57 protein-coding genes (1 of these 57 running past the window's edge) are annotated in these 57,671 nt (G+C 34.7%); 30 read left to right on the forward strand and 27 right to left on the reverse strand.

What is annotated here, in order from left to right:
- Positions 1-209, reverse strand: a 209-nt coding sequence (locus A9G31_RS10650; protein ID WP_141671360.1) for a transposase, incomplete at its 3' end; no start/stop codon positions are given.
- Positions 210-535: 326 nt separating this feature from the next.
- The gene (locus A9G31_RS10655) at positions 536-892 is read right to left on the reverse strand and encodes a Loki-CTERM sorting domain-containing protein (protein WP_141671453.1); all 357 of its coding nucleotides are present in this window, start codon (positions 890-892) and stop codon (positions 536-538) included.
- 306 nt (positions 893-1,198) lie between these two features.
- Between A9G31_RS10655 and asd the strand changes: the two genes are divergently transcribed.
- Entirely contained in the window at positions 1,199-2,302 is a 1,104-nt protein-coding gene (gene asd, locus A9G31_RS10660) for an aspartate-semialdehyde dehydrogenase (protein WP_065561626.1), read from the forward strand.
- 51 nt (positions 2,303-2,353) lie between these two features.
- Here asd and A9G31_RS10665 read toward each other — a convergent pair whose 3' ends face one another.
- The 3 genes from A9G31_RS10665 to nagB are packed head-to-tail and all read right to left on the reverse strand — an operon-like array spanning position 2,354 to position 5,580.
- Complete coding sequence (locus A9G31_RS10665; protein ID WP_065561627.1) at positions 2,354-3,583, reverse strand: ROK family protein; 1,230 nt, start codon at positions 3,581-3,583, stop codon at positions 2,354-2,356.
- Positions 3,584-3,619: 36 nt separating this feature from the next.
- On the reverse strand, positions 3,620-4,762 hold the full coding sequence (gene nagA / locus A9G31_RS10670) for an N-acetylglucosamine-6-phosphate deacetylase (RefSeq protein WP_065561628.1): 1,143 nt from the start codon (positions 4,760-4,762) through the stop codon (positions 3,620-3,622).
- 11 nt (positions 4,763-4,773) lie between these two features.
- Positions 4,774-5,580, reverse strand: a complete 807-nt coding sequence (gene nagB, locus A9G31_RS10675; RefSeq protein ID WP_065561629.1) for a glucosamine-6-phosphate deaminase — start codon at positions 5,578-5,580, stop codon at positions 4,774-4,776.
- Positions 5,581-5,829: 249 nt separating this feature from the next.
- Between nagB and nagE the strand changes: the two genes are divergently transcribed.
- Positions 5,830-7,359: an N-acetylglucosamine-specific PTS transporter subunit IIBC gene (gene nagE / locus A9G31_RS10680; protein ID WP_065561630.1), complete on the forward strand. Its 1,530-nt coding sequence runs from the start codon at positions 5,830-5,832 to the stop codon at positions 7,357-7,359.
- 250 nt (positions 7,360-7,609) lie between these two features.
- Here the strand turns inward: nagE and tusC are convergent, their stop codons facing one another.
- From tusC to fkpA, 3 genes are read right to left on the reverse strand one after another with little or no spacing between them, the layout of a single operon-like run.
- Entirely contained in the window at positions 7,610-7,963 is a 354-nt protein-coding gene (gene tusC / locus A9G31_RS10685; RefSeq protein WP_065561631.1) for a sulfurtransferase complex subunit TusC, read from the reverse strand.
- 15 nt (positions 7,964-7,978) lie between these two features.
- The gene (gene tusD, locus A9G31_RS10690; RefSeq protein WP_081298026.1) at positions 7,979-8,344 is read right to left on the reverse strand and encodes a sulfurtransferase complex subunit TusD; all 366 of its coding nucleotides are present in this window, start codon (positions 8,342-8,344) and stop codon (positions 7,979-7,981) included.
- A 4-nt stretch (positions 8,345-8,348) separates the two neighbouring features.
- Positions 8,349-9,149 (reverse strand): FKBP-type peptidyl-prolyl cis-trans isomerase, encoded by an 801-nt coding sequence (fkpA, locus tag A9G31_RS10695; protein WP_065561632.1) that lies wholly within the window; start codon positions 9,147-9,149, stop codon positions 8,349-8,351.
- 230 nt (positions 9,150-9,379) lie between these two features.
- Between fkpA and fabZ the strand changes: the two genes are divergently transcribed.
- Genes fabZ through rnhB form a run of 4 tightly spaced genes read left to right on the forward strand, consistent with a single transcriptional unit; the run spans position 9,380 to position 12,382 of the window.
- Positions 9,380-9,826: a 3-hydroxyacyl-ACP dehydratase FabZ gene (gene fabZ, locus A9G31_RS10700; RefSeq protein ID WP_034910827.1), complete on the forward strand. Its 447-nt coding sequence runs from the start codon at positions 9,380-9,382 to the stop codon at positions 9,824-9,826.
- 47 nt (positions 9,827-9,873) lie between these two features.
- A complete protein-coding gene (gene lpxA / locus A9G31_RS10705; protein ID WP_065561633.1) occupies positions 9,874-10,653 on the forward strand; it encodes an acyl-ACP--UDP-N-acetylglucosamine O-acyltransferase in 780 nt (259 codons plus the stop codon).
- On the forward strand, positions 10,653-11,804 hold the full coding sequence (gene lpxB, locus A9G31_RS10710; RefSeq protein WP_065561634.1) for a lipid-A-disaccharide synthase: 1,152 nt from the start codon (positions 10,653-10,655) through the stop codon (positions 11,802-11,804). The genes lpxA and lpxB overlap by 1 nt, the downstream gene beginning before the upstream one ends.
- Positions 11,798-12,382, forward strand: coding sequence for a ribonuclease HII (gene rnhB / locus A9G31_RS10715; RefSeq protein WP_065561635.1), 585 nt, complete (start codon positions 11,798-11,800; stop codon positions 12,380-12,382). Before lpxB ends, rnhB begins: the two co-directional genes overlap by 7 nt.
- A gap of 7 nt (positions 12,383-12,389) precedes the next feature.
- Here the strand turns inward: rnhB and A9G31_RS10720 are convergent, their stop codons facing one another.
- Both A9G31_RS10720 and A9G31_RS10725 read right to left on the reverse strand, forming a co-directional pair.
- Entirely contained in the window at positions 12,390-12,989 is a 600-nt protein-coding gene (locus tag A9G31_RS10720; RefSeq protein WP_065561636.1) for a YiiX family permuted papain-like enzyme, read from the reverse strand.
- An 84-nt stretch (positions 12,990-13,073) separates the two neighbouring features.
- A complete protein-coding gene (locus tag A9G31_RS10725) occupies positions 13,074-14,363 on the reverse strand; it encodes an NAD(P)/FAD-dependent oxidoreductase (protein ID WP_065561637.1) in 1,290 nt (429 codons plus the stop codon).
- A 347-nt stretch (positions 14,364-14,710) separates the two neighbouring features.
- On the opposite strand from A9G31_RS10725, the gene A9G31_RS10730 reads away from it, so the two are divergent.
- The 5 genes from A9G31_RS10730 (at position 14,711) to rraA (ending at position 19,606) form a co-directional block, all read left to right on the forward strand.
- A complete protein-coding gene (locus A9G31_RS10730; protein WP_065561638.1) occupies positions 14,711-15,682 on the forward strand; it encodes an HlyD family secretion protein in 972 nt (323 codons plus the stop codon).
- Positions 15,664-16,803, forward strand: a complete 1,140-nt coding sequence (locus A9G31_RS10735; RefSeq protein ID WP_218056457.1) for an ABC transporter permease — start codon at positions 15,664-15,666, stop codon at positions 16,801-16,803. Before A9G31_RS10730 ends, A9G31_RS10735 begins: the two co-directional genes overlap by 19 nt.
- A 17-nt stretch (positions 16,804-16,820) precedes the next feature.
- Complete coding sequence (locus tag A9G31_RS10740; RefSeq protein WP_065561699.1) at positions 16,821-17,981, forward strand: ABC transporter permease; 1,161 nt, start codon at positions 16,821-16,823, stop codon at positions 17,979-17,981.
- 141 nt (positions 17,982-18,122) lie between these two features.
- On the forward strand, positions 18,123-19,025 hold the full coding sequence (locus A9G31_RS10745) for a 1,4-dihydroxy-2-naphthoate polyprenyltransferase (RefSeq protein WP_065561639.1): 903 nt from the start codon (positions 18,123-18,125) through the stop codon (positions 19,023-19,025).
- Between the two features lie 89 nt (positions 19,026-19,114).
- Complete coding sequence (gene rraA, locus A9G31_RS10750; protein ID WP_034909391.1) at positions 19,115-19,606, forward strand: ribonuclease E activity regulator RraA; 492 nt, start codon at positions 19,115-19,117, stop codon at positions 19,604-19,606.
- 88 nt (positions 19,607-19,694) lie between these two features.
- On the opposite strand, the gene dprA is transcribed toward rraA, so the two are convergent.
- A complete protein-coding gene (gene dprA, locus A9G31_RS10755) occupies positions 19,695-20,801 on the reverse strand; it encodes a DNA-processing protein DprA (protein ID WP_075524292.1) in 1,107 nt (368 codons plus the stop codon).
- Positions 20,802-20,957: 156 nt separating this feature from the next.
- Between dprA and def the strand changes: the two genes are divergently transcribed.
- Positions 20,958-21,470, forward strand: a complete 513-nt coding sequence (gene def, locus A9G31_RS10760; RefSeq protein ID WP_034909396.1) for a peptide deformylase — start codon at positions 20,958-20,960, stop codon at positions 21,468-21,470.
- 44 nt (positions 21,471-21,514) lie between these two features.
- On the opposite strand, the gene grpE is transcribed toward def, so the two are convergent.
- Positions 21,515-22,099, reverse strand: coding sequence for a nucleotide exchange factor GrpE (gene grpE, locus A9G31_RS10765; RefSeq protein ID WP_065561641.1), 585 nt, complete (start codon positions 22,097-22,099; stop codon positions 21,515-21,517).
- Between the two features lie 158 nt (positions 22,100-22,257).
- On the opposite strand from grpE, the gene nadK reads away from it, so the two are divergent.
- A complete protein-coding gene (gene nadK / locus A9G31_RS10770; protein ID WP_034947324.1) occupies positions 22,258-23,136 on the forward strand; it encodes an NAD(+) kinase in 879 nt (292 codons plus the stop codon).
- A 55-nt stretch (positions 23,137-23,191) separates the two neighbouring features.
- Here the strand turns inward: nadK and A9G31_RS10775 are convergent, their stop codons facing one another.
- Both A9G31_RS10775 and argF read right to left on the reverse strand, forming a co-directional pair.
- Positions 23,192-23,689, reverse strand: a complete 498-nt coding sequence (locus tag A9G31_RS10775) for a phosphatidylglycerophosphatase A family protein (RefSeq protein WP_034947327.1) — start codon at positions 23,687-23,689, stop codon at positions 23,192-23,194.
- Positions 23,690-23,788: 99 nt separating this feature from the next.
- Complete coding sequence (argF, locus tag A9G31_RS10780; protein WP_065561642.1) at positions 23,789-24,799, reverse strand: ornithine carbamoyltransferase; 1,011 nt, start codon at positions 24,797-24,799, stop codon at positions 23,789-23,791.
- 270 nt (positions 24,800-25,069) lie between these two features.
- Here argF and carA point away from each other — a divergent pair, with 270 nt between their 5' ends.
- The 8 genes from carA (at position 25,070) to cas6f (ending at position 38,146) form a co-directional block, all read left to right on the forward strand.
- Positions 25,070-26,230 (forward strand): glutamine-hydrolyzing carbamoyl-phosphate synthase small subunit, encoded by a 1,161-nt coding sequence (gene carA, locus A9G31_RS10785; protein ID WP_065561643.1) that lies wholly within the window; start codon positions 25,070-25,072, stop codon positions 26,228-26,230.
- 2 nt (positions 26,231-26,232) lie between these two features.
- Positions 26,233-29,448, forward strand: a complete 3,216-nt coding sequence (carB, locus tag A9G31_RS10790; RefSeq protein ID WP_065561644.1) for a carbamoyl-phosphate synthase large subunit — start codon at positions 26,233-26,235, stop codon at positions 29,446-29,448.
- Between the two features lie 165 nt (positions 29,449-29,613).
- Positions 29,614-30,567 (forward strand): type I-F CRISPR-associated endonuclease Cas1f, encoded by a 954-nt coding sequence (cas1f, locus tag A9G31_RS10795; protein WP_065561645.1) that lies wholly within the window; start codon positions 29,614-29,616, stop codon positions 30,565-30,567.
- Positions 30,564-33,875: a type I-F CRISPR-associated helicase Cas3f gene (cas3f, locus tag A9G31_RS10800; RefSeq protein ID WP_065561646.1), complete on the forward strand. Its 3,312-nt coding sequence runs from the start codon at positions 30,564-30,566 to the stop codon at positions 33,873-33,875. Before cas1f ends, cas3f begins: the two co-directional genes overlap by 4 nt.
- Positions 33,876-34,216: 341 nt before the next feature.
- Complete coding sequence (gene csy1 / locus A9G31_RS10805; RefSeq protein WP_065561647.1) at positions 34,217-35,593, forward strand: type I-F CRISPR-associated protein Csy1; 1,377 nt, start codon at positions 34,217-34,219, stop codon at positions 35,591-35,593.
- A complete protein-coding gene (gene csy2 / locus A9G31_RS10810; protein ID WP_065561648.1) occupies positions 35,593-36,516 on the forward strand; it encodes a type I-F CRISPR-associated protein Csy2 in 924 nt (307 codons plus the stop codon). Before csy1 ends, csy2 begins: the two co-directional genes overlap by 1 nt.
- A gap of 35 nt (positions 36,517-36,551) precedes the next feature.
- Positions 36,552-37,571 carry a type I-F CRISPR-associated protein Csy3 gene (gene csy3 / locus A9G31_RS10815; RefSeq protein WP_065561649.1) on the forward strand — a complete coding sequence of 340 codons (1,020 nt, stop codon included), beginning with the start codon at positions 36,552-36,554 and terminating at the stop codon, positions 37,569-37,571.
- A 5-nt stretch (positions 37,572-37,576) separates the two neighbouring features.
- Positions 37,577-38,146, forward strand: a complete 570-nt coding sequence (gene cas6f, locus A9G31_RS10820; protein WP_065561650.1) for a type I-F CRISPR-associated endoribonuclease Cas6/Csy4 — start codon at positions 37,577-37,579, stop codon at positions 38,144-38,146.
- Between the two features lie 281 nt (positions 38,147-38,427).
- Here the strand turns inward: cas6f and flhA are convergent, their stop codons facing one another.
- From flhA to flgA, 5 genes are all read right to left on the reverse strand, one after another.
- Entirely contained in the window at positions 38,428-40,515 is a 2,088-nt protein-coding gene (gene flhA / locus A9G31_RS10825) for a flagellar biosynthesis protein FlhA (RefSeq protein ID WP_065561651.1), read from the reverse strand.
- Between the two features lie 17 nt (positions 40,516-40,532).
- The gene (gene flhB / locus A9G31_RS10830; RefSeq protein ID WP_065561652.1) at positions 40,533-41,663 is read right to left on the reverse strand and encodes a flagellar biosynthesis protein FlhB; all 1,131 of its coding nucleotides are present in this window, start codon (positions 41,661-41,663) and stop codon (positions 40,533-40,535) included.
- 141 nt (positions 41,664-41,804) lie between these two features.
- A complete protein-coding gene (locus tag A9G31_RS10835) occupies positions 41,805-42,239 on the reverse strand; it encodes a flagella synthesis protein FlgN (RefSeq protein WP_034909433.1) in 435 nt (144 codons plus the stop codon).
- A gap of 28 nt (positions 42,240-42,267) precedes the next feature.
- Positions 42,268-42,561 (reverse strand): flagellar biosynthesis anti-sigma factor FlgM, encoded by a 294-nt coding sequence (flgM, locus tag A9G31_RS10840; RefSeq protein ID WP_034909437.1) that lies wholly within the window; start codon positions 42,559-42,561, stop codon positions 42,268-42,270.
- 78 nt (positions 42,562-42,639) lie between these two features.
- Entirely contained in the window at positions 42,640-43,299 is a 660-nt protein-coding gene (gene flgA, locus A9G31_RS10845; RefSeq protein ID WP_034909440.1) for a flagellar basal body P-ring formation chaperone FlgA, read from the reverse strand.
- A gap of 152 nt (positions 43,300-43,451) precedes the next feature.
- On the opposite strand from flgA, the gene flgB reads away from it, so the two are divergent.
- Genes flgB through flgJ form a run of 9 tightly spaced genes read left to right on the forward strand, consistent with a single transcriptional unit; the run spans position 43,452 to position 50,676 of the window.
- Entirely contained in the window at positions 43,452-43,862 is a 411-nt protein-coding gene (gene flgB / locus A9G31_RS10850) for a flagellar basal body rod protein FlgB (RefSeq protein WP_065561653.1), read from the forward strand.
- Positions 43,863-43,864: 2 nt separating this feature from the next.
- Positions 43,865-44,272: a flagellar basal body rod protein FlgC gene (gene flgC / locus A9G31_RS10855; RefSeq protein ID WP_034909448.1), complete on the forward strand. Its 408-nt coding sequence runs from the start codon at positions 43,865-43,867 to the stop codon at positions 44,270-44,272.
- A 13-nt stretch (positions 44,273-44,285) separates the two neighbouring features.
- Positions 44,286-45,005, forward strand: coding sequence for a flagellar hook assembly protein FlgD (locus A9G31_RS10860; protein ID WP_034909450.1), 720 nt, complete (start codon positions 44,286-44,288; stop codon positions 45,003-45,005).
- A 16-nt stretch (positions 45,006-45,021) separates the two neighbouring features.
- Positions 45,022-46,233, forward strand: a complete 1,212-nt coding sequence (gene flgE / locus A9G31_RS10865) for a flagellar hook protein FlgE (RefSeq protein WP_034909453.1) — start codon at positions 45,022-45,024, stop codon at positions 46,231-46,233.
- Positions 46,234-46,247: 14 nt separating this feature from the next.
- Complete coding sequence (locus A9G31_RS10870; protein WP_034909457.1) at positions 46,248-47,003, forward strand: flagellar basal body rod protein FlgF; 756 nt, start codon at positions 46,248-46,250, stop codon at positions 47,001-47,003.
- 29 nt (positions 47,004-47,032) lie between these two features.
- Positions 47,033-47,815, forward strand: coding sequence for a flagellar basal-body rod protein FlgG (gene flgG, locus A9G31_RS10875; protein WP_034909461.1), 783 nt, complete (start codon positions 47,033-47,035; stop codon positions 47,813-47,815).
- Positions 47,816-47,837: 22 nt separating this feature from the next.
- A complete protein-coding gene (locus tag A9G31_RS10880; RefSeq protein WP_255307007.1) occupies positions 47,838-48,515 on the forward strand; it encodes a flagellar basal body L-ring protein FlgH in 678 nt (225 codons plus the stop codon).
- An 11-nt stretch (positions 48,516-48,526) separates the two neighbouring features.
- The gene (locus A9G31_RS10885; RefSeq protein ID WP_034909468.1) at positions 48,527-49,636 is read left to right on the forward strand and encodes a flagellar basal body P-ring protein FlgI; all 1,110 of its coding nucleotides are present in this window, start codon (positions 48,527-48,529) and stop codon (positions 49,634-49,636) included.
- An 11-nt stretch (positions 49,637-49,647) separates the two neighbouring features.
- On the forward strand, positions 49,648-50,676 hold the full coding sequence (gene flgJ / locus A9G31_RS10890; RefSeq protein WP_051634096.1) for a flagellar assembly peptidoglycan hydrolase FlgJ: 1,029 nt from the start codon (positions 49,648-49,650) through the stop codon (positions 50,674-50,676).
- 331 nt (positions 50,677-51,007) lie between these two features.
- Here the strand turns inward: flgJ and flgL are convergent, their stop codons facing one another.
- The 8 genes from flgL to A9G31_RS10930 all read right to left on the reverse strand — a co-directional run.
- Entirely contained in the window at positions 51,008-51,964 is a 957-nt protein-coding gene (gene flgL / locus A9G31_RS10895) for a flagellar hook-associated protein FlgL (RefSeq protein ID WP_034909471.1), read from the reverse strand.
- A gap of 14 nt (positions 51,965-51,978) precedes the next feature.
- A complete protein-coding gene (gene flgK / locus A9G31_RS10900; protein WP_034909473.1) occupies positions 51,979-53,622 on the reverse strand; it encodes a flagellar hook-associated protein FlgK in 1,644 nt (547 codons plus the stop codon).
- Between the two features lie 142 nt (positions 53,623-53,764).
- Positions 53,765-54,658 (reverse strand): flagellar motor protein MotB, encoded by an 894-nt coding sequence (gene motB / locus A9G31_RS10905; RefSeq protein ID WP_065561655.1) that lies wholly within the window; start codon positions 54,656-54,658, stop codon positions 53,765-53,767.
- A complete protein-coding gene (gene motA / locus A9G31_RS10910; RefSeq protein ID WP_034909474.1) occupies positions 54,658-55,545 on the reverse strand; it encodes a flagellar motor stator protein MotA in 888 nt (295 codons plus the stop codon). The genes motB and motA overlap by 1 nt, the downstream gene beginning before the upstream one ends.
- Before the next feature lie 55 nt (positions 55,546-55,600).
- Entirely contained in the window at positions 55,601-56,209 is a 609-nt protein-coding gene (gene flhC / locus A9G31_RS10915; RefSeq protein ID WP_051634099.1) for a flagellar transcriptional regulator FlhC, read from the reverse strand.
- A 13-nt stretch (positions 56,210-56,222) separates the two neighbouring features.
- Positions 56,223-56,552 (reverse strand): flagellar transcriptional regulator FlhD, encoded by a 330-nt coding sequence (gene flhD, locus A9G31_RS10920; protein ID WP_034909475.1) that lies wholly within the window; start codon positions 56,550-56,552, stop codon positions 56,223-56,225.
- A gap of 181 nt (positions 56,553-56,733) precedes the next feature.
- Positions 56,734-57,483: an RNA polymerase sigma factor FliA gene (locus tag A9G31_RS10925; RefSeq protein ID WP_238552610.1), complete on the reverse strand. Its 750-nt coding sequence runs from the start codon at positions 57,481-57,483 to the stop codon at positions 56,734-56,736.
- 141 nt (positions 57,484-57,624) lie between these two features.
- Positions 57,625-57,671, reverse strand: partial view of a flagellin N-terminal helical domain-containing protein gene (locus A9G31_RS10930; RefSeq protein WP_065561656.1) — the final stretch only. The gene runs 766 nt beyond the window's last position; only the last 47 of its 813 coding nucleotides appear in the window; its start codon lies beyond the right edge, outside the window; it ends in the stop codon at positions 57,625-57,627.

Below are 57,671 nucleotides of genomic sequence, written 5' to 3' on the forward strand. Positions count from 1 at the left end.
TTTTTAGACCACAAATTAAATCGCCTATAGACAGTGCTCCATTCACCAAACTCTTCTGGCAAATCTCGCCAAGGAATACCGGTTCTCATTCGGAAAAGGATCCCTTCAAACGTCATCCGATGCTCGGATTTATTATAAACTCGGCCGGTATTTTTCATTATTTGTAGTAGCTTTTCCCACCGTTTATCTGTTAGCATTGTTCTTGGCATGATGAATCGAGTTATGGTTGTTTTTGGCTGAATTATTATAACTCACATCATGCCGTCTAAAAAATAATCATGAAAGATCAACACGCCCTAACAATTTTTATGTTAAGGGCTAATGAAAATAATTTAAATGATCTATTACCAGAAATAATTTCAGCATCAATACAAAGCATAGAACAGTATAATATAACTTCGCTCACTAATAATAAAAGCGAAAATGAGGAATTTTAGGCATGCAATTTGTCTATCGTGTTTAACAACTCTTTTTGAATTAGGTAATTTTGTTCCCTAGAAAACAAAATTACCTTTTTAAAGGTAAAGCAGCTTTATCAATAGGTAAAAATTATTTTTTTATTCTTTTTCTTTCTTTCTTTTTTCTTTATTGCTCTTCTGTGTTTTTTATTATGTTCTTTATTATTTAATCTTTTTGTATTTTGTTCATCTTCACAATTATACATTTGATTATTTTGAATAATAATAATAAATAAAACAATACTGACAAAACCTAAACACAATAATATGGCGAGTGAAAATCCCGGGATCTCATCTAATGCTTCTTTAAAAAAAGGAAGTACTATTTTGTATAATAAATAAAAGGGAATAAAACATCCGGCAAAATATATAAAATAGACAACTTTTTTACTCTGTATGCGCCAACACACACGAAGAAGTATTCCAACTAACAAAAATGTTAGACACATATAACCTGTTATAAATAAGTCGGCTAATAATCTGATCATTTGAAAAAATAAAATAGATAAAATGAATCATAATTTTAGCATAAAATAAAATTATTCAGAAAAAGCATTTGGTACAGATGATGATTCTTTTTTTGTTCGTTATTTTCGTTGTTTTGTCTTCCAATATATAACACCACGTTATTATTTACTCTTATCTAAAAATAATTCTTATCTTACTTGTTTTATGGTGATATTTTGTTTTAATAGATAAAAATATTGCTTTATATAACCTCTACTTATTGGAAATAAATTATGAAAAATGTTGGTTTTGTCGGTTGGCGTGGAATGGTGGGCTCTGTGCTTATGCAACGTATGGTTGAAGAGCATGATTTTGATTATATCAATCCTGTTTTCTTTTCTACTTCTCAAGCAGGTCAAGCAGCCCCAACTTTTGGTGGAAAAACAGGTATATTACAAAGCGCAGATAATATTGATGCTTTAAAGGCATTAGATATTATTGTCACTTGCCAAGGTGGTGATTATACCTCAGAGATTTACGCAAAATTACGTGCAACAGGTTGGCAGGGTTATTGGATTGATGCAGCTTCAACGTTACGCATGGAAGATGATGCAATTATTGTTCTTGATCCTGTAAACAAAGCTAATATTCATGCTGCTTTAAATAGAGGTATTAAAACTTTTGTAGGCGGTAACTGTACGGTTAGTTTGATGTTAATGTCATTAGGTGGGTTATTTGCTGAAAATCTTATAGATTGGGTTTCTGTTTCGACTTATCAAGCGGCATCTGGTGGTGGTGCTCGTCATATGCGTGAGCTATTAACTCAAATGGGTATGCTAAATGCCGAAGTAGCAAAAGAGTTACAAGATCCGCATTCCTCTATTTTGGATATTGAGCGTAAAGTGACACAAAAAATGCGTGATGGTAGTTTACCTACTGATAATTTTGGTGTGCCATTAGCAGGAAGTTTAATTCCTTGGATCGATAAAGCGTTAGATAATGGACAAAGTAAAGAAGAGTGGAAAGGGCAAGCCGAAACCAATAAAATTTTGGGAACAAGTCAGATTATTCCTGTTGATGGACTTTGTGTTCGTATTGGAGCTTTGCGTTGTCATAGTCAATCGTTTACGATTAAATTGAAAAAAGATATTAGTGTGCCAGAAATTGAAAAGCTTCTTGCTGCACACAATGATTGGGTAAAAGTCGTGCCGAATGATCGTGATGTTTCGATGCGTGAACTTACCCCAGCAGCAGTAACAGGCACTTTAACAACACCTGTTGGGCGCTTACGTAAATTGAATATGGGCAAAGATTACCTTTCTGCTTTTACGGTTGGTGACCAATTATTATGGGGTGCGGCTGAACCATTACGTAGAATGTTACGCATTTTAGCCTAATTAGAAATAAAATAGAAAAACCCGATTTATCGGGTTTTTTATAACAATAGATTATGGTTCTTTTTCATTCAATAACGTCACTAATAGTGATCCATTAAATAAAGCTTGCTGCACTAATGCAAATGCGCCAATTGCTGAGCTGTCGTTAAGGGAAGAACAAGTGATAGTTAGGTTTTTCCGTAATCCCTCTAAGCTTTGAGCATTTAATGCACTATTAACAGCAGTTAATAGTATTTCGGGCGACTTGGTAAGTTCTCCTGCTAACACAATTCGCTGTGGGTTAAAGATGTTAACCATAATTGCAACTGCTCTACCAAGATTTTCTCCTGCATCCTTAACTAACTTAGTAGCTAGTTCATCGCCTTGATTAGCATACTGACAGATATGATATATATCACAGTGTTCTAATGTTAACTTCGATATATAACCTTGCTCAATCATCTGTTTAGCTCGGTATTCAATTGCTTTATTTACAACTCGGTTTTCCAAGCAACCGAAGTTACCACAATGGCAACGTTCACCTAATGTATCTACTTGAATGTGCCCAACTTCACAAGCGCTTTGATTGTGGTTAGTAAGCAACTGTTGATTAACGATAACACCAGAGCCTACCCCGCGATGTACTCGGATTAAAATAGAATCATCAACATGTTGTGTTGAACCAAAATAACTTTCGGCTAATGCTAGACTTTGAATATCATTTCCTAGAAAAATAGATACATTGAATTCCTTTTGTAGTATCTCGCCTAAAGCCCACTCTTTTACTTGAATATGTGGAGTGTATCGGACAATGCCATTAACTGAGTCAATCAAGCCAGGGAGTACAATAGATATTGCAACTAAATATTTTATTTTTTTGCTGTTTACCTGAATAAATTCTTTAATCAATGCAATTAGATATTCTTGAACTTGTTGTTGAGTAAAATTGATAAGTGAGCATCTTTTTGATGTAAGGCATTTAGCCCCTAAATCAAAAAGCTCTATTGTGACGTGGGATCGACTTAATTGTACGGCAATTGCTTGGTAATGTCCAAACTTAGCTTCGATTGAAACTGCAGGCCGTCCCCCCGTTGATTGTTGTGCATCAACTTCTTTAATTAATTTTTTTTTAAGAAGTTGACGGGTTATTTTGGTAATGCTTGCAGGAGCTAATTGGCTGATTTCGGCCAATTGAATACGAGAAACAGGTGCTTGCTGAACAATCAAACGGTAAATCATTGCATAATTTAGCTGTTTGATTAATTCAGCGTTGCCAACTAAGTTCAGATAATTAAATTTCATATATTACTCAATATTTTTCATTAACTATCTGATATTCTAGCGACTCACTTCTCCATTAACAACAGTTTTAATTATTGTAAAGTCACGACTAAATACAACAAGGTTTGCAATTTTACCCTCACTAATACTACCAAGATCTTTATCCACACCGATTGCTTTGGCAGGATAAAGTGTTGCCATTCTTAATGCTTCATCTAATGCAATACCTACATATTCAACTGCATTTTTTACTGCATCAATCATAGTTAATGCTGAACCACCAAGTGTGCCATTTTCATCAATACAGCGGCCATCTTTATAATAAATGGTTTTACCTGCAAATACGCCTGATTCTAAATTAGAAGCAGCAAGCAGCATCGCATCAGTAATTAAAATTAAGTGATCTTGTTTGATTTTATGACTATTGCGAATATTTGCCCAACTAACATGTTGACCATCAGCAATGATACCAACATAAACTTCTGGTTCATCATAAATTGCGCCAACTACACCAGGCTCTCGCCCTGAAATATAAGGCATAGCATTAAATAGATGTGTTCCTAAACGAATGCCATCATTAAAGCCACGACGGCAGTCATCATAATGACCATTTGAATGACCAACCGAAACATGAATGCCTGCATTAACCAATTGCTTGATGAAATGGCTTTCAACTCTTTCTGGCGCTAAAGTAATGATTTTAATTACATCAGCATTTTCGCAAAGGAAATCAATCATTTCTTGTGACGGCTGTCGAATAATATTTTCGTCATGAATTCCTTTTTTTTCAGGGCTGATATAAGGTCCTTCAAGATGCAACCCAAGTGCTTGATTAGGATGCGTAGCTAAGTATTCACGCATCACTTTAACTGCCTTTATCATAAATTCATCAGTTGATGTAATTAACGTAGGCAAATAGCTAGTGCAACCAGAAATAAGGTTTGTGGCCTGCATGGCTTCTAATGTTTCAACGCTTAGTGCATCAAGCGTTTCATTAAATTGCACACCACCGCAACCATTAACTTGGATATCAATAAATCCTGGCGCCACAATTGCACCTTGCAAATTTTTAATCTTGATATCGGTAGGTAATTCGCTTTGTTTACAGATTTTAGCAATTTTATCACCGTTGATAATAACTGCATGATTTTCAAGAATTTCATAGCCTGTATAAAAACGACAATTTGTTAATGCGTACATTGATTTATCCTTTATAAAACGGTCACTTTAAGATTATCAGCTTCCATTTGTTTAAAATATTTTAATGTTTTCACTTTAAGATCATCAGTACTTTGTTCATCACAAACAATGATTGATGCTGGATGCATTTGTAGCGCGCTCACAGTCCAAAGGTGATTAACACTACCTTCAACACCTGCTTGTAACGCTAAACTTTTATTATGACCACAAACTAATAAAATTACCTCTTGAGCATCCATTAAGGTTGCAACACCAATCGTGAGTGCATGTTTTGGTACTTGATTCATATCGTTATCAAAAAAGCGAGAATTAGCAATGCGAGTATCTTCTGTTAAAGTTTTAATACGGGTGCGAGAACAAAGTGATGAACCTGGTTCATTAAAAGCAATATGACCATCTTGACCAACACCCCCCACAAAAATATTAATTTTGCCATAGGCTTTAATCTTTTCTTCATATTGACGGCATTCTTCATCAATATCAAGCGCATTACCATTTAGTATATGGATGTTGTTTTTATCAATATCAATATGGTTAAAGAAATTTTCATACATAAATGTGTGATAACTTTGAGGATGATCTTCTGGGAGTCCAACATATTCATCCATGTTAAAGGTTACTACATGCTTAAAGCTTACATTTCCTGCTTGGTAGTGTTTAATTAATTGTTGATACATCACTAAAGGGGAACTTCCTGTTGGTAATCCCAATAAAAATGGACGATCTGCTGTCGGTTTAAATTGATTAATTTTATTAACAATACGCTTTGCAACCCAGGCACCGACTTCTTGTGCATTTTCTAAGGGAATAAGTCTCATGTGCTGTTACCTCTTGTGATATAATTAAAAACTTTTTTCTTGAAATAAAATATGTTGTCTTTATTTTACTACATTAAACTAATTAATCAAAAAAAACGGTGATTTAAATCACAAAAAAAGAACAATTAATTTGCGAAGTAAAATAAATAATATAAAGTGGAATAATAATACTTAATTATCATCACTTAAAGATGTAAAATTTTATTACTTTTTATTATATACCCCTAATAACTATATGAGGTTAAACTTATGGGAATTTTAGCTTATATGCAACGTATCGGGCGTTCATTGATGGTGCCTGTAGCAGTTCTACCTGCTGCTGCAATACTACTGGGGATTGGTCAATGGGTTAGTCATATAGCGTGGATTAGTCATATAAATTTGTTTGGACTTATGGAATGGGATGCTAGTATTGTTGCTAAATTTTTAGTGACATCTGGTAGTGCGATTCTAAGTAATATGCCAATACTTTTTGCTATTGGTGTTGCTTATGGAATGTCTAAAGATAAAGATGGTGCTGCAGCACTTTCTGGTTTAGTGGGCTTTTTAATTATAACTACCTTATTATCACCAAAATCTATTGCTTTCTTTCAGGGAATTGATATAGAGGTCGTTAAAGATTGGCAAAAACTAGTACCACCAGCATTTAATAGTATCAATAACCAATTTATTGGTATTCTTGTTGGTATTATTGCAGCCGAACTTTACAATCGCTTTAGTCAGGTTGAATTGCATAAAGCACTATCTTTTTTTAGTGGAAAAAGACTGGTACCAATTGTTGTTTCAGTTGTAATGCTATTAGTTTCAGCTGTTTTATATTTTATCTGGCCAACTATTTATGACGCACTAGTTGCTTTTGGTAAATATATTAAAGAATTAGGATCTGTGGGTGCTGGTGTTTATGGATTCTTTAACCGCTTACTTATTCCTGTAGGTTTACACCATGCCTTAAACTCAGTATTTTGGTTTGATGTGGCTGGAATTAACGATATCCCTTATTTCTTAGGTGGACAAACTTCTATTGATGCGGGTAATGCTATTGTAGGTATTACTGGTCGTTACCAAGCTGGATTCTTTCCTGTTATGATGTTTGGTCTGCCTGGTGCAGCACTAGCTATGTACCATACGGCTAAAAAAGGTAATAAAGATAAAACTGCATCAATCATGTTTGCAGCTTCTATTGCTGCATTTTTTACTGGTATTACTGAGCCACTAGAATTTGCTTTTATGTTTGTTGCCCCTGTGCTTTATGTTTTACATGCGATTTTAGCGGGTATCTCACTTTATATTGCAGCAGCAATGCAATGGATATGTGGATTCGGTTTTAGTGCAGGTCTGATTGATATGGTACTTCAATCTGGTAACCCGCTTTCTGTTCATTGGTATATGTTAATCCTTCAAGGTCTAGTATTCTTTGTGGTCTACTATGTAGTATTCCGTTTTGTAATTGTAAAATTCAACCTTAAAACTCCAGGCCGTGAAGATGAAGATACGACTGTTTCGTCAACTGAAAGTACCCAGAAAAAACAAGTCATTGGGGATACATCTAAACTTGCTGAACAATATTTAGCGGTTGTTGGTGGGAAAGGAAATCTAACTAACATTGACTCTTGTATTACACGTTTGCGTTTAGGTGTAAATGATTCAGAATTGGTTGATGAACAAGCAGCTAAAGCACTTGGCGCGATGGCTGTGATTAAACTCGGTAAAACAGGTGTGCAAATTATTGTAGGTACTCAGGCCGAAAAAATTGCCGATGAGATTAAAAAACTTGTTTAGCCAATTAGTATAAAATAAGAACCAAATTAAATAAAACTAATGTAACAATCCACTCTATTTAAATAAGCAAAAAATAGAGTGGATTATTTATTTGATTTAACTTTACAGACTCTTTGCTTTATTTATAAACGCTACAGTATATTTTTCATTAAAAACAATAAAAAAACTTAAATAAAATTAATTGTTTACTGATATGTTTTTTAGATATAAGCTTGTTGTTATGGTATAAGGTTTTGCTTTCAATATAAAATTAGAATCGCAAAATCACATCTTTAGTCGTTAATAGTTGACTTAATAACTGGGTATTAATGACTTTACAGGGAATGTTTCTGGCTATTTTGGTTAAGTTTCTTGATTTAAATGAAGATTCACAGACATATACATCATCAACATCATAAAGTTCAAGCATGTTTAATGTTGCAATATAATCTCGCATTAAAATGCGATCAGGTTGTTGATTTGGTAATAAGTGAAAAACACCATCATCCACAAAAAAAACAGAAACCTGATTAATAACTGATGTGGCCAATGCGATATCAAGTGCTTCTCGACCTTTGGCATTTCCATGAGGTGGTGAGCTAATAATAATTGCTAATTTTTTCATTTCGGTATCTAAAGCTTAAAACTGAATAGTTCGATCTGTTGTTGCAATTGATTCACTTAGTTCTCCAAGACCAGTTAAATGAAAATAATCCGCGAGGTTATTTTTAATAACGCCACGCCTCTGGGCGGCAGCAACACAAACAGTTAAAGTTAAAGGGTATGTTTTTGCTAATTCCTGCCATGCAGAGATTAAATCAAATTCATCATTAGCGGGATCAGTATAACCGTTCCCATTATAAACACCGTCAGAATAAAAAAAGACATTTTTTATAGTATGAGGAGTATGAGATAGTAAAACTTGTGCAAATTGATATGCACAATAAGCAGATTGGGTCCCATAAACAGGACCCATAACAACAAGAGTATAACTTAATGAATTAATCAAATTAGTTAGCCGATTGTTCTTGTTCTTGATTTTGAGCTGGTTCTATCTCTTGAGTTTTATCATTTTTATCGTCATCAATACCAAGCAATTCAACTTCAAAAACTAATGTTGATGCGGGCTGGATTCCTGCTTTACCTTCTTGACCAGGAAGATTTTGGTCTCCATAAGCTAAATCAGGTGGTACAACAAGTTTAATTTTCCCACCAATTCCGATCAATTGAATTCCTTCTGTCCAACCTTTGATAACACCACTAAGAGGAAATGTTGCAGGTTCACTACGATCATAAGAACTATCGAATTTGCGTCCATCAGTTAGTGTTCCTGTATAATGAACAATGACTGTATCTTGAGCAGTTGGATGACGGTCTGAGCCTTCTTGAATGATTTGATAAAGTAATCCTGATTTTGTTTGTTTTACACCATCTTGTTTAGCAAATTCTGTACGGAATTTATCACCAGATGTTGTATTTTCAGCTTTTTCTTTTTCAAAACGTGCTTTGCTTTCTTCTTGAATTCTTTTACCGAACGCATCTAAAATAGTTTTGACGTCATCTTTTGAAAGTTGAGATGAACCGTGGAAAGTCTCATTAAAGCCACTAATTAAATATTCTTCATCTGTCTTAATTTCATTTTGCTCTAAATTTGACTTCATGTATGTTGCAAATGACGAACCTAATGCATATGCTTCTTTTTGCGCATTAGTTGAAATTGTTACTTTATTGGATGAATTTTTATCATCACAACCAGTTAATGCTAATACAATTGCGCTGCTTACTAAAGTCATTTTTATCAATGATTTCATTCTACCTCTCCAAGTTATAAACTTTTAATGTGATTATTTTAGTTATTATATCTGATTTGATATAAGATAATAAGTGTTTACAAATCTTTTATTTTATAATTTTATATTAATACATTGATAATATATTAAGGCAAGTAATATTTCGCAATTTAAATCATCCTTGAGTGAAAGCAGTATCCTCAGTTATAATGTGAAAAATTTATAGTAAATAATGTATAAGGATAGCTATTTTGACTACCGAACTTAATACCCTTGATGTTGAAGAAATCATCAGCCTGTTACCTCATCGTTATCCATTTTTAATGGTAGACCGAGTTCTTAGTTACGAAAAAGGTAAAACATTAAAAGCAATAAAAAATGTTACTGTGAATGAGCCATTCTTTCAGGGGCACTTTCCAAATAAACCTATTTTCCCAGGAGTTTTGATTTTAGAGGCAATGGCTCAAGCTACAGGAATATTGGCTTTCAAAAGTATTGAAGAGCTATCACCAGGTCAACTTTATTATTTTGCTTCCATTGATAAAGCACGTTTTAAACGCCCTGTAGTGCCGGGAGACCAACTTATGCTCGATGTTGAATATATTAAAGAGCGCCGTGGTATTGCATTATTCCATGGTGTTGCAACTGTCGATGGTAAGTTAGTTTGCGAAGCTGAAATGATGTGTGCTCGTAAATAATTGCTTGTTTTTTAGCATTTCCCTAAAAATAGTATTAAGGAATAACTATGGCAATGGAGATACATCCAAGCTCAGTGATTGAAAAGGGAGCAAAAATTGGCGATAACGTCAAAATCGGCCCTTTTTGTTTTATTGGTGAGAATGTAGAAATTGGTGACGGGACTTTTTTAAAATCACATGTTGTCATCAATGGGCATACAAAAATCGGTAAAGATAATCAAATTTATCAATTTGTCTCGATTGGTGAGGTAAACCAAGATTTAAAATACCGTGGAGAGCCAACACGCACTGAAATTGGCGATCGCAATATGATTCGTGAAAGCGTAACTATTCACCGTGGCACTGTTCAAGGTGGTGAATTAACGCGTATTGGTAGCGATAATTTATTGATGATTAATGCACATGTTGCACACGATTGTCATATTGGTGATCACTGTATTTTAGCAAATAACGCCACTTTAGGTGGGCATGTTCAATTAGATGATTATGTAATTATTGGTGGAATGACAGCCGTTCATCAATTTTGTGTGATCGGATCACATGTTATGGTCGGTGGTTGTTCAGGTGTTGCTCAGGATGTTCCACCTTATGTTATTGCACAAGGGAATCATGCAACCCCCCATGGCGTAAATTATGAAGGCTTAAAACGTAGAGGGTTTAGCAAAGATGCTTTGCAGGCGATTCGCAGTAGTTATAAAATCCTTTATCGAAATGGCTTAACGTTGGAAGAGGCAAAAGTTGAAATTGAAACCATTGCCAAACAACACCCTGAAATCCAATTATTTATTGACTTTTTTGCCCGTTCAACGCGTGGCATCATCCGTTAATGACCAATAAACCATTAACTGTAGCTTTAGTCGCTGGAGAAACCTCTGGCGACATTCTTGGAGCAGGTCTAATTCGTTCACTCAAACATCATCATCCTAATATTCATTTTGTTGGTATTGCAGGTCCTAAAATGCAAGCCGAAGGCTGTGAAGCTTGGTATGAAATGGATGAGTTATCAGTGATGGGCATTGTTGAAGTTTTGGGGCGATTACGCCGAATTTTAGCAATTCGCAAAGATATTACTAGACGTTTAATTGCACTTAAGCCTGATATATTTATTGGCATTGACGCACCTGACTTTAATCTTTCTTTAGAAGGTAAGCTAAAACAAGCAGGCATTAAAACAATCCATTATGTGAGTCCATCGGTTTGGGCTTGGAAACAAAAACGCGTTTTCAAAATTAAGCGTAATACTAATCTTATTTTAGCTTTTTTACCTTTTGAAAAAGCCTTTTATGATAAGTTTGATGTTCCTTGTCGTTTTATTGGCCATAAAATGGCAGATGATATCCCACTTAATCCAGATCAAACAGCAATGCGCAAACAATTAGGTATTCCACTAGATTGTCGTTGCTTAACTTTATTGCCAGGTAGCCGTCATGCTGAAGTAACATTATTATCTGCGCCCTTTTTAAAAGCAGCACTGTTATTACGCCAACGCTACCCAGATTTGCATATTTTAGTACCTTTAGTTAACGCAAAAAGACGACAAGAATTTGAGCAGATTAAAACAGACATTGCTCCCCAACTTGAAATGAAGTTATTAGATGGTCATGCCCGCAAAGCAATGATTGCAAGTAATGCGTCAATCTTGGCTTCGGGTACTGTGGCATTAGAATGCATGCTAGCTAAATGTCCAATGGTTGTTGGCTACAAAATGAAGCCATTTACCTTTTGGCTTGCTAAAAAATTGATTAAAACACCTTATGTTTCATTACCGAATATTTTAGCGAGTAAAGAGATTGTACCAGAATTATTACAACAAGATTGCACTCCTGAAAATATTGTTAAGCGCATTATCCCTTTTTTAGAAGGTGATAATGTAGAGCTAAAACAGACATTTTTATCTTTGCATAATCAAATTCGTTGTAATGCTGATGAACAAGCTGCTAAAGCTGTGCTCGATGTATTAAAGGAGCCACATTGCTAGAGTTTATCTATCCAGATGCCACCTTAATCGCAGGGGTTGATGAAGTTGGGCGAGGTCCGCTTTGTGGCGATGTTGTTACCGCTGCAGTTATTTTAGATCCTAACAAGCCCATTAAAGGCTTAACTGATTCTAAAAAACTAACCGAAAAAAAACGAGAACATCTATTTGATATTATTAAACAAGAGGCATTAGCTTGGTGTATTGCAAGAGCATCGGTTGATGAAATTGATAAATTAAATATATTACATGCCACCATGCTTGCTATGCAACGGGCGGTATCAGGATTACCCATAAAACCCAATTTTGTATTAGTCGATGGCAACCGTTGTCCTGATTTTGGCATTCAAGCTCAAGCAGTTATTAAAGGAGATTTGTTGGTTGCAGAAATTAGTGCTGCTTCAATTCTAGCTAAAGTTACTCGTGATCGTGAAATGGTTGAGCTTGATAAATTATATCCACAATACGGTCTTGCTAAACATAAAGGCTATCCAACCAAAGCACATTTAGCTGCAATTGAGCAGCATGGTGTTAACCATTTGTATCGTAAAAGCTTTGCACCCGTTAAGCGTTTAACATGACTTTAATTTACCATTTTTTATCAACGGTTGTTAGCAATGGCGAATTAAAAATAGCAACGGGAGAAATAACCGTTTCTTGATAAGGAATATTGTCGCCATAACGTTCTTTTAATTTTTGTTTTACTGTAGGCGATGAAAGATTAAAATCATTGATAGTTTGCAATTGACCTATTTTCAAATTAAGTGCCTTATCATAAATTTTCCAGACTAGCTCAGAACAATAGATATAACGATTGTCCCAACCAAACCAAATATCATAAGGTTTGCCTTCAAAAATTTTGGCAACTTGCTTTAATTTAGCTATTTTGTCATTAGATAAATTTCTATTTTTTAAACGTTTTATAACATAATTTTTATTTTTACCTCGATCGATCCAACTTGTGAGTGGTGTATAAACGACTTTTTTAGCAGCTTCGAAAACATAAGGTTTGCCATTTTTAATAAAAATAATGCCCATATGACTGTAAGGTGAGTTTGTCGCCTGTTGGACTGCTAGACTTTGTCTTGATTGCGAGGATTGAAAGATAATATCGCCATCTTGAGGAGTATAATTTGCTCTACTTATAAAGCTAACAAAAGATAGTATAAACAGTATAATAAAACGCATTAAATTTATCCTTATTTATCATCAATAAGGATAAATTATAATATATTGCGTTATAATGGGCTATTTAAATGGTTAAATAGCAAACTAGTTTTGATGATGAAAAAGAGAGGCAAGTTTCTTTTTATACATTGCTTTACTGGCTTTAGCAAATTGGATTGTTTTTAAAATACCCAATAAGCTTGCTTGATGCATACGGTATAACAAGCGATGAATAGTTAAAGCAAAAAATCCTTTAACATTCATTTCGCATTTACCTGCAATTTTAACTACACCTTGTGCCGTATCATGCAGAGAAATAATCGTTCCATTATCAACATAATTAAATGATTTCATGGGTTTATTATTTAACATGTTAATGATATTTTCATAACATATTTTTGCCATTTGATGTGCGGCTTGTGCAGTAGCTGGTGAGGCTCGCCCGCTGTTTTGCATAGCATAAGCACAATCACCAATAACAAAAATATTATCATCGCGCGTTGTTTGTAATGTTGGTTTAACCACCAGTTGATTCGAACGGCTTGATTCTAAACCAGCAATATCTTTTAAATAGTCTGGTGCTTTTACACCTGCAGTCCAAATCATAATATCTGCGCTAATAATATCGCCTTCCTTTGGATAAAAGCCGTCACTTTCCGCCTTGGTGATCATAGTTTTTGTTAATACATGAATACCACGTTTTTGAAGGGTATTGGTAATATTTAATGCTGTTTTTTCAGGTAAAGCAGGTAAAATACGGTCAGTTGCTTCAATAATAGATACATCAAGCAAATCAGAACACATTTTATTACGACCACAGTTGCCAAATGTTTCAACCATATGAGGTAACTCAGAAGCTAATTCAACACCTGTTGCGCCACCACCAACAATAGCAATACGAATTTTATCTTCAATCGTCGTTTCATGTTCATCAATAATTGAACAAAAACTAGCAAATTTTGTAATAAGTGTTTCACGTAGACGAATTGCAGCGTTTTGGTCATCTAAAAAGATACAATGTTCTTTAACTCCAGGTGTGCCAAAATCGTTTGAAGTACTTCCTATTGCCACAACTAATGTATCATATGGTACAGAAATAGATTCACTATTTGAATTCTCAATAATAACATGCTTTTCTTCACGATTAAGATTAGTAAACGTGCCTTGAATAAATTGAAAATGGTGTTGTTGTCCTTGTTCAGCATAATCAATTTTATCAGCTTGCTCATTTAGAATACCAGTAGCAACTTCATGTAATAAAGGTTTCCAAATATGATAAGTATTTTTATCTATTAGTGTAACCTCGGCTTGATTACTTTTCCCTAATTTATCGCCGAGATCAGTTGCTAATTCTAATCCTCCTGCGCCACCACCAATAATAATTATTTTAACCATATTAAATACCTTAAATTTTTATTTTTTAATAGTTTACTAAATAAGTAGGTTTTTATCTATTTTATTTGACTAATATCACTTATAAATAAAACCTATTAAAGTATTACTTTATAATTAATAAAAATTATTTAAAGTAGATATAAAAAATCGCTCGCTGCTATAATAATCTATAATAACTTAGTATTGATATTAATTCATTTTTAAATTAAATCGACATGCTTTGTGTTAATAAAGCAATTTTCGTATAATGGGGGAGGGTTAATTTTACATATGCTTATTTTACAAAGGATATGATAATTTTAATTCTCTATTTCTTATCTCTTTAATACCACTCTATACAAAATTTTATGAACAAAAAAGTTTTTACTATTATTGCGTTAATCGTTATTTTAATATCAATGACGATTTTAATTCGCTCACACAATAGTCAGTTTATCTTACAAGGAGAAGTTGATGCACCGAATGTTAGCGTTGCTTCTAAAGCCAAAGGTAGAGTGCAATTTATTCATGTTCATCGAGGTGATGACGTTAAACCTGGTGATATTCTTATTACTCTCGATAGCCCTGAGCTTTTAGCTCAAGTCAAAGCGGCTGAAGCAGCGAGAGACCAAGCAAAAGCTCAATTAGCGCTTTCGGAGCATGGAACTCGAGAAGAAAGCATTCGTTATTATGAAGCAATTCTTGAGCAAGCAAAGGTAACATATGATAATGCTTCCAAAGAATATGAGCGTAACAAAGCTATTTCGGCCAAAGGTTATGTTTCTCAATCTATCTTAGATAATGCTCTAAAAACACGCGATTCAGCGTTTCAACAGGTTCAATCAGCACAAGCTAATTTAGACCAAGCTAAAAATGGAGATCGTATTGAGCAACGTGAAATTTATGCCGCCAAATTAGAAGAAGCCGAAGAGCAACTTAAACAGCTACAAATACAATATGATGATTTACAAGTTAAAGCGCAAGTAGCAGGTGAAATTGGTTCTATTCCTGCTGAAGTCGGCGAATTGTTTAACGCTAACAGTCCATTGTTAACAGTGATTCAACTACCTCAAGCTTATTTTGTATTTAACTTGCGTGAAGATATTATGTCTAATATTCGCAAAGGCGATCATATTATACTTGAAGTACCTGCACTCAATCACAAAGAGATTGAAGCCGAAATTCGTTATATAGCACCGATGGGCGATTATGCAACTAAACGTGCAACAAGAGCAACAGGAGATTTTGATTTGAAAACCTTTGAAGTCAGACTCTATCCTATTGCACCTGTTGAAGGTTTACGTGCAGGTATGAGCACATTATGGAAGCTAGACAAATAATGTTAGATTTCTGGCATCGTTTTAAAGAGGCGTTTAACGCCGAAATACCACAAATTTTTAGGCGATTTACTTTTCACTGGTTAATGTGGATTATGCCACTAATTATCTTTGTGCTAATTAGTAGTATTTTTTATCGAGGTGTATTATATGATTTACCAGTAGGTTATCTTGATCAAGATAAGAGTACTTTATCACGCGAACTCGTGCGTAATCTTAATGCTGCAGCACATGCAGATCTTATCAATTATGATAGCCAACTTTTTGATGCTGAGCGTGATCTGCAAAAAGCAAAAATTTATGCGCTACTTTATATTCCACCTAATTTTGAAGCGGATGTATTATCAGGTCGCCAACCTACACCAATGCTTTATTATAATGCGTTATATTATAGTGCTGGCTTATATTCGATCATGGATTATTCTGGGTTGATAGCAACAATCAATACCCAATATCGAACCACCATGGCTACTAGTATTGGCATGCCAGTTCCCCCATTGGCAAAAGTTAACTTTAATTATGATGGTTTATTTAATGCTAGTGGTAACTCAATGTACTTCCAACAATTTTCCGCAGTAGTGCATTTATTGCAGCTATTTGTTGTAACCACAACAATTCACATTTTAGCACAGTTGCCAAAGCGAACTCGTCCTAGCTACCCTTTTGTTTTAGGGAAATTAGCACCTTATACAATTTGGTTTACTATGCTGCTTATTTTTGAAATTGCTATGCTCGTTTTGTTTTCTAATGCGCGTGTATCAGGTTCTCCGTTTGCCATGATGATAGTGGTATTTTTCTATGTTATTGCAGCACAAAGCATTGGTATTTTGCTATACACTTTTACTAAAACTCCTATTGATGCCTATACTTATATAGGTATTTTAGTTGGACTTGCATTAACTTATTCTGGTGTTGTTGTACCTGAACTATCCATGCCATGGATTGCTAGATTTATCTCTTCGCTTGAACCATTAACTTATGCACTAAATAAACTGTTCGATCTGTTTTTGCGTCACTCTAGTTATTTGTCGGTGTTAAAAACATGCGGAATTTTAATGATCTATCCAATTATTATTACCGTGTTAGTCAGAAAGCGTCTAGTAAGACGTTTACATTCACAGTAAGAGGATAAATTTAGATGATTAAAATATTTTGGTCTTCATTTATAAAAATATTCTTTTATCTGTTAGGACGACCAATGTGGTTATTGTTACTATTGTCAGTATCATTAATGAGCCTTGTTTATATTAATGGAACTATCACTAATTTACCGATAGCAATTGTTGATCAAGATCATACTCCAACAAGCCGTGGTTTAATCCGCTCATTAGAAACAAGTTCAAAAATTGATACAATTATTTATGAAAGCTCTCTTCAGGCTTATGATGATATCAATAATCGTAAACTTTTTGCTGTGATCACGATTCCAAGAGATTTTGAAAAGCGTCTAATAAATGGTGAAGAAGTTACAATTCCTGCATATGGTGATGCTTCAAGTCGTTTAGCTAATGGTTTAATACAAGTTGATATAAAAGGGATATATCAGCAGATATTGACTGAATATAATACTAAAATAATGCGTAATAACGGATTTTCAGATAAACAGATCAATATTATTTTATCACCTATAAAAGGTCAAACCGAACCACTTTATAATGCAGGCATCAGTTTTGCCGCCATTACCTTTCCAGGTTTGTTAGTCATGTTGCTACAACACTCTTTTTTAATTGCTTCAACTCGTACTAATATCACCTTAAATTCGCTACCTCAAGGCAAACCGCCTAAAATTGTTGTCTTTGGTAGTTTATGTGGGTTATTACCTATCTGGTTATTTTTATCTATTGTATTATTTGGTTTATGGCCTTGGATACTTGGTTATCGGCAATTGGCTAGCATTCCCGAAATATTAATCATGACATTTCCATTATTGCTTGGGGCGCTAGGTTTGAGTAAATTACTAACAGAATGTTTACGCCGTACTGAGATGATATATCTTACATTAGCATTTTTAACCACACCTGTTTTCTATCTTTCAGGAACCATTTGGCCTATTGATGCAATGCCATTATGGGTGCAATGTGTTTCTTATTCTCTACCTTCAACTTGGGCAACCAATATGATTGCAGGAGTGAATCAAATGGGGTTAAGCTTATCAGATAACTGGCTAAATATATTTATGATACTTTTACTAGGAGTAATATATAGCTCGTTAGGTATTTTCATATCAGCCTTACGAGAAGGAAAAGTTAGAAGTATATTTAGAAAAATGAAAACGTTTCGATATTTAAAAATGCGTAGCTAAATGATAAATATGGGTAAAGTGCATATACGGAAAATAATCTGAGTTTTACTGAAGGAGCTTTTTATTACTAACACAGTGAATTGATTCAGTATTCCTGTTATTATGATTTATAGTTTTCACTAAAAATAATACCGTTATTGAATGTACAATAAATTTTACCCATGGATTATTAGTTTACGGTTAAAAACCATACCTCTTTCTCTTTCTGCGATATTAGTAGGTAATGCACTAGCTTATTGGCAACATCAATTTAGTTTTTGGATACTACTGTTTTCATTAATTACAGCATCATTGTTACAAATTCTTTCTAATCTAGCCAATGATTACGGAGATGAAATTAAAGGTAGCGATCAAAACAATCTTACTGCCCATAATCGAGGTATACAATTAGGCTTAATTACACTTAAGCAGCTAAAAATAGCGCTATGGATTAATATTTTTTTATGTATTTTATTTGGGCTGATTTTGCTTATATTTGCTTGTAATAATATTTATGAATTATTTATTTTTATATTATTAGGATTATTATCTATTGTTGCCGCAATAACTTATACCATGGGTAAAAAACCTTACGGCTATATTGGATTTGGCGATCTATCAGTACTTACTTTTTTTGGTTTGATTGGCGTCATGGGTAGTTTCTACTTGCAAACTAAGGTATTCTCTTTATCCATTATTTTACCTTCTTTAGGCTGTGGTTTGTTATCCGTTGCTGTGCTTAATATCAATAACCTTCGTGATATAGAACTAGATCGAAAAAGTAATAAGCGTACTTTAGTGGTAATGATTGGTAAATGTATGGGGCGATATTATCATTTATTGCTATTACTCATAGCATTTTGTTTGCTAAGTTTATTTGCATACAATAAATTACAAACAATCTGGAGCGGTTTGTTTATATTAACATTACCGTTATTTATTAAGCATATTTATATGGTTTTTCAATTTAATACGCACAAAGAAGGGGTACCTTTATTATTACAGATGGTCAAACTTGCTTTATTGACTAATTTACTTTATTGTTTGGGGATTATTTTGAGCTAGTTCACGTTTATTTAATTTTAATATCATTTTACTTGGTATTAGCGTTATACTAAATAAACTTATATATCACAGCAAAAGGAGACTTGATAATGGAGTTTGATACTTCAATTCTTTGCGATTATTACCCAGAAGATGTTAACGTAGTTGAACCAATATTTAGTAATTTTGGTGGCGTAGCATCGTTTTCAGGTCAAGCTGTAACAGTTAAATGTTTTGAAGATAACGGCTTACTATACGAAATTTTACAATCAGACGGCTCAGGAAAAATCCTTGTTATTGATGGGGGAGGCTCTGTTCGTCGAGCGCTAATTGATGCAGAGCTAGTAGATATTGCTGTTCAAAATCAATGGGAAGGAATTATTGTTTATGGTGCTGTTCGCCAAGTTGATTATCTAGCTGAAGCCGATATTGGCATTCAAGCTCTAGCTGCTATTCCTGTTGGTGCTGAAGATCAAGGCATTGGTGAAATTGATATTCGTGTTAATTTTGGTGGAGTGACTTTCTTCTCAGGTGATTTTGTCTATGCTGATAACACAGGTATCATCCTATCTGAAATTGCTCTTGAAATTGAAGATAAATAAAAAATAGTGTGAACCGCCGGTACTTATCGGTGGTTTTTATACTTAAACGTATAATTACCGGAAACTTTTTAACAAAAAATCTTTAATTTTAAATCACTCGATTACGAATATAACCACCTGTTACCGTCTTTACTAAACCTTCTAGTTCCATATCTAATAATTTGACGCTCACTTCTGAAATCGACATATTTACTTGTTGAGCAATAATATCAATAGGGATAGGTTGATGATGAATCACAGCAAAAATTTCAGGATACAAAATAGAATTATTCTGTTCTTCTTTAAGCTGATTACACGAGCTATTTACTACTGATAAATAACTATAATAATGCTCTAAAATATCAACTGGTTTAGAAACTAAATAAGCGCCTTGTTTAATTAAATAGTGAGTTCCACTACAGTTTTCATTGTTAATATCACCTGGTAAGGCAAATACATCTCGATTTTGTTCAAGTGCATAGCGCGCAGTAATTAACGAGCCGCTTTTTTCTGAAGCTTCAACCACGAAAGTTCCTAAACTTAACCCGCTAATAATTCGGTTCCGACGAGGGAAATAGACGGATCTGGCTTTTTCAAATGGAAAAAATTCGGACACAATAGCCCCACCTTGCTCCAAAATATCATTGGCTAAGTTTAAATTTGATCTCGGTGCAATTTTTGCTAAACCGCTGCCTAACACTGCGATGGTATGACCCGATACTTCAAGTGCGCCACGATGGCAAATAGCATCTAATCCAAGCGCTAAACCGCTGGTAATTGTTAAACCATTAATAGCTAATTCACTAGCAAAATATCGTCCCCACTGTGCTCCATATTCACTAAATTCACGACTTCCAACCATGGCTAATTGAGGTGAATGTAATAACTGCCGATTACCTAAAACAAACAACAATAAAGGCGGAGAACAAATTTGTTTAAGTAATAAAGGATAATCGTTATCACAATAAGCAATAAGATGTTTTTGTGGGTGGGGTGATTCTAACCATTGAAGTATTGGTTCTAAATGAAGATATGATGTTTCATAAAAACGCACTATTTGAACATCCGACAATCCTAGTTTATTTAACAAACAAGGCACATTTTGTATGCTACTTGGTAAACCGTTAGCAAAAAACTGTCCAATTTTTTCAAAAATATTTTGTTTTCCATATCCAACCATTGAAATTCTTAATAAGAATTCATATTTACTCATCATAATCTTTCCGCACTCGTTTTAAATGATTTAGATATCTTGAATTGATAAGATAAATGCTACCAATAGCCAACAAGGGCTATTCATCAGTATGATAAATGTTTACAATGAGCAATAATTTGAATAAACCCGAAATTTGAGGAGTAGATCGAAGAATTTATGGCTATTTTACCGGTATTACGTTTTCCTGATGAGCGACTTCGCAAAGTTGCTAAGCCTGTTACCAAGTTCACCCCTGAGCTACAAACGATCATTGATAACATGATCGAAACCATGTACGACGAAAACGGTATTGGGCTTGCAGCAACCCAAGTTGATGTACATAAACAAATTATTGTTATTGATGTATCAGAAGATAAAAGCCAAGTTTATGTGATCATCAATCCTGAAGTGATAAGCCAAGAAGGTGAAACGGGTATTGAGGAAGGGTGCTTATCGGTTCCTGATTGTCGTGGATTTGTGCCAAGAGCAGAAAAAATCAAAATTAAAGCACTAGATCGCCATGGCAATCCTTACGAAATTGATGCCGATGAGTTACTTGCTATTTGTATCCAACACGAAATGGATCATTTAAAAGGTAAACTCTTTGTTGATTACCTTTCACCATTAAAACGTCAACGAATTGAACAAAAAATGAAGAAACTTGCTCGTGAGGAGCAACGGAATCAATAAAATTAACCGCCACAGTGATTGGCGGTTAACCTATCTAAAGATAACTATTTAGCAACAATTACCATCGCAGGACGAATTAACCGGCCATTTAAGGTATAGCCTTTTTGGATGGTATTTACTATTTGACCTGATTGATGTTCTGGTGATTCAACCATGCTAATTGCTTGGTGCACATCAGGATTTAGTTGTGAATCTTCAGTATTAATCACTTCAATACCAAATTTTTTGACAGTATCTAGGAATGATTTTAATGTCAGTTCTAACCCTTCAACAGTAGCTTTATGCTCAGGGTTGGTTTTATCTGTAGATTCTAAAGCTCGTTCTAAATTATCAATAACGGGTAATAATTCATTAGAAAATTTTTCTAGCGCAAATTTACGAGCTTTATCAACATCTTGTTCAACACGTTTACGAACATTATCAATTTCAGCTCGCGCACGAATCATGGCTTCGCTTTCATTTTTTTTAGCTAACTGTAATGCTTGTTCTAGCTCTACAATACGTGCATCTTTTGCGTTTAATTGCTCTTCTAGACTTGGTTGCACTGGAGCTTCTTGCTCTGTTGTTTCTTCAGCTGGTGTGTCAATGTTAGTTTCATTTTCTGACATATTTTTATCTTGCTCTGTCATAAGGTACTCCAAATAATGTAGTCGAAAACTTAGTGAATTACGGTTATTATGGGGACAATTTTTATGATTACAAGCTTATCAGTAAATTGATATGTAATTTTTTGACCTGTGACGAAAAAATACATATCGTTTATATAAAAGAATAACAAGGATATTTTATGAATACACCTTTTAAATGCATTGGTCTCATTGGGCTTCCTCGTAAATTAGAGGCAATCGAAACTCATCAAGTGCTTTATGATTGGCTTGTTAGTCTTGGTATTCATGTGCTAGTTGAAGATCGCTTAGCGGATCATATTCAATTTCCAGTTAGCCATTACGCTTCGTTAGAAGCAATTGGTGAACAAGCTGACCTAGCCATTGTTGTGGGGGGTGATGGAAATATGCTACGTTCGGCTAGGTACTTGTCACACTATAAAATCAAAGTGATTGGTGTTAATCGAGGTAATCTCGGTTTCTTAACGGATATCTCGCATGAACAAGTAATTGAACAATTAAGTCCTGTTATTGCCGGTGAATATGAGGAGGATCCTCGTTTCTTATTAGAAGTTTCCATTTATGATAATGGTAATTTGATTAATTCGAGTTTCGCCGTAAACGAAATTGTCGTCACTCCTAACACTGTAGCGCATATGATTGACTATGATGTTTACATTAATGAACGTAATGCGTTTTCACAGCGAGCTGATGGGTTAATTATTGCAACGCCAACAGGCTCTACCGCTTACTCGTTATCGGCAGGAGGTCCTATTTTAGCGCCTCATTTAGATGCATTAATTATTACGCCAATGTTTCCGCATTCGTTAGCAGTTAGACCTTTGGTTATCAAAGGCAATAACCCAATTCATCTTAAATTTCCAACTACTGCGCTTGATTTAAATATTGCCTGTGATAGCCAAATTATTTTACCGGTCAAACCAACGCAAGATGTGATTATTCGCCGATCTTTATATGAATTTAATTTAATTCATACCAAAGATTATGATTATTTTAATAATCTTTCGACTAAGTTAGGATGGTCGCAAAAGATGTTTTAATCTATTTTTGTAAAAAACTTTCAGGAAAGTATGCGTTTTAGTATAAGATTACATCTTAAATAACCAATGTCATGATATAAACGGTGAATGATGAAAAGATAGCTGCAATCACATCATCCACCATAATACCAAAACCGCCAGGTATACGTTTATCAAACCAACGAATTGGCCACGGTTTTGCCATGTCAAAAATCCTAAATGCTACAAAGGCTATCGCAATCCACATAACAGAAAGTTGTGGAATAAAAAATAGGGTGATCCACATGCCAACAAATTCATCCCATACTATATGCCCTGAATCGTGCGTATGGGTATCATCCGATGTTTTTTGACAAATAAAACAACCAAAAATAAAAGTCACTAAAATAAATACCCAGTATAAAGCTGGTTGTAAACCATAAAATAATAACCAAAGTGGAATCGCCATTAACGATCCCATTGTTCCGGGCATAATTGGAGATAAACCACTACCTAGTCCTACAGCTAAAAAATGAATGGGATTGGTTAACTTGAGGAATTTTTTAAAATCTTTATTTCGTTCTTGTTTTGTCATAATCTAATATTCTTTTAAATAAAATTTGCCGACATTAAGCCGGCAAAAAGAAAGTGCCTAATTTTTTAGCTAAGCATTTAAGTATCGATTATGGCAATATTATTCATCTTTGGCTAATGTTGCAACCATTACCGCTTTAATGGTATGTAGCCTGTTTTCGGCTTCATCAAAAACAATACTATGTTCAGATTCAAACACATCATTAGTCACTTCAAGTCCATTGGTTAAACCATATTGAGCTGCCATCTGTTTACCGACGGTAGTGTTCATATCATGAAAAGCGGGTAAACAGTGCATGAATTTGATATTTGGATTATTGGTAAGTTTAATAACATTTTCATTCACTTGATAAGGTGTTAATAATTTAACACGCTCATCCCAAACTTCCTTAGGCTCACCCATTGATACCCATACATCAGTATATAAAAAGTCGACGTCTTTAACTCCTTTGGCAACATCTTCGGTTAAGATAATTTTTGCACCCGTATTTTTTGCTATATCTTGGCACTTTTGTACGAGTTCGGCTTCGGGATGACAGGCCTTTGGTGCAACTAAACGAATTTCCATTCCCATTAAAGCCGCACCTTCCATTAACGAATTTCCCATGTTATTACGGGCATCGCCTAAATAGGCAAATTTAATGCTACTTAATGGGCGATTGCCTATATGCTCTTTCATTGTCATAAAATCGGCTAAAATTTGGGTTGGATGTGCTTCGGTCGTTAAGCCATTCCATACTGGTACACCAGCATATTGGGCTAATGTTTCAACGATCTCTTGACCATAACCACGATACTCAATACCGTCATACATTCGACCCAGCACGCGTGCGGTATCCGCAATTGATTCTTTATGACCGATTTGACTACCACTTGGTCCTAAATAAGTGACATTTGCACCTTGATCAAATGCACCAACCTCAAAAGCACAACGTGTACGGGTGGAGTCTTTCTCAAAAATTAATGCAATATTTTTACCAATCAAATGTTGTTGTTCTTGCCCTTGTTGTTTGGCTTGTTTTAATTCGATAGCAAGATTAATTAATTGATTGATTTCGGTAGGGGTAAAATCAAGTAATCGTAAAAAATGACGCTGATAAAAACCGTGCATGATATAGCTCCTAATAACCGTAATAATGTAAATGATTCTATTTGAATAATTATGCAAATTCAAGTTAAACATCATAATAACCCTAACATTTTACCTTTATGTTGAGATAAATCTCAAAAATTAGACTTAATTATTAAAATAATTTTTATAATATTGCTTTTTTTGTACAAAAAAGTGTAATAAAATGACCAAATATTGTATCTTTGTAGCTAGGTAAAATTGAATTTTTATTCAAAATTCATGATAATTCATTCAAAGGATCTTTTAGTCATGCAAACTTATGCCCTCCTTATGTTACAAGATGGTTCGCAATTTATTGGGAAATCAATTGGTGCTGATGGTCAAACAGTTGGGGAAGTGGTATTTAACACCTCAATGACAGGTTACCAAGAAATTCTTACCGATCCGTCTTACTGTGAGCAATTGGTTACATTAACCTACCCGCACATTGGTAATGTAGGAACGAATGATACCGATGCCGAATCGAACCAAGTTTATGCAAAAGGTTTGATTATTCGTGATTTGCCATTATTAGCTAGCAACTATCGAAGTGAACTCAGCCTTTCTAGCTATTTAAAAAAACATAATGTTATTGCCATTGCGGATATTGATACGCGGCGCTTAACCCGTATTTTGCGTGAAAAAGGTGCACAGCATGGCGTCATCATAACAGCAACGGACAAAACGACCTTACTTGAAAAAGCCGAAATAGCTAAACAGCAGGCAATCGATTTTAAAGGATTAAGTGGGCTTGATTTAGCTAAAGAAGTGACTTGTTTGACAAGTTATATTTGGTCACAGGGCATGTGGACAAGGCAACAGCAACAGCCTGCTCCAAAACCAGAAAGCCAATTACCATATCATGTTGTTGCTTACGACTTTGGTGTAAAACGTAATATTTTGCGAATGTTAGTTGAGCGTGGTTGTAAATTAACCGTTGTACCAGCAAAAACGACAGCAAAACAAGTCCTTGCTTTAAAGCCCGATGGGATCTTTTTATCTAATGGCCCAGGAGATCCTGCACCTTGCAGTTATGCGATTGATGCCATTAAACAGTTTTTAAACACAGATATTCCTATTTTTGGCATTTGTTTAGGTCATCAACTTCTTGCGCTTGCTTGTGGTGCTAAAACTATCAAAATGAAGTTTGGTCATCATGGTGGTAATCATCCTGTTAAAGATCTAGAAAATAATAAGGTAATGATCACTGCACAAAATCACGGCTTCGCTGTAGATGAAGCAAGCTTACCAGCTCATTTACGAGCGACGCATAAATCACTGTTCGATGGTTCATTACAAGGCATTCATCACAATCAAAAACCGGCTTTTAGTTTTCAAGGTCATCCCGAAGCCAGTCCTGGGCCTCATGATGCAGCATCGCTTTTTGACCACTTTATTGAGTTAATTAAAATTTATAAGCAGGAGCAATAATCATGGCTAAGCGAACAGATATAAAAAGTATACTAATTATTGGTGCTGGTCCAATTGTTATTGGTCAAGCATGTGAATTTGATTATTCTGGTGCTCAAGCCTGTAAAGCGCTGCGTGAAGAAGGTTATCGTGTTATTTTAGTTAACTCTAATCCAGCCACTATCATGACAGATCCTGAAATGGCTGATGCCACTTATATTGAACCCATTCATTGGACAAGCGTTCGTAAGATTATTGAACAAGAAAGGCCAGACGCCATTTTACCAACCATGGGCGGTCAAACAGCATTAAACTGTGCATTAGAGCTTGAAAAACAAGGTGTATTGAAAGAATTTAATGTTGAAATGATAGGTGCAACAGCCGATGCTATCGATAAAGCCGAAGATCGAAAACGCTTTGATGAGGCGATGAAAAAAATTGGCCTTGATACCGCTCGCTCAGGGATTGCTCATTCGCTTAAAGAAGCTTACGCCGTTCTTGATCAAGTTGGTTTTCCTTGCATTATTCGTCCATCATTTACCATGGGGGGCACCGGTGGCGGTATTGCTTATAATACCGAAGAGTTTGACGAAATTTGTACTCGAGGACTTGATCTTTCGCCAACCAATGAACTACTTATTGATGAATCATTAATTGGTTGGAAAGAATATGAAATGGAAGTAGTTCGAGACAAAAATGATAACTGCATTATTGTTTGTTCAATTGAAAACTTCGATCCAATGGGTATTCATACTGGTGATTCAATTACGGTGGCTCCGGCACAAACCTTGACTGATAAAGAATACCAAATCATGCGTAACGCTTCGATCGCGGTACTGCGTGAAATTGGTGTTGAAACTGGTGGCTCCAATGTACAATTTTCGGTTGATCCAAAGACAGGGCGATTAATTGTTATTGAGATGAATCCACGGGTGTCACGATCATCTGCCTTAGCTTCGAAAGCAACGGGCTTTCCTATCGCGAAAATCGCCGCCAAACTGGCTGTCGGTTATACGCTTGATGAATTATCTAATGATATAACAGGCGGAAAAACCCCCGCTTCATTTGAACCGTCAATTGATTATGTTGTTACCAAAATTCCACGCTTTAATTTTGAAAAATTTGCTGGTTGTAATGATCGTTTAACCACACAAATGAAATCAGTTGGTGAAGTGATGGCCATTGGGCGCACCTTCCAAGAATCAATACAAAAAGCGTTGCGAGGACTTGAAGTTGGCGCTTCAGGATTTGATCCTAAAATTGATAATTATGCTGATGAAAAAAATATCACCAAAATTCGTTATGAGCTCCAAGAAGCGGGCGCTGATCGGATTTGGTATATTGCTGATGCTTTTAGGGCAGGATTCAACTTAGAAGATATCTTTTTACTAACCAATATTGATCGTTGGTTTTTAGTACAAATTGAAGAGTTGGTTAACCTTGAAAATAAGCTAAAAAAACAATCACTTATACAGCTTGATCAAGAAACATTGTGGCAATTAAAACGTAAAGGTTTTTCTGATTTACGCATCGCCAAACTGCTTAATACCACAGAACAAGCTGTTCGCGATTTACGTCATCAATATCAAATTCACCCTGTTTATAAACGTGTTGATACCTGTGCGGCTGAATTTGCAACAGATACCGCTTATCTTTATTCAACCTATGAGCAAGAGTGTGAAGCTAATCCTCAATTTAGTCGTAAAAAAATTATGATCCTTGGTGGTGGTCCTAATCGGATTGGACAAGGTATTGAGTTTGATTATTGCTGTGTACATGCGGCATTGGCACTGCGTGAGGATGGTTATGAGACCATTATGGTTAACTGTAATCCCGAAACGGTTTCAACCGATTACGATACTTCTGACCGCCTCTATTTTGAGCCAGTTACGCTTGAAGATGTGCTTGAAATTGCACATGTTGAAAAACCAGATGGTGTTATTGTGCAATACGGTGGGCAAACACCGCTAAAACTTGCTCGTGCGCTTGAAGCAGCAGGGCTACCAATTATTGGTACCTCACCTGATGCTATAGATAAAGCCGAAGATCGTAAACGCTTTCAAGAAGTCGTCGATAAACTGAAATTAAAACAACCTGTCAACGCCACAGTGACCGATATTAATGAGGCTGTCATTGAAGCAGAAAAAATAGGTTATCCATTAGTGGTTAGACCTTCTTATGTATTAGGAGGTCGCGCAATGGAAATTGTCTATAATGAACAAGATTTAAGGCGTTATTTTAAAACAGCGGTAAGCGAATCAAATAATGCACCAGTCTTACTTGATCACTTTTTAGATGATGCAATTGAAGTTGATATTGATGTAATTGCTGATGGTGAGCAAATCCTGATTGGTGGCATTATGGAACATATTGAACAAGCAGGCATTCACTCTGGTGATTCCGCTTGCTCACTACCAACACACACATTAACTGCAGATATTTTAGACAAACTACGACAACAAGCCAAACAATTAGCACTTGAACTCAATGTAAAAGGTTTAATGAATGGGCAATTTGCGGTGAAAGATAATCAAATTTATTTGATCGAAATCAATCCTCGTGCAGCTCGTACTGTACCTTTTGTCTCAAAAGCAACGGGTTTACCACTGGCGAAAATAGCGGCTCGTGTGATGACGGGGCAATCACTTGCCAAGCAAAATGTGACTAAAGAGGTGATTCCTCCTTATTATTCGGTAAAAGAAGTGGTATTACCGTTTAATAAATTCAGTGGTGTCGACCCAATATTAGGTCCTGAAATGCGCTCAACTGGTGAAGTAATGGGAATTGGTAAAACCTTTGCTGAAGCCTTTGCTAAAGCTCAGCTAGGTAGTTTATCCAATATGAAAAAATCAGGGAAAGCATTATTATCGGTTCGCGATCAGGATAAAACAAGGCTGTTAGAGGTAGCTAAACGGTTAATTACTCATGGGTTTAGTATTGATGCAACTATTGGCACGGCAAAGGTATTACAACAAGCAAATATACCATGCCAAGTCGTAAAAAAAGAAAACGAAGGGCGACCAAATATCCATGACCATATAAAAAATGGCGAATATAGCTATATTCTTAATACCACCTCTGGGCGAGCAGCTATTGAAGCCTCAAAAGTATTACGTCGAAGTGCCATTCAATATAAGGTACATTACGATACCACGATGAATGCTGCTTATGCTACAACTGCAGCGCTAGATTACGATCCGGCACAAACTGTAACGCCATTACAGCAACTTTATTGCTAATCACAAAGATAAAGACGAGTATCACTCGTCTTTAAAAATTCCATCCACAATATAATAACTTAGAAGTCATGCAATTGTTCTTAATAAACAATAAAATGCTCGTTTTTGATACAGAATAATGTTAATTTATTTGCTATATTTCAATCAATTTAATTAGTTATTACCATGGATATGATTCATTCTTCTGATCTAAAAACGATCATGCATTCCAAGCGTGCCAATATTTATTATTTAGAGCATTGCCGTGTTTTGGTTAATGGCGGGCGAGTCGAATATGTCACTGAGCAAGGTCAACAATCGTTATATTGGAATATCCCAATAGCTAATACTACCTGTATTTTATTAGGCACGGGAACATCATTAACGCAAGCGGCAGTGCGAGAGCTTTCACGGGCAGGTGTCATGATTGGCTTTTGTGGTGGAGGCGGAACGCCTCTATTTTCATCAACCGAATCTGAATTCGCTTGTCAATTTTTTTCGCCACAAAGTGAATATCGCCCGACAGAATATCTACAAAGCTGGTGTCAATTTTGGTTTGATGATGAACGTCGATTACAAGCAGCTAAATTATTGCAACAAACACGGCTTAATATTATTAGTGAGTGTTGGCCGCAATTTGATTGGGATATTGATAAAACGCAGTTGGCGCATATTCTTACTGATGCAACAGAACAATTTACCGATGTTGATAATAGCCAAGCACTTTTAGCCGCAGAAGGGCGAATTAGCAAACGTCTTTATAGCATGGCAAATCAATTAACCTTACAAGATGACAAATTTAAACGAGAACAAGGCACACGAGGCAAGCGTCATGATCCCGCTAATCAATTTTTAGATCATGGTAACTATTTAGCTTATGGACTCGGCGCAACGGCTTGTTGGGTGTTAGGTCTCCCTCATGGACTTGCTATTTTACACGGAAAAACTCGCCGGGGTGGATTAGTTTTTGATGCGGCAGATATTATTAAAGATGGCATTGTATTACCTCAGGCCTTTTTATCAGCCAAACAAGGCGATAGTGAAAAAGAATTTCGTATGGCATGTATTGCGCAATTTGCTCAATCAGGTGCACTTGATAGGATTATTGATACTTTAAAACAGATAGCAGATCAAATATGAATATTTTACTTGTTAGTCAATGCAAAAAAAATGCCTTAACCGAAACAAGGCGGATTATCGATCAGTTCGCTGAGCGCTGCGGTGAACGAACATGGCAAAGCCCAATGACCGAAGCAGGGTTACAAACGCTCTATAAATTATTACGCAAAACTGCACGAAAAAATACTGCTGTTGCATGTTATTGGACACATGGTAAAAATTTAACTGATCTTTTGTGGATTGTGGGCGATCGCAGTCAGTTTAATCAAGAGGGACGAGTCCCAACTAATCGTACTAAACGTAATATTTTACGCAGTGACAGCGAAAATTGTTGGCAATATGCAACCACCATTCAATTAATTACAACCATAGCGGCACTACTTCATGATTTAGGTAAAGCAACGATTGGTTTTCAATCTAAATTACGAGCAGAAACGGCTGTGGCGGCTGATCCTTACCGACATGAATGGATTTCGTTACAATTATTTTTATTAATGATTCAAGACTGCACCACGAACGAAGCCTTATTTGATCGATTAGCGAATTTTACTGAATATCGACAACAGAATCCTAATTGGTACAAACAGCTCACCCAAGTCGAAAAAAATGATCTTACTCAACTACCTTTATTGGCACAATGGATTGCGTGGCTCATTGTGTCGCATCATCGAATGCCGTTTTTACCGGATTCATTAACGGGTGATATTAAAAATTTACAGAAAATAGATTTTGATATATCTGGTTTAACTATCCGAAGTTTTTATAAAACATTTAAGGCAATTGATAAATGGGTTAAAAATAGTCATAGTCAACATACTTCACCCGATGATTTTTGGCAGCTTAAGAGCGATACTACCTTAAGCCAGCTTTGGCTGAAAAAACTAAGCCGTTATGCAACCAAAGCCCTAAATCATGTTCCCTTAATGCAATTGTCTAATATTGACGCGTTTTTATTGCATATTTCACGTTTAAGCTTAATGGTGGCTGATCATAACTACTCAAGTTTATCTTTATCAAATGACGAGGCAAAAAAAAATAGGGCAATACTGATTGCCAACACAAATTACCAAAAAGAAGCCAAACAGTGTTTGGATGATCATTTGGTCGGTGTTGCTAATTTTTCAGCCCGTTTTGCTCGTTTATTACCTAAAATAACCACGGAATTACCTGCAATCAATCAACATAAACCTTTTACCAAACGAACAACTATAAAACGATTTCAATGGCAAAATCATGCTTTTGATTTAGCAAAAAGTTATCAAAATGTCTCCGATGAATGTGGCTTTTTTGGTGTTAATATGGCATCGACTGGCTGTGGTAAAACCTTAGCCAATGGGCGGATTATGTATGCGCTTTCAAATCCAAAACGGGGCGTGCGTTTTACCATTGCATTGGGATTACGTGTTTTAACGTTGCAAACAGGTAAAGCATTAAGAGAAAGATTACACTTAAGTGATGAACATCTGGCGATTTTAGTGGGTGGGCGAGCCACAAAAACCTTGTTTGAACTGAGTAATGAAAACATTGAACAAAACGATTCAGAAAACCAAGGTAGTGAATCTATCGAATCGTTACTTGATGAATATCTTGATGTAGCAGAAAGTGGTATTGCGGATTGTGAATTAGGGACAATTATCGAAGACAGTAAAGCACGGCAATTACTTTATGCGCCCATTGTGACATGCACTATTGACCATATTATTCAAGCTAGCGAATGTACCCGAGGCGGTAAATATATTGCACCAACGTTAAGATTGTTAACCTCAGATCTGATTTTAGATGAACCCGATGATTTTGATCAACACGACTTGCCAGCGCTAGCGCGTTTAGTGCATTTAGCTGGATTGTTTGGGAGCAAAGTACTGCTGTCATCGGCGACCTTAACGCCAGATTTAATTGCCGGATTATTTGATGCTTACCAAGCAGGACGAAAAATTTGGAATCAAAATAACCAATATGCCGATAATACCATTGTATGTGGTTGGTTTGATGAATATGAACAGTCGATATCACAAATTGCTGATACTAAAACGTTTCGAGATCACCATCAACAATTTGTAGCAATGCGCATTCATCAATTAGCACAAAGCGCAATCCGCCGTAAAGGGCATATTTTAGATCTACTAAATTACCAAGAAAATAAAACAGAAAACCAAAAAATTAATTATGGTGTGCTAGCTAAACAATTATTAGATCAAGCTTATCAATTTCACCAAGATCATCATCAAATAGATAAAACATCACAAAAAAAGGTAAGTATCGGTTTAATGCGTTTTGCCCATACAGAAGATGTTATTTCACTTACCGAACAAATTTACGAACAAAAGAAGTTACCTAGTGATACTGCTTTTCATATCGTGGTTTATCATGCTCGACAACTGCTGTTATTGCGTAGCCAGTTAGAAGAAAAACTTGATAGAATTTTAAATCGCAGTGATGAACAGGCTCTATTTAGCCAACCCGAAATTCTCCAATCTATAAAAGGTAGCAAGAAAGAAAATCATATCTTTATTGTGATTGGCACACCAGTCACCGAAGTCGGGCGTGATCACGATTATGATTGGGCGATTGTCGAACCATCATCCATGCGGTCAATTATCCAGTTGGTGGGGCGAGTCTGGCGACATCGACCACAAAAAATGGCACAAAAGGCCAATGTGGCGATATTAGGATCGAATTTAAAAGCGATTGAATCTAAGTATCGTACGGATAAAGCCTGTTTTACTAAACCAGGTTTTGAAGAAAAGCCATTATTCTTGCTGAAAACCCATAAAACAAATGAACTAATTCCAGCTTATCAGTTAGTTAATATAGATGCGGTTCCACGTATTAAGTCTTGCCCTGAAGATGGGCTAACGCTAGCTGAATTAGAACATAAGGTCATGGCAGATCTCTTTGCGATTAATGCCCGTAAAAGTAATTATGTCACCAGCTATTGGCAACAAGGCTTAGCCCATCACCATTGTGTGCATTTACAGGCGATTTCGCCATTTAGAGAGAATGATAAGACACAAGATGAATATATTTGCCAACTTGACGACGATGGCGATTATCAATTTAGCTATGCAGATATCGCATGGCAAACACCAGATGAGTGCTGCGAAGATACACAAAATAGTATAATTGAATATAAAAACTGGTCATTTGATAATCCTAATATCCAACCTTGGCTAATTAATAATGTCGAGCAAGCCATAGCAAAAATAACCGAATATTTCCCAAATAAAACGCCATATCGCTTAGCAAATGAATTTTGTAGCGTAAGCTTATATCGCAATTGCAGTTGGTGTTTTCATCCTTATTTAGGATTTTATGAAAAGAAAGGATAAAAGAATATTGTTTTTATACTGAAACACATAGTTACCTGAAACTTTTTGACAAAATATCGTCAGGTGAATAATGGTTGCTAGTAAAAAAGATTTAATTCTTTTATACTTGATGACACTGCTGTGTAAGCAGTTTAGAAAATATTATGATTGTTTATTAATTTTACCGCTGTATAAGTGGTTTTTTTATTTTAATGAAAATAAATCCATATTCTGATTATTTATTGACAATGTTTTTATGTAAATATATATTTAAGATTCAATGCATCATAAAACTTATCTAAAGGCTTATATTGTTATATTTGAGACCATTAATTTCATATATAAAAACATGAGGAGGGTAAATGGATAATATTTCTCGAAAAGATATTAGAAAATCTATAGAACATATACTTGCAAAATTTAATAGCAAGGAATATGGGGAGTTATTATCAAAATTAGAAAAAGCAAAATTATCAGAAGATATTAATTTAATAGTTGAATACGAATTGCAAATAAAAGAGCTAAGTAAAAATTTTGAATTTGATGTTTGGATGGAGAACTTTATTAATGAAAAGGTAAAAGGCACATCAGTTGTTACGCATTCAGGAAAAGGTGCTCATACAGCAATTAAACATTGTAATATTAACTATATTTTGCAAACTAAACCTAAATTTCAACATTACATATCATCGGCAACACAACGAAATTTATCTTTTGATTGTACAAATAATGCGGCTAGAATAACCAGTGTTTTTAATTTCCTTAATCAAACAGTCAAAGATAATGTGAATTTATTTCAGCTAATTGTAGATGGTCATCCTGAAATATTAAATGCGTTATCTGATGATAATCAAAAAGCCACCCAATATTTGGATTCTTTAAAAAAGGCGCTCTCAAATGATTTTGAAAACCTTAAATCTTCTGATTTGAATAAGCAAGTTTTTTGGCCTAATAGCGAGGACAGTTATTTGTCACAACAAGAAAATAATTATCGTTTATTAATGCCATTGTATCCTAATTCCCTTTGTTATGCTGTTTTTCAAAAGATTCAAACAAGAAATTCGGAAGAAAATAAAAGGTCTCGTATACAAAGATCAAATAAAGATACAGAACATAAATCGTATTTTTCTTTTAATGAGTTAGCTGTACTAAAATTAGGAGGAACTAAGCCTCTAAATGTAGGACAACTTAATCAACTTCAAAATGGAAGAAATTTTCTTTTACCTTCAATGCCACCTAAATTTGAAAAATCCCAATTCCCATCAATAAGAAAACAACAAAAAACGATTTTTAATCATTCTCTACAATACTTTTGCCGATTTGGTTTTAAATTATTGTTTGACATGGTTAAAGCTCCCAAAAATGTTGTAGAGGAGCGAGATAATCGTAAAGATGCGTTTGATTTGATTTTAAAAGGACTGTTTCAATTTGCTAGACATATTCAGATGACGATGCCAGCCGGTTGGAGCCGTGAATTTTCACTCAAGATGGCACAAAAACTTTGGCTTGATCCACAGCGGGCCCAATTAGAAGATGAAGATAAATTTAAACAGGAATATGAACAGAGTAATTGGTTGTTTGATTTAGAAGATCAATTTGCTTTTTGGATTCAAACGATTTTAAAAAATAAATTCGGCAATATTAAAGAACAATTTTCTGATCCTGAATATAGGGAATGGCTTCGTGAATTTAAAAAAGCTGTAAAAATAAGTCAGCGTAAAAAGCAAGGAGTATTTTAATGGCCTCATTACGTTATTATTTATTATTTGATCATGTTCAAATTCATGATGCTAATGCAATATCTAGCCCATTAACATACGGTTTTCCTTCTATTTCGGGATTTTTAGGAGCAATTCATGCTTTAAGTCGAAAAATTGAGTCCGTTGATCCTATTTATTTAGATGGAGTTTTAATTACATGTCATGACTATGATCTACAAGTTTATCGTCAAAAAGTGTTTTCTGATTATAAATTTTGCCTGAAACGTAATCCGTTGGCAAAAAATGGTGATGTTCGTCCAATTATTGAAGAAGGACGTGTTCATCTTGATGTTTCGTTATTGGTTGAAGTAAAAGTTGAAGATCGCGAAACATTGAATGATGATGATGAAAAGCAAGCATTCATCAATCAAATGAAGCAAAAGCTTTTCCAGCAACGTATAGCTGGAGGGCATGTTGTTGATATTGAGTCGGTAGAACTATATTCTGCTTCAGATCCTAAAGATAATTTAATTTATGCATTATTACCAGGTTATGTATTAGTTGAATCGCCAAAGGATCTCCTTGATATCACAGATGAATTACAGCAGCAAGATCCTAATGCCACTGCTCTTGACGCATTAATTGAAACATCAAAGTTACACCATCATCCTGAAGGAAAGAATCACTGGTATTCAACTTCAGTAAAACAAGGGCGAGGCTGGCTTGTACCTATTCCTCTTGGATATCAAGCTATTTCACCGTTATTTTCAGCGGGTAAGGTTGAACATGCACGCAGTAATGAGCATGCCACACAATTTGTGGAGTGTATTTATGGGCTTGGTAAATGGGTCTTTCCTTTACGTTTGAAAGAGAGTTTATCACAGGCTTTTTGGCGTTATAAATGCAGTGAATTGCAATCTAATGATGCAGAAATTTATATTATCAATCAAGAAACTAATTAAGTAAATTTAGATAATTATAGACTAAGGAATACATTATGAGTAAAGATAAAATCACCACCGCCAGCGTACTTGCTTTTGAACGTAGCTTTGATATTTCAGATGCGATTTTTGCACAGCAAAATAGTGATGATATCAATATATCCCCCGTTAAGTTAACCGAAAAATCAATACGATGTACTATTTCGAATCGTCTAAAAAACCCACTTTCGCCAGATCCAGCAAAGTTAGATTCAGCAATTCAAAAACCCAACCTACAAAAAGTAGATATAGCAGCGCTGGATTGTGATAAAGATACGCTATTAGTTAAGTGGAGCTGTAAAGTGTTGCCTTTTTCGGGTAATTGTTCTGTCTGCAATGATATAGAATATCAAAAAGAAATTACAAAAGTGACTCAAGGCTATATTCAAAATGAAGGAATGCAAGAGCTGGCTAAACGCTATGCTATTAATATATTAAATGGTCGTTGGTTATGGCGTAACCGTATGGCAGCAGAAAAAATTAGTATTTCAATTATTCGTAAAAATGATGAAAAACCAATGGTCGAAGTCAGTGATGTTAAGAAATACCAGCTTAATTCATTTGATTATGATGATAAATCGGTGAATGATCTTGCTACACTGATTGAAACAGGATTATCTGGTAAAGAGTTTGTGATTTTTAACGTTGAAGCCAAACTGAAAATGGGCTTAGGGCAAGAGGTGTATCCTTCACAGGAGCTCATTATGGATGAAGATAAAGCTAAAAATGAGAATAAAAGTAAAATTTTATATAAAAAAAATGACCAAGCCGCCATGCATTCACAAAAAATCAGCAATGCAATTCGAACTATCGATACTTGGTATGACGATAATGCTCAATTCCCAATAGCAATAGAACCTTATGGCTCGGTGACATCAATGGGGCATGCTTTCCGACAACCAAAACAGAAATTAGACTTTTATACCTTATTTGATAATTGGGTATTAAAAGGTGAAAAACCATTGCTTGAGCAACAACATTATGTGATTGCGGTATTAATTCGTGGTGGTGTTTTTGGTGCTAGTGGCAAGGAGTAAATTATATGCACTCACACTATTTAGAGCTGCGAGCTATTTCGCAAATTGAGATAACCGAGGTGGACGTGATTAATCAAGTCATGCAGTCACTTCACCAAATCTTGGTTAATCAACAAGGAAATATCGCAATTAGTTTTCCTTGTTACAATGTGCACCGAACATTAGGCGGAGTGATTCGCCTATTTGGTACCGAGCAGGAATTGCAAAAACTTAAAGCAGATATACAGCAAAAATCATCGATAAGTGATTATGCTTTATTGATGCCTATCACAACAGTACCGGCAACGATAAAAGGCTATTTGCATTTGAGTCGTGTTAATCCTAAAGGTCAGAGTGCGTTAAGACGTGCCGAAAAAAGATTAACAGCACAAGGTAAATGGACACCTGAAGTGAAAAATAAAATGGTTGAAAAATGGGGAAGCGTTCATTTGCAATACCCACATCTTCATTTGAATAGTAAAAGTACAGGTCAAAGATTTATTTTGTGGTTAAAACAAGAAAAATGCCCAGAGCCAGTGCAAGGCACATTTAATAGCTATGGATTAAGCCAAACAGCCACTGTTCCTGATTTTTAAATCATTAACCCTTTTTTTGGGGATAATTTTAACATATTGATTATTATTGATATTAAAATAGACTCAAAAAAAGGGTAAAAATTGGGAAAAGTGCAGTATGCTCTTTTACAATAAGGTCCTATTGAGATAAAATTCTACTTCAATGCCGTATAGGCGGTTTAGAAAATTTGAACCAACGACCCGATAGCCTCATTTAGCTTCAATGCCGTATAGGCGGTTTAGAAATGAGTGTTTCTAGTTTTTATTAACTGAAACACTTCATTATTAGTATTATAAAGTAACTATTCTGCGCCAATTTGCGTGCTCATTTTTATCTCTCGATTATCGGTGATTTCTAAATTTGACAACACCACTAATTGAGGAAAGTTTGGTCTTAGAAATTGTGAAAGCATAGGTCTTAATGAATGGTTCACTAATAACACTGGTGGTGCACCGATAGCTTCTTGTTGATGAATGGCTTGTTTAATTTGCTCGACAATGTGTTCGGCTAGCCCTGGTTCAACATTGCTAGTATTTTGGAGCGCTTGTAATAACAAACGTTCTAAATTGATATTTAATCCTATTACATTGATTGGCTCAGATCCAGGAAACCATTGTTGTGTGATGACTCTTCCTAAAGCAATTCTTACCATACTTAGTAGCTGATAAGCATCATTTTGGGTTGGTGCGTACTCACAGATGGTTTCAATAATGGTACGCATATCACGGATTGACACTTTTTCAGCGATCAAGTTTTGCAATATTTTATGAAATGTGGTTAGTGTAACAACACCAGGAATAAAGTCCTCCACTAATTTCGGCATATCTTGTTTTATTCTGTCGAGTAGTTCTTGAGTTTCTAAACGTCCTAATAAGTCGCTAGCAAATTGCTGTAATAAATGATTAAAATGAGTAGCAATCATGGTGCTTGTATCAACAACGGTATACCCCAATATTTGTGCATTTTCTTTATTACTTTCATCTATCCATATCGCTGGTAATCCAAAGGCAGGTTCGGTTGTTGGAATGCCTTCAATGGTTTCAGTTACATTACCGGGATTGATCGCTAACCATTTATTATTAACAATTTCACCTTTGCCAATTTCACCACCTTTTATAAATATCTTATATTGATAAGGTGCTAATGAAAGATTATCTCTTATATGAACTTGAGGTGGTAAAAAACCCAGTGTTTGAGCAAATTTTTTGCGTAAACTACGAATTCGCCCTAACAACTCACCATTTTGAGTTTGATCTACCATGGGAATTAATCCATAACCAACATCCATTGCCAATATATCTTCAATATTAACATCTGACCATGTTGCTTCTATATTAGCTGGCGTGGTTGCTTGTACATTAGCTTGTTTGGGTGCCACTTTTTGTTCTGTCTTTTTCTGTTTAGTTAGCCACCAAGATATGATTGATAAAATAACAGTAAAGAGTAGAAAAACTAAATTTGGCATACCCGGAATTAGTCCAAGTAAACCAATGACGACAGCTGTTAAAATCAATACTTGAGGATTATTAAAAAGCTGTATAATCATTTGATCACTGATGTTATCTTGTGATGTGACTCGAGTAACAATAACGCCAGCTGCGGTTGAAATAATAAGTGATGGTATTTGTGCTACCAAACCATCGCCAATAGTTAGTAAAACATAGGTTTCGCTAGCATCAGAAAAAGCCATACCGTGTTGAACAACTCCAACTAATAACCCTCCAATAATGGTTATGCCCATTATTAATAATCCCGCAATCGCATCACCGCGTACAAATTTACTGGCACCATCCATTGACCCATAAAAATCGGCTTCTTGAGAAACTTCGGCTCGACGGGCTTTAGCTTCATCTTCACCAATTAAACCCGCATTCAGATCGGCATCAATAGCCATTTGTTTTCCGGGCATGCCATCTAACGCAAAGCGTGCACCCACTTCAGCTATTCTACCTGCTCCTTTGGTGATGACCATAAAGTTGATAATGACTAAAATAATAAATACCACAATACCAATAGCAAAATTACCACCAACCAAAAAGTGTCCAAAAGCCTCAATAACCCGCCCAGCAGCAGCACTACCTGTGTGACCTTTTAATAAAACGACCCGCGTAGAAGCAACGTTTAACGATAATCTTAATAAAGTTGCAAATAATAAAACGGTCGGGAATGCTGCAAAATCAAGCACTCTTTTAGTAAACAATGCTACTATCAAGATGATAATTGATAATGTAATATTAAAAGTAAAAAACAGATCCAAAATAAATGCAGGTAGTGGTAATACCATCATCGAAAGAATCAATAAAATTAGCAATGGTCCAGCTAAGACTTGATAATGCCCATTTTTTAATGTATTGGTTGATAATAAATTAAGTAGTTTAGATTTAATCATAAGACTAGTTATTACCTTTATTTATTTACGGATAATGACTCAGGTATGGGTAAATTATTTGGCGCTATTGGTTTATCGCCACCATATTTATACCAATGTTTCAATTGATAAACCCACGCTAGAATTTGGGCAACCGCGGTATATAATTCGGTTGGTATTGTTTCGCCTATTTCACCATGACGGTATAAAGCACGGGCAAGCGGTGGAGCTTCTAACTGGGGGATATTATGTTCATTAGCAATTTCTTTGATGCGTAACGCAATTTTATTTGTTCCTTTCGCTAATAATTTTGGAGCAATCATTGTTTTTTCATCATATTGCAGAGCGACGGCATAATGCGTTGGGTTAGTAATAATCACATTGGCTTTAGGTACATCTTTCATCATACGGCGTCTAGCAATAGTCTGTTGCATTTGACGAATACGCCCTTTGATTTGTGGGTTTCCCTCTTGTTCTTTAAATTCATCTTTAATTTCTTGTTTTGACATTTTCAGTTTCTTTAAATTACTCCATATTTGATAGAAAATATCAAAACCAACCATGGGTATTAAAGATATAACACTAAAAATTCCACAAAGAATCACTAGCTGTATTGCTTTAGTTAATGCGCTATTTAAATGCATATTGGGTAACGAAAGCATGTAAGGGAAATGGTGCATTACAAACAATGTTGAAGCTATAGAAATAAAAATAACTTTAAGTATGCTTTTTAGTAATTCAGAAAAAACTCTAATACTAAATATTCTACCAAATCCAGATATCGGATTTAGTTTTTGAAAATTAGGCTTAATTGATTGCAGGCTAAATAGTAAACCGCCAACACAAAGTGGTGCAAATATAGCAACGATAACTAGACCAAAAAAAATGGGTAAAATTGCCCAAAAACCATCGGTTAATAAGTTAATTAAATTGAAGACGATTAACTTATCATCCTCTATTTTATACGAAAACTTCATTGCTGTTTTAATGATCGTAGTTAACTGGTTAACTAAGTGTGATCCCATTAATCCAAATAAAATAATACCTATTAACAAAATTAATAACGAAGTTAATTCACGAGAACGGGGGATCTGCCCTTTTTCTCTAGCTTTTTTTATTTTGCTATCGGTGGGGTGTTCGCTTTTATCTAGATCACTATCGTCAGCCATGATGAAGTTAAATAAAACGCTATAGTTTAATAAAGATTTACAATACTAACAGTATGAACTAATTGCTACTGGGTTGTTGGCTTAATAAGAGGGTATTTTAGGGGGTATTTATGGCGTTTACCGTCAATAAATATTAATTTTTTAAACTTTGGCTCGCTTTGACGAAATAATTTCAGTTTGTTGATAGCCACTATTAGTATAAACAGCAGGACTTTTAATACTTTTAAGATAGTTGATTGATTGCTGGGTTAGATTCATGCGGTTTTGAATGATTAGCCCATTATCACGATTTATATCTGCTAATAATTTTGTTGTATCAGTAATTGATAGCCAAAGAGCTTCGATTGTAGGATTTTCTTTATAGGGCGGTTGAATATTAAATTGTTCACTTAGTTTTATGCGTTCTTCATCCAGTAGCTTTAGTTGAATTAGTAATTGGCTTTTTTTGTTAATAGTTTCACTTAACTGGTTTGTTGAACTATTTTCAATTAATATTTTTTGCTCTGATTGTAGAATTTCTGAAATTGTTTGTAACATCTCTGCTATTTTATTTAGGATGTCATTAAGTGCTAACATTTTTTATCCTTATAATTCTGTCTTATTTTTAAAAATCTTCTAGTAATTGTTTAATTAATTTATCTGCAATTTTATGTGTATCAATAACCAATGTTCCGTTGGATATGGACTGTTTTATTTTTTCAATTTTTTCTACGTCGATATCTTTGTTGGTTGAATGTAAAAGGTGTATTGAATTTTGATTTATACTCACGTTAGTACTTACATTAGTACTGTTTTTAGTTTGTACAGATGCATTGTGAGTATTTTGTTGTTCGTTAATTACATCGCGGCTTACTAGCCCTGTTATGGCTGTAACGGATTTAGTCGCATCTATAGTCATAAAATACCTTTAATCAAATTTAAGATTTAAGTGATTTGTATAATTCTATTATCGGCAATAATAAAAAAATCATTAATATTATTTATTGGAAATTATTACACCTTGGTGAGTTAACGTGCCTTCAACAATTTTATCAGAATTTAGTTTAACTTTTATTTTATCGTTTAATATAGCATTGTTAAGTGTTTTACCATTAGTTGTTATTTCATAACCTTCTCCATTTATTATTACTTTAATTATTTGTCCTGCTTTCACCTGCCAATTTTTTTGAAGCATTGTTGTTTTTATTGGTTCACCCAAATTAATATTTCGTAAAGCTATATGATTAATTGCGTCAACTCCATCCAAAATAACAGTCGAAGGTAGTTTATCCAACCAACCTGATTGTATCTGTATATAATCTTCGTTGATTAGCGTCCCTGCACTTATTGCTTGTTTAGCTACAATATAGTTCCCTTTGACAGCAACATTAATCTGGATAAATTTTTTTTTATTATTGCATTGGGCACTGATAGTCATGTTGCCCCACTGTTTTTTTTTATTTAATAAAGAGAGTGTTGGAGTCTTACAATTTAATTGCGGTTTAGCAGTAAGATAAGTAATTAAAATGTCGTCCGCTTTATGACCAAATTGCTGTGATATTAAATTGTTAATCTGTTTATCAAGCGAATTTGCTAAAACATTATTCCAACTAAATAGTATAAAAATAGCGAGTATCAATTTTGCGATTTTAATCATGCTTATTTATTCTAAATTATTCATAAGCTGATTTTACTTTATGATTGCAAGAAATGAATCTTGAAATAAGGGCAATTTTTATCGTTATTTGCGCAATAACTTTTTTTTTATTCGCTTAAAATTCTAATTATCAAAAAAAATGAGATGATTTTATGTTTGATAAATTAGATACATGGGTTAATTTTCATCAGCAAGCATTAAATATACGTGAAATACGACAAAATATATTAGCTGCAAATATTGCAAATAGCGATACGCCTAACTATCAGGCTCAAGATATTGATTTTAATGCTGAGCTAAGCAAAGCACTTAACAATCAGAATAAGATTAATAACGTTGGACTTAATATCACTTCAAATCATCATATTCAGATAAAAGCACCAATCATGACAAATCATGATGTACTTTATCGTATACCTTATCAGGCTGCGGCAGATGGTAATACGGTCGAGATGGATCAAGAACGTACAGCTTTTATTGATAATAGTATTCACTACCAAAGTAATTTAACGTTTTTAGGTGAAAAATTTAAAAATATTATGGCGGTATTACAGCAAGGATAATTATGATGAGTTTTTCTATTTTTGCAATTTCAGGCTCGGCATTATTGGCACAAACACAACGAATGAATGTAAGTGCTAGTAATTTAGCTAACGCAGACAGTATTACCAGTACTTCAGGCAAAGCTTATCGAGCTAAGCAGGTTATTTTTCAAGTGGATGATAATGGTGAACTTAACCCAATTGCTGGGGTTAAAGTGTCGCAAGTTATTGAAGATCCTTCACCGATGAATTTGGTTTATGAACCTAATCATCCATTGGCCGATGCTAAAGGATATATTCAAAAACCTAATGTTGATGTAGTTGCCGAAATGGTTAATACCATTTCAGCATCACGAAGTTATCAAGCAAATATAGAAGTAATTAATACCGCCAAAAATTTAATGTTAAAAACACTGGCATTAGGGCAATAAAAAGGAGTGGTTGATGGGTATAGCTAATGTTCTTGTTTCAGAATCATCGGGGATAACAAAACCTCAAACGACACAAAAAACGGCATCTGATGGTAACTCAAGTAAAGAATTACAAGATAATTTCTTAACGTTATTAATTGCACAAATGAAGAACCAAGATCCAACTAATCCAATGGATAATAGTCAGCTAACATCACAGCTGGCTCAAATCAATACTTTAGCAGGTATAGAACGTCTTAATACAACGTTAGGAATGGTTTCTGGTCAGATTGATGATAGTTTATCAGTCAATGCCAGTAATATGATTGGCAAGGGAGTGATGGTTCCTGGCAATAAAATTTTAGTTGCAACCTCAGAATCTGAAAGTTCAGACTCAAAAGAAGAAACCGTTACCACACCATTTGGTTTTGAGCTGGTACATGAAGCTGACTCAGTAATTATTACTATTCAAGATGAAAATGGCAATGTAGTTCGTGAAGTTGATTTAGGCGCAATTCCAGCAGGCGTTAGTTCTTTCACTTGGGATGGTGTGCTAAATGATGGGACGAATGCACTAGATGGTAGTTATACTTTTTCAGTTAATGCAAGTTATGATGGGAAAAAAGTATCATCAACATCATTATCTTATTCAGTAGTATATGGTGTTATCAATAGTAAAGTTAATAATAAAGTATTACTTGATTTAGGAATACTTGGTTCAATCAGTATTGACGAAGTACGTCAAATTCTTTAAAGGAGATAAAGTTCAGATGGGATTTTCTCAAGCAGTGAGTGGTATGAATGCTGCATCAAAGCAATTAGATGTTATTGGGAATAATATTGCTAATTCAGCAACAGTAGGATTTAAGAGTGCTAGTATTTCATTTGCTGATATCTATGCTGGCTCAAAAGTTGGTATGGGGGTTAAAGTGGCTGCGATTATGCAAAACTTTAATGATGGAATAGCTACAACAACCAACAATAGTTTAGATGTGGCTATTTCTGGCAATGGATTTTTTCGTTTAGTGGATAGTAATGGGCAAGCCTATTACACCCGCAATGGGCAGTTTCAATTAGATGCCGAACGAAATATTATTTCTGCTGATGGTCTTTATTTGACTGGCTATCTTGCAACTGGAACACCACCTCAAGTGCAGCAAGGTGCAGCTCCAGATACATTAAAAATTTCGCAAGAAATGCTAAATGCATCAGCGACAACCAAGGCTTCTTTGCAAACAAACTTAAATTCTAATAGTAAAGTTCCTGCAAAACAACCAGTCAATGCGCTTGATGCTGATACATTTAATTATTCTACAACCATTACTACTTATGACTCGCTTGGTAATCAACGCAATATTCAGCTCTTTTATGTTAAAACCGCTGATAACCAATGGGATGTTCATTATCTTGATAGCAGTGATCCTAATGGAAGTTTGCAAAAAGCGGGAGAAATGGAATTTGATTCGTCTGGTAAATTGATTAGTGATCCCGAAATGACCATCGATATTAATGGGATAAATGGAGCTGCTGATAATAGCTTTACTTTATCATTAGCCAAAAGTTCTCAACAAAATATGGGTAAAGAATTGGGTAGTATTAAAAACCCTGTTGTAAATGGATATGCTCCAGGAGATTTGGTCGGGTATAGCATTAATGATGATGGTTCTATTTATGGTGTCTATTCTAACCAACAAACAATGTTATTAGGTCAGATAGCAATGGCTGATTTTGCCAATGTTAATGGGCTAGAGCCTGCTGGAAACAATAATTGGCGATCAACCATTAATTCTGGAGGCGAGGTATTGGGCAGAGCAAATTCTGGTACATTTGGTTCGTTAGCCAGCGGTGCATTAGAGTCGTCAAATGTTGATATGAGTCAGGAATTAGTGAATATGATTGTTGCTCAGCGCAATTACCAGTCTAATTCACAAACAATTAAAACGCAGGATCAAATTCTAAATACATTAGTCAATTTGCGTTAATTTAAAGGTTATTTATGGATCGTGTTATTTATACAGCAATGTCAGCAGCTAGCCAGACATTAAATCGGCAATCAATTACTACTAATAACTTAGCTAATGTATCCACAGTGGGGTTTCGTGCACAGTTAACGACGATGAAAGCAGTTCCTGTTGTGGGGAATGATACACCTACACGAACCATGGTAACAGCAACAACTCCCACTTTTGATTCAACGATGGGGGCATTTAATTACACAGGTCGAAACTTGGATGTTGCTTTAACTGAGGATCACTGGTTAGCAGTACAATTAGTCGATGGTAGCGAAGCTTATACGCGAAATGGTGCAATTCAAATTGACGAAAATGGTACGCTTAACATACAAGGTAATCCATTAATTGGTGATAACGGTGTTTTGACTGTGCCTCAACGATCTCAAATCAGTATTAGTAGTGATGGAACACTTTCCGCATTGGGTGCAGGTGATAAACCCACGACCATTGCTCAAGTAGGTAAAATAAAGAAAGTCCATCTTGAGCATAATGAAATTATACGTGGTGATGATGGCTTTTTTCGACTAGCGGAAGAAACACGTAATGAACGTGGTGAGAATATGCCAGACAATCCAAAAGCTAAGCTTATGTCAGGTGTATTAGAAGGAAGTAATGTGAACCCTGTTACGGCTATGGTTGATTTAATTAGTCATGCACGCCAGTTTGAAATGCAGATGAAAGAAATTATTACTGCTGATGAAAATGCACAAAAAGCAAACCAAATTTTATCTCTAACATAAATTTATTAATACATTAGATAGGAATAACAATGATTAAATCATTATGGATTGCCAAAACAGGCTTAACGGCACAACAAATGAATATGGATATTATTTCCAATAATTTAGCCAATGTTAGTACCAATGGTTTTAAAAGACAAAGAGCGGTGTTTGAAGACTTATTATACCAAACTGTTCGCCAACCAGGAGCACAATCATCTGAGCAAACAACATTACCTTCTGGGCTACAGATTGGCACAGGAGTTCGTCCTGTTGCGACAGAACGAATTCATAGCCAAGGTAATTTAGAGGCAACCGATAACAGCAGTGATATTGCTATTAATGGGCAAGGTTTTTTCCAAGTTTTATTACCCGATGGTACACAAGCTTATACTCGTAGCGGTGCTTTTCAAGTCAATCAAAATGGTCAATTGGTGACTGCAGCAGGATACGAAATTCAACCAACAATTAGTATTCCATCCAATGCAATCAAAATGACGGTAGCGCGCGATGGTGTAGTAAATGTGACATTAGCTAATCAATCAACACAGGTCCAAGTTGGGCAACTAACTTTACATACTTTCATTAATGATGCTGGACTTGAAAGTATGGGGGAAAATCTTTACTTAGAAACCGAAAGTTCAGGTGCGCCAACGGAAAATACGCCAGGATTAAACGGCGCAGGGCTTTTATATCAAGGCTATACCGAAACGTCTAATGTTAATGTTGCTGAAGAACTAGTGAATATGATTCAAGTTCAACGTGCTTACGAAATTAATAGCAAAGCGATATCAACCTCTGATCAAATGCTACAACGTTTAAATCAACTGTAAAGTTAACAATATGCTAAAGGTAATGAGATATTTTTATATTTTAATAGCATTTTTTATCAGTGGCTGTGCACAATTGCCTAAAAAGCCTTTAGTTGAAGGTGAAACAAGTGTTGTCCCCAAATTGCCAGACAATGTAAATACGACAGGTTCAATTTATCAAGCTGCTCAGCCTAGTAGCTATGGTTACCAACCAATGTTTGAAGATCGTCGCCCACGTAATGTTGGCGATGTATTAACCATTGTTTTACAAGAAAATGTGAGTGCTAGTAAAAGTTCATCGATTAATGCAGGACGAAATGGTTCGGTGGATCTAGGGGTAAAAACAATACCTAAATTTCTTGATGGGTTAGTCGGTCGAGGTAAAGCTAATACTGAAATGTCTGGAAATAATGATTTTAAGGGATCAGGCGGGGCTAACGCTAAAAATACCTTTAGTGGCACAATCACCGTCACGGTTCAAGATGTCATGATCAATGGTAATCTAAAAGTGATTGGTGAAAAACAGATTGCGATTAATCAAGGTACCGAGTTTATCCGTTTTTTTGGGGTAGTTAATCCAAGAACAATTAGTGGAAATAACACTGTTATCTCAACGCAAGTTGCTGACGCTCGAATTGAGTATGTTGGTAATGGATACATTGATGAAGCCCAAACGATGGGTTGGTTACAGCGCCTATTTTTAAATCTTTCCCCTTTTTAACGAGTATCATTATGTTAAAAAAATTGCGTATTTTTGTTTATTTTGTCGTTATGATGGTATTAGTGATACCAGCGGGCCATGCTGAACGTATCCGCGATTTAGTCACCATTCAAGGTGTAAGAGAAAATGCCTTGGTTGGATATGGTATTGTTGTCGGTCTTGATGGTACAGGCGATCAAACATCACAAACACCTTTTACCATTCAAAGTATTACTAATATGTTATCTCAATTAGGTATTACCGTACCGTCTGGGAGCAATATGCAATTAAAAAATGTTGCAGCTGTTATGGTTACGGCTAAATTACCTTCTTATTCTCGAGTAGGACAACAAATTGATGTGGTGGTATCCTCGCTCGGTAATGCAAAAAGCTTGCGTGGAGGTACCTTGATTATGACACCACTAAAAGGTGTCGATAATCAAGTATATGCTATTGCGCAAGGTAACCTTTTTGTAGGTGGAATGGGTGCAAGTAGTAAAGGTAGCAGTGTAAGTGTGAACCAAACTGCAGGGGCAACTATACCTAATGGTGCAACCATAGAACGAGAGCTTGCAACCCGTTTAGATGAACAAAATGTTATCCATTTACATCTTAATCAATTTGATTTTACTCGAGCCTTAAAAATATCTGATGCAATTAATAGGTTACAAAAAAATACTGCAGTAGCGTTAGATGGTACAACGATTGCATTACATATGCCAAAAGAAAGTAGTGCACGAGTACAACTACTTTCACGAATACAAAATCTTGAAATTAGCGCTACGCCAGTTTCAGCAAAAGTTGTTATAAATACTAGAACCGGTGTTGTAGTTATGAATCAAAAGGTTAAATTAGATAATTGTGCGGTTGCACATGGTAATTTATCTGTTGTGGTAAATAACAAATTAAAGGTAAGTCAACCAAATACCCCATTAGCAGGCGGCACAACAACCGTTACACCAGATAATCAAGTTAGCGTTGCGCAAGAAGGAGGGGCTTTACACAATATATCCTCTAGTGCTGATTTAAATCATGTTATTAATTCGCTAAATGTATTAGGTGCTAATCCTACAGAATTAATGTCAATACTTGAAGCGCTAAAAACAGCTGGTTGTTTACATGCTTCCTTAGAAACTATCTAAAAAAAGACTTTATGAATAATAAAATTGGACAATCTTTGAATCGCTTCGCTTATGATTTTTCGGATATTAATCAATTAAAGCGAAATGTAGTTAATGGCTCTGCTGAAGGTATTAAGCAAGTTGCTCAGCAGTTTGAGTCATTATTTATTAATATGATGATGCAAAGTATGCGAAAGGCTGTACCTGAAAGTGGTTTATTTAGTCAGTCTGCTACACAACTATTTACTTCAATGTTTGACCAACAAATTACACAGCAAGCAGCGGGTAAAGGGTTTGGATTAGCAGATATGCTTATTAAACAGTTAACTAATAAAGTTTCACCATCAATTAATGTTAACCTACAATCTAATACAAACAATAATACTCAGCAAAATCTCCAATTAGCTCAATCCTTATTTAGTAATGCATCGCCTAATTTATCGCCTGAAGCACTAGGGCAAATACTATATCGTAACCATAATGCTAACAAAGCAGCTGAAATTAAACATAACGAAGCAATATTAAAAACACAACTAGATAATGTAAACGAAGATTATGTCACAAAATTTGTTATGGAATGGCTAGAGCCAGCTAGGCAAGCTGCTAAAAAATCTGGTATTCCGTATGAGGTTATTATTGCGCAAGCAGCACTAGAGACTGGGTGGGGGCAAAAGCAAATTAAAACCGCTAATAATCAATCAAGCCACAATTACTTTGGTGTCAAAGCAACATCGTCATGGAATGGCAATTCAACTCGTTTAACCACACATGAATTTGTTAATAATAAAATGATGAAAATTGAAGATAATTTTAGAGTCTATAATAGTAAACATCATGCATTAACCGACTACCTCAATTTACTAACTAAAAGTCCCCGTTATCATGCAGTTATTAAAGCTCCTGATGCCAGAACAGCTGCTAAAGAATTACAAGCTGCACATTACGCAACTGATCCAAATTATAGTGATAAGCTTATTCAAATCATTGGTCGTATTGAAAAAATTGCAAAAAATAATCAGTTAACAACTGTATCAGGATTTAGGAAAATTGCATTTAATTAATAATAGAATTACTCGGTTTGAATACAATGCTCAATACTTTGCTAGTAAAAATATTATAAAACTAATTTTAAAAACAAATAATTATGAATTAAATAAGAAATCAATCAATAAAAAAAACGTTCAGGTAGAGTATTGATTTTATTAATTTTTTATAATTAAGCGTCACTCGCTTAAACTGATGGTTTATATTACATAATGACATTGTTTTTGAAACTTTTTAGTTAAAATAAAAAAGGAGGTGGTAAACCTCCTTTGAGTGGGATGAATAGTTTGAGTCGATTCACAACTTAGGGTAAAAAACATTGCTTAAATAAAATTAGGTTACAAAACTTTATTTCATTTGAAACAGTGACATACTTTGCATAGTCATAAAGGTATATTGTGCAGCTTGTAAATTAGCTTGTAGCATTACATATTCTGAAATGGCTTCGTACCAATCGACGTCTTCAAGTTGGCTGATTTGAGTTTGAAATTCAATATCTAATGTTTTCCCCAATGTGGTTAATCTGTCAATTTCGGATAATACCGAGCCACCTTCTGCTCTAAGTGTCGAAATATTATTAAAAGAATTGTCTACTCCATGACGTGCTTTTGATAACCCAGATCTAAATTGTTCAACGGTATCATCATTATCATAATCTAGATCTATTTTTAATGCCTCAATTGCATAATCAATACTTGCAAATATGTTACTTTCTGCTGGTGAACCATCAGATTCTTTAACATTTGAGCCAGTCATAAATACTTGAATACCTGTAAAACTTAGCGATACTTCTCGCGAGTCATCGATTAATACATTGATAGAAGTTGTACCGCCTACGTAACTCACTTCACCTGATTCATTCATTACAAAAGGAGGTGTATCGTTTTTCTTACCAGCAAAAAGGTAGTTACCATTAGTGTCTTTTGCATTAGCTAATGATAAAAGTTGATCTTTTAAACTTTGTAATTTATTAGCAAGATCGAGTCTATTTTCTTCATTTAAGGTTTCATTTGATGCATAGACCAATGTTTCCTGAATTGCTTGGATAACAGTATTGGCTTCCGATAAGATCGTATCTTGGCGACTAAGTGATTTATCGGCATTTTCGCGTGTTGCTTGGAACTGTTCATTTTGTGCTTGCGCTTGCTTTATTATTAATGATTGTGATGCTCCCATTGGATCATCAGAAGGAGTTAAAATCTTTTTACCTGTTGCCAAATGCAACCCCGATTTTTGCCATTTGCTGTTGGTGTTTAAAATACTGTTTAAGTTTTTTTGATAAATTGAGTTTGTGCTAAGGCGCATTTTTTATCCTTTAATCATTTAGTTAAACCTAAAATGGTATCAAATAGTGTTGTGGCCGCATCAATCACTTTGGCATTTGCTTGGTAATACTGCATATAAACCTGCATAGAGATATACTCTTCTTCAATATTAACCCCTGAAATCGATTGATTTTGCTCATAAATTTGTTGAGTTATATTTTTGCTTGATTGAGCAGAAATTTTTGCTGTTTGAGTTTCACTACCAATGTAGTTAGTTAAGCGGGTATAAGCACTTTTTAATGTTGTTGTACCATTAACAAGTTTTTCATGTTGGATTTCTAATAATTTGGTTACATTACGATTATCACCAGCGCCATTTTCTTCATCGTTAATACCTGTTGCTAGTTTATTTACATCTTTCACTAGCAGTTGTAATGACGAAGCAATATCGGCAACTGGTTTTATGATAAACGAATCTCCAATAACCGCATTACCACTTATCTCAATGGTCAGTCCATCAAAAAACAATTTACCATCTTTGATTTCAGGAGTAATTAGCTGATGATCAGATAATCTTGTGACAATCCAATTATTACCATCAAATTCTATTTTATAATCAGAAGCTTTTACTTCACTCAAAGCATTAAACTCAATTTTGGCTGAAGCATTACCTTGGTTTTTAGTATTTGTGACACAACTAGGATGATTGTAATCAAACAACTTTTCACCTTGATTACCATTAATATCAATACCCGACATATGCACTTCATTAAAACGTTCTGCTAAATTTAATGCAATTAAGCCTAGTTGATTGCGGGCTTCGGTTAATGGTCCATCACGAAAGGTTAATAAGCCGTGTAACGTACCTGATGTAATGTTTTGGCTTGTCAATTCTTGTGTTGCACCTGAAGGATGAGTATAAATAATAGTATTTAACGAAGGATCATCTGTTGAAGGTTGTACCGATAATAAGTTAATAGAAGAGCCTTGAACTAAATTTAAACCATTAGCAAGCGAAAGATTATATTGTCCATTTTGTTCAGTAACGGTAATGCCAATGATTTCGCTTAATTCATTGACTAACTGATCGCGTTGGTCAAGTAATGCATTAGGTTCGTTTCCACCGCCTACCGACTGTAGTTGTGATATTTTTTGATTAAGTTCGGCAATTTGTTGAGTATAGGTATTAACTTTATCAACATTACTATTTAATTCAGTATTAACGTTGGCAATTTGGTTCTTTAAATTTGTTTCTGTTTTATTAAATTGGCTAGTTAAAGATGTCAGATCACTAATAACAGTTTGTTTTGTCGATGCATCACTAGCATTGGATGCAAGTTTATTTAAACTGGCAAAAAGATTATTAATTTGAGATGAAATACTATTGTCATTCTCTGCTAACAGATTATCTACTTTAGATAATTCATTATAATAAGCTTTGATAGAACCATTTTGTGATTGTGATTGCCGTAGTTGTCCTACAACAAAATTATTAAAAGCGCGATTAACAGATGATACACAAACACCGTTACCGACAAACCCAAAACTATGCTGAGTTCCATTTGCTTGGCGTAAAATTTGTTGTTGACGATTGTAACCAGTTGTATGAGCATTACTAATATTATTGCTTATTACATTCAGCATATTTTGTGCTGCATTTAACCCACTAATACCAGTATTCATTAATGAATTCGCCATAAAATCCTCTCAATATAGTTTGAGTTCATAATATCAATTAAAATAAGTCTTTTTTATATCGGGTTAAATTCACAAAACTTTAATAATTGTTGTGCGTGTTTTAAAAAAGTTTTCAAATAAATTCATTTTTTCAAAAATGAATTTATTCTGATTTGGTCTGTTGTGATTGTCTTAAAAAATCGGTTCCGGTCATGTTATTTTCTTCTTCAATATACTGTTGTGCTATTTTATTCAAAATTAAGATACTGATACGGCGATTAGCATCTTTACTGTAATTAGGATTGTTTAAATTCACTGTATCGGCAAGTGCAATAATTCGAATAATTTTATTTGAGTCTAATCCACCAGCTATAAGCTCTCTTCTTGATGAATTAGCTCTATCTGCAGATAGTTCCCAATTGCTATATCCTCTATCACCTGTTGTATATTGGCGTTCATCAGTATGGCCTGACAAGGTGATTTTATTTGGTAAGGAATTGATAATCGGCGCTAATGCATGCAGAATTTCTTGCATATTAGGATCAATGGTTGTACTACCAATATCAAACATGGGTTTATCATCTGAAGCTAAAATTTGAATCCGTAACCCCATTTCAGTTAATTCAATAATAAGATTAGGTGCTAATTTCTTTAGGCGTTCATCAATTTCAAAAATATCATAAATTTTACGTGCCGCTTCAATCATCTGTATTTTTTCAAGTTGCTGTTTCTCAACTTCATTCTGTGATTGGGTAAAATGATAGTTTTTTTCTTCACCAAGTTGTTTACTAACATCATCACCGCCACCAGGAATCGGACTTTCACTATCGCTAATATTTTTACCGCCATTGTAGCCAAGAATTAAAGGGGTTCTAAAGTATTCAGCAATACCTTTCAGTTCTTGAGGGGTAGATGTAGAAATTAACCACATGACTAAAAATAGTGCCATCATTGCGGTCATAAAGTCGGCATAGGCGATTTTCCACGAACCGCCATGATGTCCACCACCATGCCCTGATTTTTTCTTTATAATTATTCTTACAGATTTATCTTTCATTATTCTTTATTTTCATTTGGATTAGATTTTTTGTCTTTAACTTCTTGTATGTATTTTTCTAATTCAAAGAATGATGGCCTTTCATGAGAAAATAATGTTTTTCGCCCAAATTCAATACAAATTTGTGGCGCATAATCATGCATGCTGGCAATAAGTATTACTTTAGTACATTCTAGAACTTTCACTGTATCGGCGTTTCTTTGTTTTAATAAAGCAGCTAATGGCGAAACAAAACCATAAGCAAGCAAAATTCCTAAAAAAGTTCCTACCATAGCATGAGCGATAAGCTCACCGAGTTCACTTGCTGGTCTATCAGCTTGAGCAAGTGTATTAATTACGCCCATTACAGCAGCGACGATCCCAAATGCTGGTAGACCATCACCAATCCCTGAAATGGCATCTACAGGTTTTTCAAGTTCGTGGACAAATGTTTCAATTTCTTCACTCATCAGTGTTTCTATTTCAAATACATCCATATTGCCACTAATCATAAGACGTAAGTAATCAGTGATAAAATCACAAATTCTTGGATTAGCTAAAATAAGTGGATATTGTTTAAATAATTCACTTTCATGCGGATTATCAATATCTGATTCAATGGATAGCCCTCCACTTTGGCGAATCTTCGTCAAAATGGTATACATAAAATTAATGAGTGTTAAATATAGATTCTTATTATATTTGGATGTTTTAAACAATTGACCTAAAGACTTAAGTGTGGCTTTTATTGTTTTTTGTTCATTACTAACAATAAAAGCGCCTATTGCAGCACCACCAATAATCAGTAATTCGAGTGGCTGAAATAGTACAGCTAAATAACCACCACTGAGTACATAACCAAGTAGCGCCGAAGCGATCACTACAATATATCCTATAATTATTAGCATTGACTTTCTTCTTTCTCCATAAAATAACGAACGGCTGAATTGCTTTAATATTTATTTAAGCAGTGATCTGTTTGGCAACTGATGAATTTAAATAACTTGGTTTCGATAACACTTTCATGCATTTTTCGTCATTTTCTTTTTGTGTCTTATTATTTTTATCCGCCCTTGACGGAGGCTGACATAAACTGCAAGTAAAAGTATTTTGTGGATGATAAGCGTGTGTAATAAAACGTCCACGACATGCGTTACAACATGATTGTTGCATTATTTTCCTTTCGACAAATTTGACTAATATCCACGCTCTGGTTAATCCTAAAACAGGTTTATCCTTATGTGATAAAAATTGGCATTGCTCTAAATAAAGTTGATAGGCTTTTAAGATAGTTTGAATGCCTGATTTTAGACCATTTTTAACTAAATAAGAGTATGCGTTATAAAAAATACTCGCATGGATATTAGGTTCCCATGTCATAAACCACGAGGTTGAAAACGGTAATAAACCTTTAGGTGGAGGACATCCTTGAATCTCTTTATAAAGCTTTATAAGTTTATTTCGACTTAAGTTGGTTTCACTTTCCAGCATTTGGATTCTTCCACCTAGGGAAATCAATTTGATAGCGAGTTGAGTTTCCTCATATTTTTGGATAATACTTGTACTTGTCATCTTAGTTCCTTAGCTACTTATTGATTGAATCTAATAGCAAACTTGATAAAAGAATTCCTGTATGCATCTGTTTAATATCACCAATGCGAGATTCTTCAGTAAGTTTTTTCATCATTTCAGCATTTTCAAATCGTAACTGAAAAGTTAATTGATTTGTTTCTGATAGAATCAACATTTGAGAGGTGTTTAAACGGCTAAGTATATCTGCCGTTTCTTCATCAATACCTAATCGATACATTGCCATGACTTTGTCTTTCTCAATCATTTTCTGGCTTAATAGTAGTGTTGATAGATTCAAATGATGTATACATTTTAGAATATCGTCATCTAATAAATTTCCCAATTTAGTCACCAATCTATATTTGTAATTTTTCGCACAAAAAAACGAAAAATCAGTGAAATTAAACTAATTTCGTTTTTTTATGCTTAAAATTACATTTTTAAACGCAAAAGGTCAATAAAAAAATAATTTCAATTATTTTTTATTTTAATTACACTTTATTTTGATTGTTTTTTTATTTTTTCTAAAAATTAATTTTACTTTGTATTCTTTTGATAGCTTGGCTATGTAATTGGCTCACTCTTGACTCACTAATATCCATTACTTTACCAATCTCTTTTAAATTGAGATCCTCTTGGTAATAAAGTGATAAAACAAGTTTTTCTTTTTCTGGTAGTTTTTCAATTTGTTGAATAATTGTATTACGAATTTCCTCATCTATTAGTGCTGAAAAAGGATTATTATCTTCATCACATTTAATAATGCTATCAATGTTATCACCCAATTTTTTATGAATTTCATCATACGAACATATTTGGCTATTATTTGAATCTAATAAAATTTTTCGGTATTCGCTTATAGGTAGTTCTAAGTATTTAGCAATCTGATAATCACTAGGAGGTGTACCTAACTTCTGTTCTAATTCATTAATTGCTGTTGTAACATCTCTAATTTTCTTACGGGTTTGTCTTGGCAACCAATCACGACTACGTAGTTCATCAAGCATTGCTCCTTTAATTCTTGGTATGGCAAATGTAGCAAAAGTATTACCTTGAGATGAGTCATAACGTTTTATAGTATCTAATAAACCGATATAGCCAACTTGTAATAAATCATCAAGCTCGACTGTTGCAGGTAAACGAACTGCTAATTTTAAAGCTTCATTACGCACTAAATGAATATATTGCTGCCAATCGATTTGGTGTATTACACCGCGTGAGTTATATAAGCTATCATCCATTTTTGAACCAATGTTAAAAAAAATGTCTAACATTATTATGACGATGGTTAGCAAATTTAATGGGTTGAATAAAGGGCTAAAAAATAGCTAATTATCATTATTAGCCATAACAGCATTATAAAATGCCGTTATGGTTATATGACAGGGTTATAATAACTAAAATGAGAAACAGAATTATTGCAATAAAGAAAGTACAGATTGAGGTACTTGGTTAGCTTGTG

This window comes from Gilliamella sp. Gris1-4 (assembly GCF_001690335.1).
Taxonomy (GTDB): Bacteria; Pseudomonadota; Gammaproteobacteria; order Enterobacterales; family Orbaceae; genus Gilliamella; species Gilliamella apicola_P.

Coding starts and splice junctions, on each gene's coding strand:
- asd (WP_065561626.1), top strand. CDS start 1,199: ATGAAAAATGTTGGTTTTGTCGGTTGGCGTGGAATGGTGGGCTCTGTG.
- A9G31_RS10665 (WP_065561627.1), bottom strand. CDS start 3,583: ATGAAATTTAATTATCTGAACTTAGTTGGCAACGCTGAATTAATCAAA.
- nagA (WP_065561628.1), bottom strand. CDS start 4,762: ATGTACGCATTAACAAATTGTCGTTTTTATACAGGCTATGAAATTCTT.
- nagB (WP_065561629.1), bottom strand. CDS start 5,580: ATGAGACTTATTCCCTTAGAAAATGCACAAGAAGTCGGTGCCTGGGTT.
- nagE (WP_065561630.1), top strand. CDS start 5,830: ATGGGAATTTTAGCTTATATGCAACGTATCGGGCGTTCATTGATGGTG.
- tusC (WP_065561631.1), bottom strand. CDS start 7,963: ATGAAAAAATTAGCAATTATTATTAGCTCACCACCTCATGGAAATGCC.
- fkpA (WP_065561632.1), bottom strand. CDS start 9,149: ATGAAATCATTGATAAAAATGACTTTAGTAAGCAGCGCAATTGTATTA.
- lpxA (WP_065561633.1), top strand. CDS start 9,874: ATGGCAATGGAGATACATCCAAGCTCAGTGATTGAAAAGGGAGCAAAA.
- lpxB (WP_065561634.1), top strand. CDS start 10,653: ATGACCAATAAACCATTAACTGTAGCTTTAGTCGCTGGAGAAACCTCT.
- A9G31_RS10720 (WP_065561636.1), bottom strand. CDS start 12,989: ATGCGTTTTATTATACTGTTTATACTATCTTTTGTTAGCTTTATAAGT.
- A9G31_RS10725 (WP_065561637.1), bottom strand. CDS start 14,363: ATGGTTAAAATAATTATTATTGGTGGTGGCGCAGGAGGATTAGAATTA.
- A9G31_RS10730 (WP_065561638.1), top strand. CDS start 14,711: ATGAACAAAAAAGTTTTTACTATTATTGCGTTAATCGTTATTTTAATA.
- A9G31_RS10735 (WP_218056457.1), top strand. CDS start 15,664: ATGGAAGCTAGACAAATAATGTTAGATTTCTGGCATCGTTTTAAAGAG.
- A9G31_RS10745 (WP_065561639.1), top strand. CDS start 18,123: ATGTACAATAAATTTTACCCATGGATTATTAGTTTACGGTTAAAAACC.
- rraA (WP_034909391.1), top strand. CDS start 19,115: ATGGAGTTTGATACTTCAATTCTTTGCGATTATTACCCAGAAGATGTT.
- dprA (WP_075524292.1), bottom strand. CDS start 20,801: ATGATGAGTAAATATGAATTCTTATTAAGAATTTCAATGGTTGGATAT.
- def (WP_034909396.1), top strand. CDS start 20,958: ATGGCTATTTTACCGGTATTACGTTTTCCTGATGAGCGACTTCGCAAA.
- grpE (WP_065561641.1), bottom strand. CDS start 22,099: ATGACAGAGCAAGATAAAAATATGTCAGAAAATGAAACTAACATTGAC.
- nadK (WP_034947324.1), top strand. CDS start 22,258: ATGAATACACCTTTTAAATGCATTGGTCTCATTGGGCTTCCTCGTAAA.
- A9G31_RS10775 (WP_034947327.1), bottom strand. CDS start 23,689: ATGACAAAACAAGAACGAAATAAAGATTTTAAAAAATTCCTCAAGTTA.
- argF (WP_065561642.1), bottom strand. CDS start 24,799: ATGCACGGTTTTTATCAGCGTCATTTTTTACGATTACTTGATTTTACC.
- carA (WP_065561643.1), top strand. CDS start 25,070: ATGCAAACTTATGCCCTCCTTATGTTACAAGATGGTTCGCAATTTATT.
- carB (WP_065561644.1), top strand. CDS start 26,233: ATGGCTAAGCGAACAGATATAAAAAGTATACTAATTATTGGTGCTGGT.
- cas1f (WP_065561645.1), top strand. CDS start 29,614: ATGGATATGATTCATTCTTCTGATCTAAAAACGATCATGCATTCCAAG.
- cas3f (WP_065561646.1), top strand. CDS start 30,564: ATGAATATTTTACTTGTTAGTCAATGCAAAAAAAATGCCTTAACCGAA.
- csy1 (WP_065561647.1), top strand. CDS start 34,217: ATGGATAATATTTCTCGAAAAGATATTAGAAAATCTATAGAACATATA.
- csy2 (WP_065561648.1), top strand. CDS start 35,593: ATGGCCTCATTACGTTATTATTTATTATTTGATCATGTTCAAATTCAT.
- csy3 (WP_065561649.1), top strand. CDS start 36,552: ATGAGTAAAGATAAAATCACCACCGCCAGCGTACTTGCTTTTGAACGT.
- cas6f (WP_065561650.1), top strand. CDS start 37,577: ATGCACTCACACTATTTAGAGCTGCGAGCTATTTCGCAAATTGAGATA.
- flhA (WP_065561651.1), bottom strand. CDS start 40,515: ATGATTAAATCTAAACTACTTAATTTATTATCAACCAATACATTAAAA.
- flhB (WP_065561652.1), bottom strand. CDS start 41,663: ATGGCTGACGATAGTGATCTAGATAAAAGCGAACACCCCACCGATAGC.
- A9G31_RS10835 (WP_034909433.1), bottom strand. CDS start 42,239: ATGTTAGCACTTAATGACATCCTAAATAAAATAGCAGAGATGTTACAA.
- flgM (WP_034909437.1), bottom strand. CDS start 42,561: ATGACTATAGATGCGACTAAATCCGTTACAGCCATAACAGGGCTAGTA.
- flgA (WP_034909440.1), bottom strand. CDS start 43,299: ATGATTAAAATCGCAAAATTGATACTCGCTATTTTTATACTATTTAGT.
- flgB (WP_065561653.1), top strand. CDS start 43,452: ATGTTTGATAAATTAGATACATGGGTTAATTTTCATCAGCAAGCATTA.
- flgC (WP_034909448.1), top strand. CDS start 43,865: ATGATGAGTTTTTCTATTTTTGCAATTTCAGGCTCGGCATTATTGGCA.
- A9G31_RS10860 (WP_034909450.1), top strand. CDS start 44,286: ATGGGTATAGCTAATGTTCTTGTTTCAGAATCATCGGGGATAACAAAA.
- flgE (WP_034909453.1), top strand. CDS start 45,022: ATGGGATTTTCTCAAGCAGTGAGTGGTATGAATGCTGCATCAAAGCAA.
- A9G31_RS10870 (WP_034909457.1), top strand. CDS start 46,248: ATGGATCGTGTTATTTATACAGCAATGTCAGCAGCTAGCCAGACATTA.
- flgG (WP_034909461.1), top strand. CDS start 47,033: ATGATTAAATCATTATGGATTGCCAAAACAGGCTTAACGGCACAACAA.
- A9G31_RS10880 (WP_255307007.1), top strand. CDS start 47,838: ATGAGATATTTTTATATTTTAATAGCATTTTTTATCAGTGGCTGTGCA.
- A9G31_RS10885 (WP_034909468.1), top strand. CDS start 48,527: ATGTTAAAAAAATTGCGTATTTTTGTTTATTTTGTCGTTATGATGGTA.
- flgJ (WP_051634096.1), top strand. CDS start 49,648: ATGAATAATAAAATTGGACAATCTTTGAATCGCTTCGCTTATGATTTT.
- flgL (WP_034909471.1), bottom strand. CDS start 51,964: ATGCGCCTTAGCACAAACTCAATTTATCAAAAAAACTTAAACAGTATT.
- flgK (WP_034909473.1), bottom strand. CDS start 53,622: ATGGCGAATTCATTAATGAATACTGGTATTAGTGGGTTAAATGCAGCA.
- motB (WP_065561655.1), bottom strand. CDS start 54,658: ATGAAAGATAAATCTGTAAGAATAATTATAAAGAAAAAATCAGGGCAT.
- motA (WP_034909474.1), bottom strand. CDS start 55,545: ATGCTAATAATTATAGGATATATTGTAGTGATCGCTTCGGCGCTACTT.
- flhC (WP_051634099.1), bottom strand. CDS start 56,209: ATGACAAGTACAAGTATTATCCAAAAATATGAGGAAACTCAACTCGCT.
- A9G31_RS10925 (WP_238552610.1), bottom strand. CDS start 57,483: ATGTTAGACATTTTTTTTAACATTGGTTCAAAAATGGATGATAGCTTA.